Genomic DNA, 57,671 nt, shown 5'->3' on the forward strand with positions numbered 1-57,671 from the left:
CCCCCTGCCTACCCCCGCGACGCGCTGACGCGGGACGACGGGGTGGGCGGTGTCCGCAGGTCACATGACCTGCGGACACCGCCCTTGTGCCGGGCCGAGCGGCCGGAAGCGGCATAGCATCGGATGCGGGCAGCCCTCAGGCCCGTCGACCCCGCCACGCCACGCAGACCTCCCGGATCGCCACGCCGACCTCCGGAACACCACGCCGATCCCGGAACACCTCGAAGGGAACGCCCGCCATGGCCGAGGACAGCCGCGGGACCACGCCCGCGGCCAGCGTGTGGCTGCGGGAACGTCCGGCCGGGAAGCGCCGCAGCGAGCAGCCGGCCGGTCTGGACCGCGACAGGATCGTCGCGACCACCGTCCGGCTGCTCGACAGCGGCGGCCTCGCCACGTTCTCGATGCGCAGGCTCGCCGCCGAGCTGGGGGTGACCGCGATGTCCGTCTACTGGTACGTCGACACCAAGGACGACCTGCTGGAGCGCGTCCTGGACGCGGTGCACGGCGAGATCGAGCTGCCGCCCGAGGAGGCGGACGCCGACTGGCGCGACGAGGTGCGCGAACTCGCCCGCGGCTACCGGGCGATGCTGGTGGCCCATCCCTGGACGGCGCACCTCATCGGCACGTACCCCAACATCGGCCCGCTGGCGGCGGACTTCGCGAACCTCTCGGCGCGCGCCATGGCCCGATCCGGCCTGGCACCCGAGCAGCAGACCGGCGCGCTCGGCTGCGTCCTCCCGTACGTCTACGGCTTCGGCGCGGTCGAGGTTCGGTGGGGCGCCCAGCAGCGCGAGCGCGACTTCACCTTCGGGCTGGACTGCGTGATCGCCGGCATCGAGGCGATGCGCGACCGGCACCTGAGGACGTGAGGGCCTGAGGACCCGCCTCGCCGGGCCGCGGCACCGGAGCGGCGGGAAGGCCGCCGCGTAGGGTTTCCGCATGGCTCCCAAAACCATTGCCACCAACACCACGGCGTCCCTCGACGAGCTGCTGGCGTTCGTCCGGCCGCGCCACCGCGCGATCCTGCTCACCACCCGCGCGGACGGCCGCCCCCAGGGCTCGCCGCTGACCTGCGGCGTCGACGACTCCGGGCGGATCGTCATGTCGACGTATCCGGAGCGCGCCAAGACCGCCAACGCCCGCCGGGATCCGCGGACCAGCGTCATCGTCCTGTCGGACGAATGGAACGGCCCGTGGGTGCAGATCGACGGCTCGGCCGAGGTCGTCGACGCGCCGGACTCCGTCGAGCCGCTCGTCGAGTACTTCCGCAACATCTCCGGTGAGCACCCGGACTGGGACGAGTACCGGGCCGCGATGATCAAGCAGGGCAAGTCGCTGATCCGCGTCACCCCCGAGCGCTGGGGCCCGATCGCGACGGGCGGCTTCCCGGCCCGGCTCGCGTAGCGGCCCTACGCTGTCGGCAGCTCGGCCCCGCGTACCGCCTGGATGGCGAGTTCGACCTTCAACGTGGTGCCGATGGCGGCGATCCCGGCCTGGACGACCTGGTTGTAGTTCATCGCGAAGTCGGCGCGGCGCAGCTCGGTGGTGGCGCGGAAGGCGGTGCGCACACCGCCCCACGGGTCCGGTCCCGTACCGAGGTAGGCGAGGTCGAGGTCGACGGGCCGCGTCACGCCGTGCAGGGTCAGCTCGCCCTGCACGGTCCAGCGGTCCTCGCCGGCCGGCTCCAGGCCGCCCGTGCTGCGGTACAGGATCTTGGAGTGGGCCTCGGTGTCGAGGAAGTCGGGGGAGCGCAGGTGACCGTCCCGCAGGGTGTTGCCGGTGTCGATGGACGCGGCCTCGATGATGGCGACGACGGATGACGCGGCCGTCCGCCCGTCGATCTCGATCCGGCCGGCGAACTCCGTGAACCGGCCCTGCACGCTGGATATCCCGAGGTGCTGGGCGGTCGCGGTGACGGAGGAGTGCGCGGGGTCGATGGTCCAGGTGCCGGGCGGCGGCAGTTCGACGCCGCCCGCGCGGGAGAGGGTCACGGTGCCCGCGTCGGCGGAACCCGCCGCGGTGACGATCGCGGTCGAGGCCGCCGGGAGGTAGCCGATCGCGGTCACGATGGCGGTGTAGGCGCCGGCGGGCAGCGGTCCGGTACGGACGACGCCGTCGGCATCCGCCTCCCGGCGGTCTACTTGACTGCCCGTCATATCGGTGACGGTCAGCACCGCGTGCGACACGGCCCAGCCGTCCCTGGTGCGTACGCGGGCCCGCAGGCCGGGGCTGCTCATCGGGGTTCGCCTCTCGTGAAGTCCCGCCGGTGCCCGGGGGCCCCGGCTGTGGTGCGGTGATGCCGTTGATCGCCGGGCGGGCCCGTTGGACGAGCCCGCCCGGCTAGGACCTGTCGTCAAACTGGCGCCTGCCCGGCGGCGCCTGGCACGCACGCCGTCCCCCAGCTACCGCTGGGGGTGCCCCCAGTTGTCGGGCTCACCCCAGTACGTCCAGTACAGGGGCGACCCTCCGCCTTGCCGTCGCACGCACCAGACACCGCCGGGCCCGCCCTGCGGGCGGACGCCGCCAGTTTGACGACAGGTCCTAGGGGATCCGGCGCGACGGCCTCGGCCGTCCCCTGCTCCGGCCGTCGCTCCGGATCCCGGTTCCTCCGGACCGGCCCGCACCTCTCCGCAGGAGTGCGGGCCGACCGTCCGGAAGTCTGTCCCCCGGAGTCCGGGGGCCGTTCCCGTTACCCCTCGGGGTGGTTGAGCTCGACGTCGAACTCCTCGGCGCCGCGCCCCTGCAGGCTCAACGCGGTGGCCAGCGGCGGGTAACCGCTCGCGACGAGCGAGTACTCGCCCGCGTCGAGGTCCGTGAAGGCGTACGCGCCGTCCGCGCCCGTGGTCGTGGTGCCGGCCACGTTCCCCGCCGCGTCGACGAGGACGACCTTGGCGTCCGGCAGCGGCCGCCGGTCGGCGCCCGCCCGTACGACGCCGCGCACCTGTGCGCCGGGCTGCAGCACGACCTCGACGCGGGTGGCGCCGCTGCCGCCGATCTCGACGGGCAGCGCGGCCGGCCGGAAGCCGGGGGCGTTCACGGCGACGGTGAAGTCGCCCGCGGGCAGCTCGGCGAAGGCGAACGTGCCGCCGTCATCGGTCTTCCCGGTGCCCAGCACCTCGCCGCGCACATCGGTCACGACGACCATCGCCTCGACGACCGGCAGGCTGTCGATCGCGCCCAGCACGGTTCCGGCGAGTCCGCCGGCGCCGCTGAGCACCACGTCGAAGGGGAGTGCGGCGTCGCCGACCAGCACGGTCGCCGCCTGCGGCTGGTGGCCGTCGGCCGCCGCGATGAGGACGTACGAGCCGGCGCCGGGCGCCTGGAGGAGGTAGCGGCCGTCGGTTCCGGTGACGGACCTGCCCAACTGCTCTCCCTGGAGCGAGATCAGCGTGACCTTCGCGTGGTTGATGGCCGTGCCGTCGGTGATCTTGACGGTTCCGAACACGGCCGTGCCGTCGTCGCCGGGCCGGTCGTCCAGCACCGCCACCGGGGTCATGGCGGCCACCTCCTTGGCGAAGGAGGTCGCGGACACGGCTGTCCCCGCGCCGCCGGCGCGCTCGGTGCCGCCGGCCGGAGCGGGGGCCGCGCTCTGCTGCAGACCGCTGTTGGTCTTGAGCGCGACCTCCTTGACGAAGATGACCAGGAGGAGGGCGATGAGCGCGCACGGTGCCGCGTACAGGAAGACATCGCCGATGCCGCGCCCGTACGCGCTCTCCACGACGCCCCTGACCGGGGCCGGGAGCTTGGCCACGTCCGGGATGCCGCCACCGTCGCCGCCCTTGATGCCGAGAGCCGCCAGGCCGTCGGACACCAGGTTCGTGACGCGGTTGCCGAGGACGGCACCCAGCGCCGACACGCCGACCGCGCCACCGAGCGAGCGGAAGAACGTGACGAGCGAGCTGGCCGCGCCGAGGTCCGCCGGCGTGACCTGGTTCTGCACGGCGAGCACGAGGTTCTGCATCATCATGCCGACGCCGAGCCCCAGGAGGGCCATGTAGACGGCGACCTGCCAGTACGGGGTGTCGTAGCGCAGCAGGCCCAGCGTCGCCGAGCCGGCGGTGAGGAAGAGGCCGCCACCGACCAGGAAGCCCTTCCAGCGGCCGGTCCTGGTGATGACCTGGCCCGAGACGGTCGAGGAGATGAACAGACCCGCGATGAGCGGGATGGTCATCACGCCGGACATGGTCGGGGTCTTGCCGCGCGCCAACTGGAAGTACTGGCTGAGGAAGACGGTGCCGGCGAACATCGCGACGCCGACGAAGAGGGAGGCGATCGAGGTGAGGGTGATCGTCTTGTTGCGGAACAGCCGCAGCGGAATGATCGGCTCGGACGCCTTGGACTCGACCAGCAGGAAGACGAGGCCGAGCAGGAGGGCGCCGGGCACCATCACGTAGGTCTGCCAGGAGATCCACGCGAAGTTGGTGCCGCCGAGCGAGACCCAGATCATCAGCAGGCTGACGGCGGCGGAGATGACGAACGCCCCGGACCAGTCGATCTTGACCTTCCGCTTGACCACCGGCAGGTGCAGCGTCTTCTGCAGCACGATGAGCGCGATGATCGCGAACGGAACGCCGACGTAGAAGCACCAGCGCCAGCCGAGCCAGTCGGTGTCGACGATGACGCCGCCGACCAGCGGGCCGCCGACGGTCGCGACGGCGAAGACCGCGCCGAGGTAGCCGCTGTAGCGGCCGCGCTCGCGCGGGGAGATCATCGCCGCCATGATCACCTGGGTGAGGGCCGACAGACCGCCGGCGCCGACGCCCTGGAGCACGCGGCAGGCGATCAGCATGCCGGGGTTGGTCGAGAACCCGGCGATGATCGAGCCGAGCACGTAGATGACCAGGGCTATCTGGATCAGCAGCTTCTTGCTGACCAGGTCGGACATCTTGCCCCAGAGCGGGGTGGTGGCGGTGACCGCGAGCAGGGCCGCGGTGACCACCCAGGTGTACGCGCTCTGGCCGCCGCCGATGTCCGCGAGGATGGCGGGCAGGGCGTTGGAGACGATCGTGGACGAGAGGATCGCCACGAAGAGGCCGAGCAACAGCCCGGACAGCGCCTCCATGATCTGCCGGTGCGACATGGGGGCGGGGTGCCCGCCGTGGGCTTCCGCCTCCCGCACACCGGTGGGTGTGGTTGTAGCCATCTTCGTCCTTGTCAGTTCGCGTGTGTACGGGGTGGGTGGGGTGCGCCGGCCAGGGCGCCCGGGTCGGCGCTGTCGGCCGCGTAGGGCCGGGGGCGGCAGTCGCCGAAACTCAGGCGCATCCGCTCCAGCAGGCCGGACAGCTGGTCGACGTCGTCGTCGGACCAATCGCTCAGGTGGGCCGCCAGCACCTCGGCGGCGCGGTCGGAAGAGGCGGCCAGCACCTTTTCCCCGCGCGCGCTCAGGCGCAGCAGCCGGGATCGTCTGTCCAGGGCATCGGCCGTGCGGACGATCCAACCGCGCTCGGCAAGATGGGCGACATGTCGACTGGTGACCGATATGTCGATATCGAGATATTCGGCGAGCTTGCTCATGCGCATCTCGCCGTACCGGCCGAGTGCCATGAGCGCCCCGACGATCGCGGGCGGGGTCTCGGGCGGCAGCGCCCGGCCCACCTCCCGGCCGACGCCGACGACGACACGCAGCTGGCGTGCGAGCTCCACGCAGTGCTCCTTCGACGCCACAGCCCCGCCGATCCTCTCGTCGCCATTTGGTTGCCTTAAGCAACTGTAGGAGTGGTTGGTTGCTACAGGCAAATGAATTGGGTCCACATCGGGTCAAGAAAACCCAAAAGAACCGCCCGTCTCCGGCAAAGCGAGACGGGCGGCCCTTGCGTGAAATGTGCGCCTACTACGTCATAATCCCAGGTCAGACGGAGACGATCGTCAGAGGGACACGATCGTCAGGCGGACGCGGACGCGGCCGTCAGCCGGTTCAGCTGCTCCGGCGTCAGCTTCAGGTCCGCCACCGCCAGCAGCGCCGGCAGCTGCTCCACGGTGCGTGCGCTGGCGATCGGCGCCGCGACCGTCGGCTGCGCCGCCAGCCAGGCCAGCGCGACGGTCGGGACCTCGGCGTCGTGCGCCTGCGCGACCTCGTCCAGCGCCACCAGCACCCGCTGACCCCGCTCGGTGGCCAGGTACGTGCCCGCCTTGCCCGCCCGCGCGCTGTCCACCGCGACGCCCGCCCGGTACTTCCCGGTCAGGAAGCCCGAGGCCAGCGCGGAGTAGGGGACCGACGACAGGCCGTGCGAGGCGACGACATCGGCCGTCTCCGCCTCGTACTCCGTGCGCTCCACCAGGTTGTAGAGCTGCTGGAGGGCGACGTACGAGGCCAGCCCCTCGCGCTGCGAGAAGAGCAGCGAGGCGGAGAGCCGCTCCGGGGAGATGTTGGACGCGGCGATCTGCCGCACCTTGCCCTCGCGCACCAGCTCGTCCAGGGCGCCGATGATCTCCTCGACCGGGACCTGCGGGTCGTCGAAGTGCGTGTAGTAGAGGTCGATGTACTCGGTGCCGAGCCGGCGCAGCGACGCCTCGGCGGCGGCCCGGATGTTCCCGGCCCGCAGCCCCTTGAAGTCCGGGTGGCTGCTGACCTTGGTCGCGATCACCACCGTCTCCCGGTTGCCGCGGGAGGCCAGCCATTTCCCGATGAGGGTCTCCGACTCACCGCCCGAGTTGCCCGGAACCCACGCCGAGTAGGCGTCGGCGGTGTCGACGAAGTTGCCGCCCGCAGCCGTGTACGCGTCCAGTACGGCGAAGCTCTCCGCCTCGTCGGCCGTCCAGCCGAACACGTTGCCGCCGAGGGCGAGCGGGAAGACGTCCAGATCAGATGTTCCGATGCGTGCCATGGGCACCTTCAACCCGGTCGCGGCGGACGGTATTCCTGAGCAGGCCGAATGGTCCCGTATGCGCCGTGAGGGGATGGCTGGAGATACACCCGGGGGTGCCCGGGATTCCGCTTGTTCGCTAAGGTCGGGCAGCATGTCGAACCCTGAGAACAACTACGACCCCGCCGGCGACACCCAGATGTTCCGCGCCTTCGTCGAGGAGCCGCAGCAACTGCAGCAGCAGCAGGCCCAGACCGGGTCCGGCAAGCGCGTGGGCCTGATCATCGGCATCGTCGTCGCCGTCCTGGTGATCGCCGGCGTCGTCGCGCTCGCGATGCGCTGACGCACCGCCCGCCGGCAACGGCCCGGGGCACGTCGCTCACGCAAGGGTGACGTCCCGGGTCTCGATGTGCATGCCCAGCGGCACGCGCCAGGCGTCCACGCAGACCTCCCAGGACCGCGCCGTGGAGGCGCCGCCCGCCAGGGGCACCGGCACCGGCTTCGTGGTCTCGATCGTCGCCCAGTCGATGCCGAGGCCGCCGATGATGTGGGTGCCGAAGGTGACGTTGCCGGAAGTCGCCGCTCTGCCGCCGGAATTGGTGAAGGTGACCGTCACCTTCTCGCACCACCGGTCCGCGGCCGGAGCGCGCTTCGGCGTGCTCACGGTCAGCCGTGCGGGGGTCGCCGGCGGGGTCGTGTGCGGCGGAGTCGTTCCGGGTGGCACGGGCGTCGTCGGGCCACTGCCTCCCGGCGGTGATGTCCCGGCCGGCCCCTTCCCCGGCGCGGTGGAGCCGCCGTGCGCGGTTCCCGGGGTCGTACCCGGGCCCCCCGTCGAGCCGGGAGGTGCCCCGGTCGATCCGGGAGTCGAGTTCGGCGCCGAGCCGGGCGCGGACGGTGCGCCACTGCCGGGACCCGGCGGCGCGGGGCCGTCCAGCGGCACCATCACGACCGGTCCGACCGGCGGTACGTCCCCCGTCGCGCCGCCCTGCGAGGGACCGACCCCGCCGACCGCCACGTACCCGTCGTCGCCCGCCGCTCCGCAGCCGGCCGTCGTCATCGCCAGCAGCAGGACCGCGCCCACCGCCGGGACGGCGAGTGCCGCGCCCCGGCGGCCAGACATCCGTGCTATCGCGACCATCGCGCCAGTCTACTGACGGAACGTCAGCAGACTGGCGGGCCGGTCTATTCCGCTGTCAGGCCGTCCCGGAGCTGTGCGAGCGTACGGGTGAGCAGCCGGGAGACGTGCATCTGGGAGATGCCGACCTCCTCGCCGATCTGCGACTGCGTCATGTTCGCGAAGAACCGCAGCATGATGATCTGGCGCTCACGCGGCGGCAGTTGGGCCAGCAGCGGCTTGAGCGACTCGCGGTACTCCACGCCTTCCAGCGCGGTGTCCTCGTAGCCGAGGCGGTCCGCGAGGGTGCCCTCACCGCCGCCGCCGTCGTCCTCCGGCGGCGGTGAGTCCAGCGAGCTGGCCGTGTAGGCGTTGCCGACCGCGAGGCCGTCGACGACGTCCTCCTCGGACACGCCCAGGCAGACCGCCAGTTCGGCCACCGTCGGCGACCTGTCCAGCTTCTGCGCCAGCTCGTCGCTCGCCTTGGTGAGCGCCAGCCGCAGCTCCTGCAGCCGCCGCGGCACCCGCACCGACCACGACGTGTCGCGGAAGAACCGCTTCACCTCGCCGACGATGGTGGGCATCGCGAACGTCGGGAACTCCACGCCGCGGTTGCAGTCGAAGCGGTCGATGGCCTTGATCAGGCCGATCGTGCCCACTTGGACGATGTCTTCCATCGGCTCGTTGCGGCTGCGGAAGCGGGCCGCCGCATACCGAACAAGTGGCAGATTCAGCTCGATGAGCGTGTCACGCACATAGGTTCTCTCCGGACTGTCCTGGGCCAGTTCCGCAAGGCGCAGGAACAGCGAACGGGACAGCGTGCGGGTGTCGATGGCTTCGCCGGTGCGTGCATCGATTGGTGCGCTGGTACGGCGCACCTGAGGACTGCCCACCTGAACGGACATGCCACCCCCTTGAGGTCGCGGACGGGTGTCGCGAACGACGGTTTGTTCCTCCACCTGAATACCGGAGGCCGGGTCGCGACAAACGCGGTTCCTGCAGAATGTCACATGTCGGCAACACGCTGTAGCGCCAAGTCGACATATTTCCGCAGGACGGTTCCTCCTCAAGGGTTACGCTTCGAGCTGGTTTGCGGACCTCAGCCGGGCGAAGCTGCGGGAGAGCAGCCGGGACACGTGCATCTGCGAGACGCCGAGCTCGGCACTGATCTGGGACTGCGTCAGATTGCCGAAATACCGCAGCATCAGGATCCGCCGCTCCCGTTCGGGCAGTTGTACGAGCAGGTGCCGGACGAGGTCGCGGTGTTCGACTCCGACGAGCGCCGGATCCTCGTACCCGAGCCGGTCCAGCAGCCCCGGAGCCCCGTCGCCCTCCTGTGCGGCCTCCAGCGAGGTCGCGTGGTACGCCCGCCCCGCCTCCAGACAGGCGAGCACCTCCTCCTCGGCCAGCTTCAGCCGCTCCGCGATCTCCCCGGTCGTCGGCGAACGGCCGTGTAGCACCGTCAGGTCCTCGATCGCCCCGCTCACCTGAACCCACAGCTCATGGAGCCGGCGGGGCACGTGAACGGTCCGCACGTTGTCCCTGAAGTAACGTTTGATCTCCCCCACCACGGTGGGCATGGCGAAGGTCGGGAACTGCACCCCGCGCTCCGGATCGAACCGGTCGATCGCGTTGATCAGCCCGATGGTGCCGACCTGGACGACGTCCTCCATGGGCTCGTTCCGGCTGCGGAAGCGGGCCGCCGCGTAGCGGACGAGGGGCAGGTTGACCTCGATCAGCGCGGCCCGTACGCGTGCGTGTTCGGGCGTCCCGGGTTCGAGTTGGGAGATCTCCTCGAACAGCACGGTCGTCAGCGCCCGCGCCTCCAGGGCGTTGGCATTGGGCGTACTCGTCCTACTGCGGGCGAAAGTTGTTGACGCCGTTCGGGCCGACACGGACACACCACCCCTCATCGGTCCACTCATCCGGCAAAAGCGGTCATAGCATCACAATTCATGTGCACTGTACGCAAGCACCTAATAACGCCGTGTTGAGCGGTGAGTTGACCGTGACGGGACGCGACAAAGCCCCCCGACCGGTGGGCGGGGGGCTGGGCGACAGGCCGTGTGACCGGCGGGGGGACCGGCCGGGACGGGTGGAGGGGCCATCGGGCGGGCCCGCGGGCCCGCACCGTCAGAAGGGGTAGTCGGCGATCACCCAGGTCGCGAATTCACGCCACTGGCCCGCCGCCGCCTGGTGTGCGGGGTGCTCCAGATACGTCTTCAGGTCGGCGGCGTCCGCGACCGACGAGTTGATCGCGAAGTCGTAAGCGATCGGCCGGTCGGTGATGTTCCAGCCGCACTCCCACGAGGTCAGCTCGGGAATCAACCCGCCGAGCTCCTCGAACGCCCGTGCTCCGGCGACGACCCGGGACTCGTCCCGGCCGACCCCGTCTCCGAGCTTGAACAGAACCAGATGGCGGATCACGCGGAACTCCTCACCGGCACCATGCCGGTCAGTTGACCAGCTCGTGCATGAACTCTCCGATACCCCTCGCGGCGTTCGAAATGCCCTCGAACCCTACCTGCACAAGATCAGCGGCGCGCGCCGGCTGCGTGATGATCGTGTACAGCACGAAGACAACGAGAACGTACATAGTGACCTTTTTCGCCTGCGCCATGCCCCTTGCCCTCCCCGGCAGCAGTCGACAGCCCCCAGCCGGCTGCCTGAGCGTGCGATCGGTGGAGTCTATCCATCGAACGGCCCAATGAGCGGCCCGCCAGCGGTCCAACCGGCGCTTTAGGCGGAACGTCCCCAAGATCGCCGCCCACCCGCCGCGCCATCGCCACCGCGCACGACAGACCTCGGTGAACGACGAAAGCCCCGCCTCGTGAGAGGCGGGGCTTTCGTCGTCATGCTCAAGAGCGGTAGCGGTGGGATTTGAACCCACGGTGAAGTTGCCCCCACACACGCTTTCGAGGCGTGCTCCTTAGGCCACTCGGACACGCTACCGAGAGAGAGCTTAGCCCACGGGAGGCCGTGCTCCGAAATCGTCTGAGCGGAAGAAGTGGGTGAGGAGGGCGGCGCACTCCTCGGCCAGTACACCCTGGATGACTTCGGGGCGGTGGTTCAGGCGGCGGTCCCGGACGACGTCCCACAGGGAGCCCACCGCGCCGCCCTTCTCGTCCAGCGCGCCGTACACGACACGGTCGAGGCGGGAGAGGACGATCGCGCCCGCGCACATGGTGCACGGCTCCAGCGTGACGACGAGGGTGCAGCCGGTCAGCCGCCACTCTCCCGCCCGTCGCCCACCACCACCCGTGTCCGAGCCGCTTCGCGGCGTCCCCCTCAATGCCTTCGCGGCATCGCGGATCGCGAGGACCTCGGCGTGGGCCGTCGGGTCACCGGTCGCCTCGCGTTCGTTGCGGCCCCGGCCGATGACCACGCCGTCCGGGGAGAGCACGACCGCGCCCACCGGCACATCGCCGGTGCGCGGGGCTAGCCCGGCCTCTTCCAGGGCATGGCGCATCGGCCCGGTCCACGGATCGCGCAGCGCGTCGCGCGGGGGACCGGGCGGGGGTGGGTGGGCGCTCAGCGGACCGCCTCCAGCACGTCGGCACAGCCGATCGCCTCGGCGATCTCACCGAGCGCCTCGCCGGTGAGCGCGCCGTCGCCGCTGAGGTCCAGCAGCTCCTTGTCGCTCATGCCGAGATCGGAGAGCAGGCCGGCCTCGCCGAGCGGGCCGGCCGGCACGTGGTCCTCGGCCGGGCCGGGGACCACGTCCTCGTCACTGTCGTCGTCGCCGTCCTCGGTGCCGTCGAGGTCGACCAGGTCGAGGGGGTCCTCGGGGTCCCGGCCGAGTAGTTCGTCGGTGAGCAGGATCTCCCCGTACGAGCTGCGGGCCGCCGCGGCGGCATCGGACACATAGATCCTGGGGTCCTCCTCGCCATCGACCCGGATGACGCCGAACCAGGCATCCTCCTGCTCGATGAAGACCAGAACCGTTTCCTCCTCGGCGATGGCCGCACGGGCCAGGTCGCTCAGGTCGCCGAGGGTTTCCACATCGTCGAGATCAGGTTCGCTCGCTTGCCAACCGTTCTCGTTGCGCGCGAGCAGTGCGGCGAAGTACACCGGGACTCTCCCACAGGTCTCAGGCCGTCCGGACCGGGCGGGGAGTACCCCACCCACTCGGCATCGTGGCAGAAACCTGGGCTTTGCGAAGGGTCTTCCGCAGTCCGACGTGCCAGGTCTTCATCACGTCCGGCTCCGGAAGCCCTCGCCGGCCACCCTCTCGAGGCGTCCTCAAGCCCGCCCCCGCAGCGATTCCGGGGCGTTCGGCAGGGGCGGGACGACTACCAGCGGAAGGTGCGCATTCGCATGGCCTGCCGCATCCGCGCCGCGCGCGCCCTGCGCGGCTGGACGCGCTCGCGCAGCTCCTTGGCCTCGTTGAGCTCGCGCAGGAACATCACCCGGCGTCTGCGGCGCTCCGCGTCGCGTTCCTCCTGGGTCTTGCGTTTGCTCTGTTTGTCCAGCTTCGTGCGGCTGGTCGGCTTGTTCTGCGCTTTCGGCTGACCGGGGTCTCCCGGCTTGTCACCGCTCTTGCTCGGCTCCGGCATGTGCACCACCCGTGGGGGGTCGGGTCACCCGGGGGCGCTCCGGGCGTATGTGCACAGTTTCCCTCTACCGGGCGGTTTGATGCCTGCCGGCGGCGAGAGGGGGCGGTGGCCGGGAGCGGCGGCGGGGACCCCTGGGACTCGGTTAATGTCGAGTGCATGCGGATCCACGTAGTCGACCACCCACTGGTCGCGCACAAGCTCACCACCCTGCGCGACGAGCGCACCGACTCGCCGACCTTCCGTCGGCTGGCCGATGAACTCGTCACTCTGCTCGCCTACGAGGCGACCCGTGACGTGCGTACCGAGCAGGTCGACATCCGGACCCCGGTCGCTCCGACCACCGGCGTCCGGCTCTCGTACCCGCGCCCGCTCGTCGTCCCGATCCTGCGGGCCGGTCTGGGCATGCTGGACGGCATGGTGCGCCTGCTGCCGACCGCCGAGGTCGGTTTCCTGGGCATGATCCGTGACGAGGAGACCCTGGAGGCGAAGACGTACGCCACCCGGATGCCGCAGGACCTCTCCGGGCGCCAGGTGTACGTCCTCGACCCGATGCTGGCGACCGGCGGCACGCTCGTCGCGGCCATCAACCTGCTCATCGAGCGCGGCGCGGACGACGTCACCGCGATCGTGCTGCTCGCGGCGCCCGAGGGCATCGAGATCATGGAGCGGGAGCTGGCCGGCAAGCCGGTCACCGTCGTCACCGCCTCGGTCGACGAGGGGCTCAACGAGAACAGCTACATCGTCCCGGGCCTCGGCGACGCGGGGGACCGGCTCTACGGGACCGCCGGATAGTCGAACAGCCCCCTTCCCCCGTACGCGAGGAGCCCCGGACCTGAGTGGTCCGGGGCTCCTTTTCCGTTCCGGGTCCTGTCCTGGGCGCCGGAGTGGGGGATGGACGTTCTAGCAGCTCGGCGAGGGTGCCGGGGTCGGGGTGGCCACGGCGGTCAGGGCCTTCGCGGCGTCCTTCGGGTCGGCCAGCTTCGTGTAGGCCGTCCCGATCACCAGGTCCACGGCTGGCCCGGCCCGCTTCGGGTCGATCTTCACCGTGGAGCCGGCCACCTGCGTGCTGACGACCCGTGCCGCCCGCTCACCGGCGGGACCGGCCACGATCAGCGCCGGGACGGCGACCTTCTTCTCGTACTCGAACGGGGCGTTGCTGAACTTGATGACGTGGAAGCCGCGTTTGGCCAGCTCGTCGGCGGTGACCCGGGCCAGACCGCCCTTCGGCGTCGCGTTGAAGACGGTGAGTCCGATCGCGGCCGGCGGGGGCAGCGGGGCGGCCTTGCCGGTCGGCTTCGGCGTGGCGGCGGGCGTCGGCTTGCAACTGGCCGGGGCTGGGTGGGCCTGGGCGGGGCCTTTGCCGCTGCCGCCGGTGAAGACGTCGATGAGTTGCACCGTCCCCCAGCCGAACAGGCCGAGTACCACGACCGAGGCGACGACGGCCAGGACGATGCGGCCGCGTCGTCGCGGGCGACCCAGTCGTGGGTACTGGTTTCCGGTGATCCGGTACTTCCCGCCCATGCCGGAAGGGGTGAGCATGCTCATGGGCGCAGCGTAGTGCGCTCATCGCCGGAGCGTACTAAATGATCATTGAATGGCGGAGTGCCGAACCCGAAAGGGCGAACTCCGGCCCCCGAACAGCGGTCAGCCCGGCAGTGGCCGGCCCGGCAGTGGCCGGCCCGGTAGCGGGCAACCCGGCAGTGGTCAGCCCGCCGGGCCCGGTGTCCCGGTCAGTCCATCTCCAGGACGCGGGCATGCAGAACCTGGCGCTGCTGCAGCGCCGCTCTGACCGCCCGGTGCAGGCCGTCCTCGAGGTACAGGTCACCGTGCCACTTCACGACGTGCGCGAAGAGGTCGCCGTAGAACGTGGAGTCCTCGGCGAGCAGGGTTTCCAGGTCGAGCTGGCCCTTGGTGGTGACCAGTTGGTCGAGGCGTACCGGACGCGGAGCGACATCCGCCCACTCTCGCGTGCTGACCCGGCCGTGGTCGGGGTACGGCCGCCCGTTTCCGATGCGCTTGAAGATCACACGGAAAGCCTACCGGGCAAGCCCGTGCGGGCGCAGCAGTGGCGGAGGAGTGCAAAGGTGGTATTTACGTCGATAGCCGGACCTAGCGGGAGCCTGTCATGACCGATCCGCAAGCCCAGGCGGCACTTCCGGCCGATCCACCCGCGAATTCACCCGTCGGCGCGTCGCCCGCGCCGTCCGCCGGTCCGCCCGCCGCTGCGCCGTCCGGAACACCCGCCGACGCTCCCCGCCCCGCCACCGATCTGCCGGGCCCCGCCGCCGCGATCCTGGCCGGCTACACCTTCACCGGCCCCGCGCTCGACCTGGGCGCGCTGCTGTGGGACGGCACCTGCCACGCCGACGCGCAGATCCGGATCCCGCTCGGCATGCTCAACCGGCACGGCCTCGTCGCGGGCGCCACCGGCACCGGCAAGACCAAGACGCTGCAACTCATCGCCGAGCAGCTGTCGGCCAACGGGGTGCCGGTCTTCCTCGCCGACATCAAGGGCGACGTCTCCGGGATCTCCGCACCCGGCCAGGCGAACGACAGGGTCGCCCAGCGCACCGCCGAGGTCGGCCAGAACTGGGCGGCGTCCGGCTTCCCGGCCGAGTTCTACGCGCTCGGCGGTGTCGGCGCCGGCATCCCGCTGCGGGCGACGGTCACCGGCTTCGGTCCGATCCTGATGTCGAAGGTGCTCGGGCTCAACCAGACGCAGGAGCAGTCCCTTGGCCTGGTCTTCCACTACGCCGACACCAAGGGCCTGGAACTGGTCGACCTCAAGGACCTGCGGGCCGTCATCGCCTTCCTCACCTCGGACACCGGCAAGGGCGAGCTGAAGAACATCGGCGGCATCTCGTCCGCCACCGCGGGCGTTCTGATGCGGACCCTGACGGCGTTCGAGGCGCAGGGCGCCGAGTCGTTCTTCGGCGAGCCCGAGTTCGACACGGGCGAACTGCTGCGGACCGCGCCGGACGGACGCGGCACGGTGTCGGTGCTGGAACTGCCGGCCGTCCAGGACCGGCCGCAGCTCTTCTCCACCTTCCTGATGTGGCTGCTCGCCGACCTCTTCCAGGACCTCCCGGAGGTCGGCGACCTCGACCGGCCCAAGCTGGTGTTCTTCTTCGACGAGGCCCACCTGCTCTTCAACGGCGCGTCGAAGGCGTTCCTCGACGCCATCACCCAGACGGTGCGGCTGATCCGCTCCAAGGGCGTCGGCATCTTCTTCGTCACCCAGACCCCGAAGGACGTGCCCTCCGACGTCCTCGCCCAACTCGGCAACCGCGTCCAGCACGCCCTGCGCGCCTTCACCCCCGAGGACGCCAAAGCGCTCAAGGCGACCGTCTCGACGTTCCCCAACTCCGCCTACGACCTCGGTGAGCTGCTGACCGCGCTGGGGACCGGCGAGGCCGTCGTCACCGTCCTCAGCGAGAAGGGCGCGCCGACCCCGGTCGCCGCCATCCGGCTGCGGGCCCCGCAGTCCCTGATGGGGCCCCTCGACGCGCCCGCGATGGACACGGCCGTCAAGTCGTCGCCGCTCTTCTCCCGTTACGCGCAGGCCGTCGACCGCGAGTCGGCGTTCGAGAAGCTCAACGCGGCTGCCGACGCCGTCGCCATGGCCACGCCCGCGGGGGCGGAGCCCGCCGGTGCGCCCGCCGAAGCGTCGGGGAAGCATGAGCCGTCGGGGAAGGCGGCAGGGAAGGCGCCCGCCGGGGAGGAGAGCGTCGTGCAGCAGGTGATCGGCAGCGGTGTCTTCAAGTCGCTGGCGCGTTCGGTGGGCACCCAGCTCGGCCGCGAGATCAGCCGCTCGCTGTTCGGCACGCGCAAGCGCTGACCCACGACCGGCGCCCCTCCACGTCCTCCTGACGCCCTCCAGACGTGCTCCAGAAAAGTATTCGGGTTTCCCTGTCAACCGGATGTGGGGTCCCAGGCGTATGCCTGGTGAGTCCGCGGAGAATCTGGAGTGAGTGTTGACCGTCGAGGAGTTCGAGGAGTTCTACGCGCATGCGGTGGGACGCCTCACGGGTCAGCTCTACGTGATGCTCGGCGACCTGCACGAGGCGCAGGACGTCGTGCAGGAGGCCTTCGTACGCGGTTGGAGCCGGCGGCGGCAGTTGGACGGCGACGGCGCTCCGGAGGCCTGGATCCGTACGGTCGCCTGGCGGCTCGCGGTGAGCCGCTGGCGCGGGCGTCGGCGCTCCGACGACGCCTGGCAGCGGCACGGCGGCGCGCAGTCCGTCGAAGGGCCGGGCCCCGAGCCGGTGGCGCTGGTGTCGGCGCTGCGCGAACTGTCGCCGCGGCAGCGGCGCACGGTGGTCCTGCACTACGTCTGCGATCTGTCCGTGGACCAGATCGCGGCCGAGACGGGCGTCTCCAGCGGCACCGTCAAGACGCATCTGCACCGGGGGCGGGCGGCGCTGGCCGACCGCCTGACGGACACGACGGACACGACGGATCCGGCCGATCGGAGTGATCGGACCGGTCCGACGGATCCCATCGCTTCGCATCGTTCGCACGATTCGCACGCCGAGGAGGCTCCCGGTGCCTGAGCGCCACGACCCCCGAGACCCGCTCAGCTCCCACCACCCGGACGCGCCCGAGGACGCGCTGGCGAGCGCCCTCAAGAACGCCGCCGCCGCCGGGCAGACCGCGGCGGCCCCCGCCCCCGTCGCCACGATCATGGCGCGCGGCGACCGGGTCCGGCGCCGCCGGACCGTCGCGTACGCGGTCGCCGCCTGCCTGGCGGTCGGGGGGACGGGCCTCGTGGCGGCGGCCGTCCTGCCGTTGGGCGGCGGGGCGGTCGTGCCCGCGACGACGCCCTCCGGCTCGGACCCCGACCGGGAGACGCCGAGTCCGCGGCGGTCCGGCGCGGAGCCGACCGCATCGGGATCCCGGTTCAGCGGCACGCCGACCGGGACCGGAACCACCGGAACGGGCCACGGTTCGGCGACCAACGCGCCGACCTCCGGCACGGAGACCACCGGGCCCGGCGGCCCTGCCGCCCGTACGACCACCTCGGTCCCGCCGCCCGGCAGCACGCTGGGCGGCGCGGCGCACTCGACGACGCTGCGGACCACCGCACCAACCGACTGACCCCGGCCACCGCGCGCCGAGCCCCGTCACCGCGTCACCCGTTCGATCCCCACCACCGCACCACCCGGCTGACTCCCACCACCCCTTGAACGACCCGGTCGCGCCACCGGGCGATCCCGCACGCCCCGAAGCCCCGACATGTCCCTGTCCCATCCCTGCCCGGTCCCTGTCCGGTCCCCCTCACGCCCTCGTCCCGCCCCTGTCTGGAGCCGCACCATGTCCGTCGTACCTGCCCCGCGGACGCGGGGGGCCGAGGCCGCAACCGGGTTCGGAAGCGAAGCCGCGGTGGACCCGCGCCGCCTGCTGCCGTCCCCCCGGCGGGGGGACGGCGGCCGCCCGCGGGAGGGCCGTCCGCCGGCGCGTTCGGCCGCGCGCCGGCTGCTCTCCTCCGTCAGCGCCACGGACCGCGCGGTGCTGACGCTCTATCTGCTCACCCGGATCGGCATCTGGGCCACCGCCTACTGCACCGGCTGGCTGTTCACCGGGGACGGCCGCGCCAAGGAGGCCCCTCCGCTGCTCTCGCGGTGGGAGCAGTGGGACTGGTCGTACTTCGTCCGCATCGCCGAGTACGGCTACTTCGGCAGCCCGGACGGGTCCGACGCCGCCCCTCAGGACAACCGCGAGGCGTTCTTCCCCGGTCTGCCCCTGCTGCTCCGTGCCGTGCACACCGTCGTGCCCGACTGGACGGTGGCGGGCCTGCTGATCTCGTTCGTCGCCGGGGCTGTCGCCGTCCTGGCCCTCGCCCGAACAGCCCGCCTCCACCTGGCTGAACCGGCCGGGACACAGGCGAAGGGCGGTTCGCGCGAGGGCGACGCGGGTGAGCGCGCGGTGTTCTTCCTGCTGCTGTCTCCCTGCGCGGTGTTCCTGGCCGTCGGCTACACCGAGGCCCTCTTCCTGGCCCTCGCCATGCCCGCCTGGCTGGCGGCGAAGAAGGGCCGCTGGCCGTCGGCGGCGGTCCTGGCCTGCTGCGCCACCACCGTCCGGATCAGCGGGCTGTTCCTCGCGGCCGCCCTGGCCGCCGAGTTCCTGACGAGCACGGCGGCGGCCCCCGCGTCCGACCGCCTCCGGCGCCTGCGCGTGCTCCCCTGGCTGGCCGTCCCCGCGCTGCCCGCGCTCGCCTACACCTGGTACCTGCAGGCCAGGACCGGCGACTGGATGGCGTGGAAGCACGCCCAGGAACGCGGCTGGTACCGGCAGTTCCACTCCCCGTGGGAGGCCTGGCAGAACACCTGGGACTCGGCGTTCTCGCACACCCAGACCACCGGATACGCCCTCATGTTCCGGGCCGAACTCGTCGCCATGGTGCTCGGCCTGCTCGTCCTCGCCCGTCTCCTGCAACGGCGGCGGTGGCCGGAGGCGGTCTATCTCGCCCTCACCCTCTGGGCGCTCGGCACCTCGTACTGGTACATGTCCATCCCCCGCGCCACCCTCCTGTGGTGGCCGTTGTGGATCGGACTCGCCCGGTGGTCGCTGCGCCGCCCCTGGATCCGCACCGCCCACCTCTGCGTGTCCGCACCCCTGATGACCGTCTTCGCCGTGGCTTTCGCCTCCGGCCGCTGGGCCGGCTGACACCCGCCTCCGGCCGTCGGGCCCGCCGAGTCCTCGATCCGGCCGGCCGCGGGATCATCCAGATGGGGACGATCCGTGCCGATGTCCTCTACGATCGCGAATCCGAACGCCCAAGTGCGACACGGTGCACTGACGGTGTCGGACGGGCGCGTAGGAGGCAGTTTTGGAGCGAGGCACCCCCCTGCTGGCCGTGCGCGGCACCTCCAAGCGGTTCGGTGCCGTACAGGCGCTGAGCGAGGTCGACCTCGAGATCCACCAGGGCGAGGCGATCGGCCTGATCGGGGCCAACGGAGCCGGCAAGTCCACCCTGGTCAAGGTGATCGCGGGGGTGGAACCGGCGGACAGCGGGGTGATCGAGTGGAAGGGCCGGCCGGTCGACCTCCGCACGCCGCTCGACGCGCAGAAGCTCGGCATCGTCGCCGTCCACCAGGACCTCTCGCTCTGCGACAACCTCGACACCGTCGAGAACCTCTTCCTCGGCCGTGAGATCCGCCGCTTCTGGAGGCTCGACGAGGTCGAGATGGAGCAGCGTTCCCGCACGCTGCTCAACGTCCTGTCCGTCCGCATCCCCAACCTGCGCGTCCCCGTCGCCTCGCTCTCGGCCGCGCAGCGCCAGGGCGTCGCCATCGCGCGGGCGCTGCTCGGGAAGCCGGAACTCGTCATCCTGGACGAGCCGACCGCCGCGCTGGGACCGCAGCAGGCCGCCGTGGTCCTCGCCATGGTCCAGCGGCTCCGCGACCAGCGGCTCGGCGTGCTGCTGGTCAGCCACGAGATGGAGGAGGTCCGAGCGGTCACGGACCGCGTGGCGGTGCTGCGCGTCGGCCGCAACACCGGCTTCTTCGAAACGAAGTACACCACCCAGGAGCAGATCGACTCGGCCGTCACGGGCAACCAGGCCGCGGCCGTCACCCTGCAGCAGAGCCTGCTGCCGCACGGACTGCCCGACCAGGACGCCCTCGACGTCGCCTCCCGCTACCTGCCCGCGCGGGCGGGCGTCGGCGGCGACTGGTTCGACGTCATCCCGCTGCCGGGCGCGCGCGTCGCGCTGGTCGTCGGGGACATCGTCGGGCACGGAATGCACGCCGCCGCCACCATGGGGCGGCTGCGGACGGCGGTGCACAACTTCTCGATGCTGGACCTGCCGCCCGACGACCTGCTGGCGCACCTCGACGACCTCGTGAGCCGGATGGACAAGGACGACGCGGTCCCGGGCGGCGGCGGGACCCCCGCCGCCGGCGCCACCTGCCTGTACGCGATCTACGACTCGGTCTCGCGGCGCTGCGAGCTGGCCCGCGCCGGCCATCTGCCTCCCGCGCTCGTCCACCCCGACGGGACGGTGGAGTACCTCGAGGTACCGCCCGGCCCGCCGCTGGGCCTGGGCGGCCTGCCCTTCGAAGCGGTGGAGCACGAGCTGCCCGAGGGCAGCAAGCTGGTCCTCTACACGGACGGACTGGTCGAGGACCGCACACGGGACATCGACGTCGGGCTCGAACTCCTCCGCACCGCCCTGTCAGGCCCCGACCGCGACCCGGAGCAGGCCTGCGACGCGGTGCTCGACGCGCTGCTCCCCGCGGAACCGAAGGACGACGTCGCGCTGCTCATCGCCCGTTCCCGTGCGCTGCCGGAGGACCGGATCGCCCGCTGGTCCGTACCGTCGGAACCGTCCGCGGTCTCCGCCGTACGGGCCGCCGCGGTGGCGCAGCTGGAGCGGTGGGGGCTGGACGAGCTGGCGTTCATCACCGAGCTGATCCTCAGCGAGCTGATCACCAACTCCATCCGCCACGCGGCCGGGCCGATCACAGTCCGCCTGCTGCTGGACCGCACCCTGATCTGCGAGGTCGCCGACACCAGCAGCACCGCCCCCCACCTGCGCTACGCGGCCACCACGGACGAGGGTGGACGCGGCCTGTTCCTCGTCGCCCAGCTGGCTGAACACTGGGGCACCCGCTACACCAGCGACGGAAAGATCATCTGGTCGGAGCAGCGCATTCCCCCGGGGCGGGTGCTGGCGGAGCGCGGGTCGGCGGAAGGTGTGGCTCGGTAGCGGAGCTCGGTTGCGCGAGATCGGTAGCGGGGGTCGGTTACGCGGGGCTCACCCGTGCGTGGCGCACCACCGCGCGGCCCCCGGCGGTGACGGACGGCGACGGACGGTGACGGGCTGGGGACGCCCCGGCGTCAGGCTCGGTGTCAGGCCCGGTTTCGTGCCCGGCGGGCCACTCCCGTCCCTCCTGGTTCGCCTTGACACCCCTGGTGGGCGGGCGTACAGAGAAGAGATGCGTCAGGGTGTGCCGGCGGACCCGCGAGGGACGCAAGTGACCGGCAGTACCGCGGCGACGCGCACCGGGATCGATCCGGATGGTGTCCGCCGTTTTCGGCGCGCCCCCGAACCCCCGCAGCCCCCGCAGATCCCGGGGGACAGCGCTTTCCCCGCCGAACCGCCCGCCGCGAACCAGGAGCGGGACGATCTGCTCGCCGCCGCCGTGCGGAAGGTGCTCAAGGACACCGACGCCTACAGCGGCCTGGTGTACCTGCGCTCCCGTGACCGTCGCTCGCTGGTGCTGAGCACCGTCGCAGGGGTCCCGGTGTCGGCGCTGGGCGCGTTCCGCCGCGTCTCCGTGCACAGTCCGCTGCCCGCTCCGATGGCCTATCGCACCGGGCGCAGTGTCTGTCTGTCGGGGACGGAGGAGACGCTGCGGCGTTTTCCCCAGCTGCTGGTGGGCCTGCCGTACTCGTTCGCCTCCGTCTGCGCCCCGATCGTCTCGGGCCCGGAGACCTACGGCGTGCTGTGCGGGCTCTGGACGCCGTCCTCCACCGGTCTGCCGACGAGCGCCCGGCGGCATCTGCGGGCCACCGCCAACCGGCTGGGGGGCCAGCTCGCGGAGCTGGCCGCCAGGGGGGACCGGGTGGAGGGTGCGGGCGACACGGCGGTGGTCGAGCTGCCCACCGCGCCGGGCACGGCCATCCGGCTCGGGCTGTTCGACTGGAACCTCGCCACCGGCACGGTCTCCGTCGACGAGGAGCTGGGCGCGATCCTGGGCTGGACCCCCGAGCAGTTCGACGGCCGGGCCGAGACCGTGGCCGCCCGGCTCCATCCGGACGACCTGCCGGGTTTCTGTTCGGCCGCCCGCGGCGCGCTGACGGAGGGCCGGGTCCTCGCCATGCGGCTGCGGGTGACGGCCGGGGACAACCGGTCGCGATCGGTCGAGGTGCGGGCCCGGGCGTCCGAGGCGGCGGCCGGTCGGTCCCCGGACCACCTGGTGGGCACCGTCCTGGACACCGGTACGGGGGTCGCGGCCGCCGAGGCCGTCGAGCGGCTGCGGCAGGGGATCTTCTCGCTCGACCCGGACGGCCGGATCACGTACGCGAACCTCGGCGCCGAGCTGCTGCTGGGCGCCCATCGCGAGGAGATGCTCGGGCGGCACCTGTGGGACTGCCTCGGCTGGCTCTCCGACCCCGCGTACGAGGACCGCCACCGGTCGGCGATGATCTCCCGGCAGTCGACCGCGTACCTGGCCTGCCGCCCGCCCGACCGCTGGCTGTCCTTCGCCTTCTACCCGGACGCGCACGGGGTCACCGGCACCGTGATCCCCGCCGCCGGACCTCCCAAGCGCCACGGCAGAGGGCACGCGACCCCATCCCGCACAACCCTGCCCGCCACGACGACCCCACCCGCCACCACCCCCCCCGCCACGACGCCCCCGCCCCCCGCGACCTCACCCTCCGCGACTCCGCCCGTCGCCTTCGAACCGCCGACGCCCGCGCGGCGCGCCGGCGTCGGCGCCATCTACCGCCTGCTGCAACTGGCCAGCACGCTGACCCAGGCCGTCACGGTCCACGAGGTGTGCACGGCCGTCGCGGAGCAGATCCTGCCGGCCTTCGGCGGCCAGGAACTGGCGATCTACGTGGTCGCCGGGAACCGGCTGGACCTTGCCCACCAGGTCGGCTACCCCGAGGCGTTCCTGGACCGTTTCGAGGGCACGCCGATGGGGGCCCGGCTGCCCGGAGTGGAGGCGCTGAGCACCGGTGCGCCGATCTTCTTCTCGTCCGTGGACGAGCTGGCCCGCGCCTACCCCGGGATCCCGCTCGACGAGATGTGCGCCTGGGCCTTCCTCCCGCTGATCGCCTCCGGGCACCCCGTCGGCAGCTGCATCCTGGGCTTCGACGAGCCGCACCCGTTCACGTCCGAGGAACGTGGAGTACTGACCGCGCTGGGCGGCCTGATCGCCCAGGCGCTGGAGCGCGCCCGCCTGTATGACACGGAGTTCGCCCTCGCCCGCGGCCTGCAGAACGCGCTGCTGCCCCACCGGCTGCCCAAGGTGCCGGGCGTCTCCATCGCGGCCCGCTACCTGCCGGGGACGCAGAGCATGGAGATCGGCGGGGACTGGTACGACGCCATCGTCACGGCACAGGGACTGTGCCTGGTCATCGGCGACGTCGAGGGCCACAGTGTGGCCGCCGCCGCCACCATGGGGCAGCTCCGCAGCGCGGTGCGGGCCTTCGCCACCAGTGGCTGCGAGCCGAACGAGGTGCTGGTCCGCACCAACCGGCTGCTGGCCGACCTCGACCCCGATCTGCTCGCCAGCTGCTGCCTGATCCAGCTGGACCGGACCGCGGGACTGGCCCGCATCGCGCGCGCCGGGCACCTCCCGCCCCTCCTGCGGCACGCCGACGGCCACACCGACGTGCTGGAGTGCCCCGGCGGCGCCCTGCTCGGCGTCGATCCGCTCACGGAGTACCCGATCAGCGAGCTGCGGCCGCCGCCGGGATCGGTGCTCGCCCTGTACACCGACGGCCTGGTGGAGGAGCCGGGGACGTCGATCGACGAGGGCATCGACCGTCTGCGCGTCTCGCTCGCCCACGCCGACGCGAGTTCTCTGGAGGAGCTCGCCGACCGGCTCCTGAGCGACGCCCGCCGCTCGACGCACCGCGCGGACGACGTGGCGCTGCTGCTCACCGCCTTCGACGCGGAGCAGTGACGCGGAGCAGTGACGCGGAGCAGTGAAGCGGCCGCGGATGCTCGCACGCTCGCGGAAATCACGCACCAGCACCGTCCAAGCGGGTGAACGGACTCGCCGGGGCGTTCGACGACCGGCCTCGACGCGGTATGCCTCCCCGTGCTGATCGCACGCACTGATCACACGTACTGAGTGACCGTCAGAAGTCGGCTGGTGTAAGCCCGGCCCTGCACTGGAGGGTTCATTGAGATCGATTCCGCGAGGCCGCCGTACCTGGGCCGGCATCGTCACCACGGTGATGGCCATGGTCGCGACAGCGGGTGCGGCGGCTCCGCCCGGGCATCACGACAACCTCGGGCCGGAGATCGCGGCGATCATGAGCAAGCCGGCCTACGAGCACGCCCAGTGGGGCTGGCTCGAGGTCGACGGCTCGACCGGGCGCGTCGTCCACTCGCAGTACCCGGACCAGTTCTTCATCCCCGGCTCGACGGCCAAGCTGATCAGCGTGTCGGGCGCCTGGCACGCGCTGGGCGGGGACCACCGGTTCACCACCCCGGTGCAGGCCCTCGGCAGCCGGGCCGGAGGCGTCCTGACGGGCTCGCTGGCGCTGGTCGCGCAGGGCGACCTCACCATGGGCGGCCGTACGAAGCCCGACGGCTCCGTCGCCTACACCGCGATCGACCACACCTACGCGAACGACGTACCGGGCGCGACGCTCACTCCCGAGAACCCGCTCGCGGGCCTCGACAGGATCGCCCACCAGGTGCGCGGTTCGGGCATCACCAAGGTCCAGGGCGACGTCGCCATCGACTCCCGGCTCTTCTCCGCCGCCTCGGCCCCCGAGCTGGACCCGACCCCGACCCCGCTCATCATCAACGACAACGTCATCGACCTGCTGACCACGCCCACCACCCCGGGCCACCCCGCGCAGCTCAGCTGGCGGCCCCAGGTCGCGCCCTACCAGGTGACGTCAACCGTGAAGACGGTCCCGGCGGGCGGTACGACGAGCATCGCGGTCACCACCTCGCCGGACGGCACCCGCATCGGCCTGTCCGGGACGATCGCGGCCGGCGCCGCGCCGGAGCTGCGGATCTCCCCGGTCAAGAACCCGGACACGTTCGGGCGCACGGCCCTGATCGAGGCACTCGCCAGGGCGGGCGTCACGGTCACCGCACGGCCGACCGGGCCCAACCCGACCGGCCTGCTGCCGCGTTCCTACGACGGGACGAAGCGCGTCGCCGCGTACGTGTCCCCGGTCTTCGCCGAGTACACGAAGCTGATCTTCAAGGTCAGCCACAACCTCGGGGCGAACCTCGCGATCTGCCTGATGGCCGTCACGGCCGGCAGCCACCAGTGCGCGGACGGCTTCCCCGTGCTGCGTGACTTCCTGCGCGGGGCCGGCATCGACCCGACACAGGTCCAACTGCTCGACGGCCGCGGCGGCGACCCGAACGACCGGGTCACCCCGCGGGTGGAGGACGAGCTCCTGCACTACTGGCAGACGACCCCCGAGGCCGACCGCTTCCGGAAGGCGCTGCCGATCATGGGGGTGGACGGCTCGCTGGCCTGGGTCTGCGACGGGTCTCCCACCTGCCCGGGCAAGGGCAAGGTGTGGGCCAAGACCGGCACCGCGGTCGGAGGCGACGCCGTCAACCAGCGGCTGGCCGTCGGCGGCCTCACCATCGGCGGCTACCTCGCCGCGGGCCACGGCCGGCTGAACACCTTCTACCTGGCCGTGAACGGGGCCTCCACCCCGGACATCAACGGAGTCATCGACCTCGGCAACGACCTGGCCCGCATCGCGGGCCTGCTGCAAGAGCAGGCAGAGGCCAGAAGCCGCCCATAGCCCCTGCGCCCGAACGGAAGCCCGGACCACGCCATGGTCCGGGCTTCCAGCGGTTATGACGTCACTTCAGAAAGCGTTCGACGCCCTCGCGGGCACGAGCACTGCGGACCGCGGCGTCGGCCGGCGACCCGGCTTCTCCGAGGGCGGTTACATGCCGTGGGTGGGCATGCCCTCCGTGCACGCGAGGTGGATGACCAGATCGGCGGGTCCCGTGTGGGGGTGCTTGGGGTCCGCCCCCGGGCGGATCTGCTGCTTGCGTACGGTCACGATCCAGCCGGTGGCGTCGTCGTTGGGGCGGCTCTCGAGGATGTCGGCCGACTCCCGCGCCAGGCTGGAACCCTTGCTCGCGGAGATGGCGAAGCCGCCGCTGAAGGCGCTCTGGGGCGCGGGGCAGAATAGCTCGTGGGGGCGGCCGTCGGCCCCGCCGGGGATGACCTGGCCGGCGACGTGGAGCGTCTGAGGCGGTTCCAGGGACAGGGCGGTGGCCTGTGTGGCGGCGGGGCCGAGCAGGGCCGCGGCACCGGCGACAGCCGCGACAGCGGCACGAGTTCCGGTACGAGTTGACGTGCGCGTTCTTGCGTCCATGGCAGTAGTACTCCTCGCAGCGATGAGGTCGGGGTCGGGGCCATTGCAGCAGCGCGGCGACCCGCTACTTTCCGGACACGCACAGTGACCCCCTATTGGCGGAGGGCGAATCGTTTCGGCGAGCGTCTGCGCACGCATCGTTACGGTGTGTGATCTACTGCCCGCGTCCCGTTACCCCACGTAGTCGCCCTGTGCTGTCCGGGCGACTGTCATGTCCTCATGAGGAGCCTCATGTACCGCAGAGGGAGGTGGGCGCTCGCGCTCGGCTGTGCCGCGATCGCCCTGTCCGCCACCGCTCCCGCCGGCGCGACCGCTCTGTTCGGCGGCTCGGCGCCGTCCACGGCGCACGCTTCCGACGTTCACCCGGGCGGAGCCGTGCGCATCACCGAAGCCCAAGTACGCAAGGAGGTACGGCCCGCCGAGGCCAAGACGCTCGGCCGGGCCGCCGCGGAACGGCTGGCCCGGGACCGCATCGGTCTGCGCGCCCTCGACTCGGACTATCCGCAGACCACCCGTACCCTGCGCTTCAACAAGCTCACCGAGTCGCAGCGCACCCACAACGCCAAGTTCGACCCGGCCCAGTTCGGGAAGTTCACCGACTACTTCTCCAGCCCCGACTTCGGCGACCACGTCGCCCTGCTGCCCACCGGGAAGATCCTGCTCTTCTCCTTCGAGTCCATCGAGGAGAACCCGACCAAGGAGCCCGCGCCCACCCAGATCATCGGCAAGGAGAACGCCGGACGGGCCTACGTGTGGGACCCCGCCAGGGGCCAGGGGAGCGACGCCTTCAGGGCCGTGCCCCCGCCCGTGGTGAACATGCCCGACGGCAAGGACGAGCCGCGGCCCGCGCCGGTCTTCTGCGCCGGACACGCCTATCTGCCCAACGGCATGGTCGCCGTCTTCGGCGGCAACCTGGGCGGTAACGGCGGCACCGGAGCCAAGCTCGCGCTCGTTTTCGACCCGTGGACCGAGACCTGGCACGAGCAGCAGGACATGGCGGTCGGCCGCTGGTACCCGAGCGTGGTCACCGGCGCCGACGGGCGGCAGTTCATCACGTCCGGGCAGTCGGAGATCGGCTGGGGCGATCTTTCGATGGAGATCGAGCGGTTCCCGGCCAAGGGCACCCCCGTCTCGTACAACCGGGCCGACGCGCCCCAGGGCCAGGCGCTCGATCAGTGGAAGACCGACGCCCCGTACATGATGGATTACCCCCATCTGTTCTCCCTGAAGGACGGCCTGATCTACGGCTTCGGCCGCAACTTCGACGAGCAGTTCGTCTTCGACCCGCAGACCGAGACCCGCCGCAAGCTGCCCGACCGTCCCGACGGCGGCATGCGCAACTACGGCTCCGCCGTGGCCCTGCCCAACGGCTCCAGCGGCCCGGACTCCGTCCTGATCCTCGGCGGCAACCGCAACGACCCCAACACCTACAAGTTCTCCGGGGGCCGCTGGACCAAGGACACCCCCCGCGCCTTCGGCCGCACCCAGGACGACACCCTGATCCTGCCCGACGGCAAGCTGTTCACCGTCAACGGCGCCTACGACATCCGCGACTACGGCAACGGCCCCTACAACCCCAACGCCGACCTGAAGTACCGCCAGACCGAACAGCGGGACGACAAGGGCGCGTGGCGGCTCGGACCGGTCCAGCGGCTGCCGCGCGGATACCACTCCAACGCCGTCCTGATGCCCGACGGCCGCATCATGCTCACCGGTGACGAGCTCCAGCAGATTGCCAACAACCCCGACATCAAGTCCGGGATGAACGGCACCATCGAGATCTACGAACCCTCCTACCTGCACCAGGGCCCCCGCCCGCAGCTGTCCCGCATCCCGCGGGCCCCGCGGGGCTACGCGTCCACCTTCCAGGTCACCACCAACACCCCCGACCGGGTCAGCAAGGCCGTCCTGGTGGCGCCCATCACCTCCACCCACTCGGTGGACACCAGCCAGCGCCGACTGGAGCTGCCCATCGCCAGCCGTGACGGCAACCACCTCGTCCTGCGCACCCCGCAGTCCGCCAAGGACGCGCCTCCCGGCTTCTACATGGTCTTCCTCCTCGACGACAAGGGCGTGCCGAGCACCGCGCAATGGGTGCAGCTGCGCCCGGGCGCCTGACACCACCGCCCCTCCCCGCGACCGACCCCGGCCCGGGCACCACCCACAGTGGAGCCCGGGCCGGGCCGTCGCTCAGACCGCCCTCGTCTTCCTCGGCGCCCGTCCGATGGTCAGGAGCGGGTCCGGTCCGCCCCAAGACCGAGGCCGACGGACGATCGGGTTGCCGGGTGAGCTGATGAAGCTGCTCCGCAAGCACAAGGAGGCGCAGGCGCCGGAGCGCGGGGGCGGAGCGGACAAGGACCACGCGTTCACGGGGAGTGAGACGGAAAACGCAGAGGGCCCGCATCGGCGAACGATGCGGGCCCTGCGACGTGCGGAGGATACGAGATTCGAACTCGTGAGGGGTTGCCCCCAACGCGCTTTCCAACTGTTCGTCCGGGGGTTCGGCTGAGTACGCCGCCGTCCCGACCTGCGGAGAAGCGCCCGGACGAGGGCCGGTCGGACACTCGCGGACGGGGGTGAATGCAACGGGAACTGCAACTGGCTGACATCCCCGCCCGGGTCCAACGTGTCGAGGCGATCGGAGCGAAACGGACTACTTGCTGTAGTGGTAGCGGCAGGCGATAACGCACACCGTGTCGGCCTGCTCGTCGAGGACGTAAACCAGGCGGTGCTCCTGGTCGATCCGGCGGGACCATGCCCCGGCGAGTTCGTGGCGCAGGGGTTCGGGTTTGCCGATGCCCTCGTGGCCGTTGCGGCGGATGTCGTCGATCAGTTGGTTGATGCGCTTGAGTAGGCGGCGGTCGTTCGCCTGCCAGTAGAGGTAGTCGGTCCAGCCGCCATCGGTGAACTGGATCTTCACGCGGACTGCTCGATGACATCCTCGGGGTCGATCAGCTCGCGGCTCTGGGTGCGGCCTTCCCGGTAGTCCCGAAGCGACTGACGCAGGTGGTCGGCGTTGGCCGGCGAGCGCAGCAGGTAGTCGGTCTCACGGAGCGAGGCGTACTCGGCCAGGGGGACGACGACCAGCGGTTCATGGCCGGCCCGGGTGATGACGAGTTCTTCGGCGTCGTTCTCGACAGAGTCGAGCGCGGCAGCGAGGTTGCCGCGGAGCTCAGTCGCACTCATCGTCTTCATAGCGTACAGAATAGCGTACGTTCTCTGCCTGGATTAGGAGGCGAGCCGTCTCGTGGCGTCGGGCCAGTGCTGGGGCTCGGGTGCGTCCTCGGCCATCATGACCTCCTCCTCCCACCAGCCAGTGCCGTCGAGCCAGGAACTCAGCCACTGTGCGAGCGACGGCGAATCGGTGAACCACGCCTCCGCCCAGTCCTGGGGGCCGGCGTTCGGCTCGAAGAGCAGGACCGGAGCACGGGGGTCCAGGCAGTCAACCGCGGCATACATGCCGCAGCCCCAGTCCAGGATCGGCAGGAGGCCGTGCGGCCAGTACTCGCAAGGGCCGTACTCGGCAACCACTGTCCGGCCCTCGCCGACCAGCGGCAGCAGGAGGTACTCGGGACCGAAGCCGCCGTTTGCCACCTCCTGGTACAGCCGGACCAGCAATCGCGGCAGTGGGAAGCCGAGTTCGCGCTCGGCTGCGGCGACCTCGCGCTCGCCGACCCGATCAGGGAGCTCTCCCCCCTCCTGGAGCGCGCGTTCGCGGACGCGCGCGACGATGTCCGAAAGGGCGCCCATGCCGTCGGCTCCCGAATCGTGGTGACCGTCTATACCTGTCATGGCCTGGAACATAGCGATGGCGGCTGACACTGCGACCTGTGGCTGCCGCGCCGCCGATTGAGACTACGGATGGGACTACGAACGCAGAAGGCCCGCATCGGCAAGCGATGCGGGCCCTCTGACGTGCGGAGGATACGAGATTCGAACTCGTGAGGGGTTGCCCCCAACACGCTTTCCAACTGCTCGTTCGGATGTACGGGCTGGTTCATCACCGTCCTGACCTGTGGTGCAGCCGTCGATACCGGAGCACTTGGACACCCGCGAACGGGGCTGAATGCAACCCAAACTGCAACCCTCTCACGGGTCAGCCAGCAGGCTTCCAGTGCTGGTGGCAAGAGTTGGGGTTATGCGCCGGCTGCGGCCAACTGATGCGCGGGTATGGGAGCAACTCGGCCATGTTCTGCAATGTCTGCCGGGTCGTCCTCAACGGCCGGTAGAGATCACCTTGGGAGCAGCTGCGACGACAAACGCTCAAAGGACCCATCGTGATGGTGGGGCCCCTTCAATCAGCTGGAGTAAAGGCCCTGGCCTCACTTCATGCAGCGAGCTGCTTAGTGAGGGGTGACGGCGCTGACTCGCCGATGCCCGACTCAAAGGTCTCCCCCGTGCAGGATTGGTGGGTGCCACCGTGGCCGTACGGCATGGTGCAGGGCAGCTTTCCGTTGTACGTCGGGTTTCCTTCACCGCATGAGTAGAGGTAGGGCTCGGCGCCCTCCTCACGGATCGCTGCGTTAGCCGCGACCGAGATGGCGCGGGCCATGGCCGGCACGTCCTGCGTGTGCTGGAGGGCCACTCGCACCAATACCTTCACCATCTCGCTACACGTTTCGACGGAGAGGATGGGAGCTGGGGGCGGGATGGACTCCGTTTTGGTGACCTCGGCTTCGCGCCGTGCAGCAATACGATCTTCCAGCTCGGCGTCTGCTTTCGCCCTGGCCACTGGGTCATAGGGACGGTCGCTTCTGCGCGCCTCGGCGAGCAGGGCACGTGCTGCGCGGAGTTGCGGCAGGAACGCCTCGACGTTCGTGATGAGCCGGTCGGTCTGCTCCTCGTCGAGCTCGTAGGAGTCGCCGCCGGTCCAGATCCACAGCTCGGTGTGAATGCCGTACACATCGGGGATGGCGTTGGAGGTGGTCACGTGCGCGGCGAGGAACGGCTCCGTATCGCCGTCGTGGTGGGCGTCTTCTATGGGAGGGATGATCGCCGGCGCAGCGTGGTGCCAATCGGCGGTGTCGCCGGGTTTGCTGTGGTCCATGGCGCACCACGGCGTGCAGCCGTAGGTCGCCATCCACTCCGGGCCGCGTTCAGCGGCAGTCAGGACGGTGGTGTGCTGGTCGGCGGATGGTATGGAGGACGCCTGCGCGCAGTTGCTCATAGTAATACCTGATTCAGTTCTTACGGTGGACTTTGTGTTGTGCTGGTGGGCAGACGCCACCTTTCGGACTTGGGGAAGACTGCAGTCTTCTCGGCAGCGGGCCACGACCAGACCAACGAGGCGTCCATCAATTAGTCACATGATCGACAGGCCAGGGGTGGGGCGCTCATCAAGTTGATGCCAACGGTCAAGGTCTTGGCCGCGATCGAGCGGACGTGCCTGACCTCCTCGTCCCGAATTCTCGGCGGGGCGGTCGCTGAGGTCATCTACGCAGTTCAGAGGTAGTGCAGGGGCTATTGGCGGTCGCGGTCGGCCGGGCCGGTTGCTGTACTTCGCTGCTGAACTTTGGGTCGGCTGACGCGGTCATGGGTGAGCCCGGGTGAGCCGGGGCGCGGGGTGGTGAACAACGGGCGGCGCCTCCGGTGTCTTGGAAAGCGTCCAACGTCAGCGATTTTCGTGTACATGACGGCCAATTGTTGGTTGCGTAGGCAGCGCGAACCACATTTCCGGAGCAGCTGGCGGACGTCATCCTTGTGGTTAGAGCGGCGCTATTGCAATGAAGTCTTCATGCGACTTCCATAGAAGGCATGCCCTCGCCGTTGCGCACAGTCGATCCGGTACGTCTGGTGGCTCGACGCGTCGAGCTGGGACTCTCCCGCGCCGCCCTGGCCGCCCTAGCCGGCGTTTCGGCTCGGATGATCTTCTTCTACGAGGAGGGTCGTCATACCCCCACCTCGCCGCGCCTGGAGCGGTTGGCGACCGCGCTCGGATGCAAAGTAGAGGCGCTCACCGGTGCCCCGCGTGGACAGGAGACGCTGGTCGATCTCAGGTACGCCGCAGGGCTGACCTTGGAGCGAGTCGCCGAACTGCTCAAGACCACGCCTGCGGGGAGGGAGCTGCGCGTGTCCGCGCCGAAGGTCTCCGCGCTGGAGAGCGGGGGACAGGTCACCGGTCGGCACTGGCAGGACCCAGAGGCGACGGGGCGCCTAGTCGGTCCCCTGGCCAGGGCGTACGGCGTTCCGGTGCGCATGGTCCTTGACGCGTGGCTGCGCACCAGGCCGCACGATCCTGCTCCTGTGTTGTCAGGCAAAGACAAGCAGGCACCTTCGAGGGCGGCGCTGGCGACATGGGAATCGTTGAACGATCGTCAGCAGGTCTACCTAGGGGAGGTCATGCGGGACGACCGGATGACCGCGACCGAGATGTGGATGCGACGGCTTCAGCGGCTGCCTGTGCCCAAGGCCGCTGAGTGGCGCCGGCTGCCTTTGGCCCTGAGGGCCGCTCCGTCCGTTGTCGGATACACCCGGTTGCAGGAGCGGCTTCGCCAGCGTGGCGTTCACGATCCCGGTGTGGGTTCGACGGTGCACGCTCTAGAGCGGCGGGGGCTGTTGGTGGTCAGTGAGGATTCCGTTGACCACCCAGCTGTTGGAGAGGTTGGACGTGTGCTGGTGGAGATCACCAGGCGCGGCCGGGCTGCCGCCCGTGCGGGGCTCGGTGAACCGCGCGAGCCGGATCCTGCGCCCCACCTACTTTCGGAGTGGCTATGGGGCGTCGTTGCCCGTGTTGCTTCCGCAGAGCCTGCTGGCCTGGAGGACGACCAACTAGCCGGCCGCTCCCTGTTCTTCATTGGAGTGGGCTACCGGGGCAGGTCCGGAGCACAGCCGAGTCGTGGCTTCGTGGACTCCGTCCCGGTCATGGCACCGGGGGGAACACACGTCTCGGAGTACCGCTGGCGGCTGACCCAGCTCGGCCTACGCCATGTAGCGGAGTACCTGCACGTCTACCGAGACCTCTATCCGAGCGTCAATACCACAGAACTCGAAGCAATCGCGGATAACGCGTCGTAGTTCGTGCCTTTTCTCCTTGGGTAGCCCGATTGTCAGAGGCGCCACCTAGGCTCCATAGCTGTGACGAGTTCAACGGAGAACAGCACGCAAGAACTTGGCGATGTCCGGGTTCGCTACCTGGTAACCCGGGCCGCCCTGCGCGCGGCAAAGGCTGTGACTGAGCCCGGACTTGAGCCGCAACAGCGGCTGGCAACCCTGATGGAGTGCCACGGAACGCTGCATGCGGCGCGCGGCCCGGGGATTTCCCTGTCGTTCGGGGAGTTCCGCCACGCCCTCGGAGGGAATTTGGCAGCCCTGCTGCCCGACGGTGTGGATCCGCTGGACTTGGAAGGGATGCTGGTCGTCGACCGGGATGGACAGGTGACGGAGGACGCCTTCGATCTCGATCTTGAGCAGCAGATGCTGCTGCACACGCTGCGGAAGCTCGACACGACCGCGGGGGTGGTGAGCGACAGGGAGCTTCAGTCGGAGATCGACCAGGAGACCGCGTTCACGCTGCTGTACAAGCAGGGTGACCAGGCCGTCTACGAAGCCGGACGGTCGGACCTGATCCGTTCCCCTGCCGGTGCCGTGGACGACCTTTGCGAGCTACGGCTGCCCCCGTTGGTCGCGGACTTCTACCGGGAGATTCCCTACAACTCACAGTTCGAGGGCTGGTGGTTTCCGTGCCCGGTATGCCGGTGGCCGATGCGGATCGTCCTACGGAAGAACAGCGGCGCTCTGGTAGGAGCAGTCCGTTGCTGGCACGCTCCGCACGCGGACATGGGAGCCTCCTACCTGTTTCGCCCGACCGCGAACCCCAGTGCCCCCGAGTTGCTGCCTGAACCGTCACCGGCCCGGCCGAGCGGCCGTGAGTCGGTCCTGTATCCGGACCTCGGGGACATCCCGCTCGCTGTGCCCGTCGCGGGGCACAAGGCCGTCAGCCGGGGGATTTGGCGGTACACGACCGTTCCCGGACTTCCTGAGCTCTCGCTGTACGACCGGCTGGTGGATCGCGGCCTCAAGGTGACGCTGTGGCCAGGACTCGATGCTTATGACCTGCTGGTCGAGGCCGGGCCCAAGCGGGGCAAGAAGGTGCCGTTCAGGGTTGACGTGAAGGACTACACCTCGGCGGCGACGCTGGCCAAGCTGATCCATGCCCAGGACGGCGACCGCGGTGGTGCCCAGTGGCTGGTGGTGCCCGACTACCGGGCCCGCCAGGTCCCGCTGCTGTCGGGGGTGTGCGAGAAATACGGCATGCGGGTGGCGGCGGCCTCCGAGTTCGGCGAGATGGTTTGCGAGAAGGCTGGGGTGAGCTGGACATGAGTGATGTGCCGATCGCAGAGACCGCCGTCTACACGGCGCTGGCCCTCGCGGCCCACTACTTTCCCAAGTCTGTCGACGGGGATTCCCGCACTGCGGCCCCATTCGCCGAGGCGGCATCCCTGGTCTCGGGAAAGTACCGGGCTTGGGACCGGTGGAAGGAACTGCCGCACGACGAGAGGCAGCGCATCGCCATGGTCTGCTCCATCGCCCCGGGCGAACTCGCCGACGTCCGCACGTTCTCGGTGGCGGCTCGCACCCTGTTGTCGCCGCTCACCACGGACGGAACCAGCAGCGTCCCGGTGATGGGCCCCTTCGAACTCGTGGGCGCTGACCCCTTCACGGCGGATTCCGCGTTTCCCAGGCTCGGTGGTGATCCTTTGGGCTACGTCGACCGCATGACCAGCCGATTCCGACGCCCCAGTGCCCGCCCCAAGCCTCCGGAGTTCGCCGGACCGGGGACGTGGCTTACCCGGGAGATCTTCGTCAAGAATGTGGGCCAGGTCCACGGACGGCTGCAGATCCCCACCTACCCCCAGTTCACCGAGGCGCTCGGCCACGACAGTCTGCCCAGCGTCTCGACCGTGCCGTACCAGGCCGACTTGCGTATCCCCACGCCGGACCTGCTGCGCTTGGCAGAAGAGATCGACCTACGCTTCCCGGAGGGCAAACGCTACCTGCACAGCACTCTCAGGCAGCTGTTCAAGGTCCTGAAGACCTCGGACACGGTGTCCCCCGAGGAGGCCCTGTCGCTGACCGCCGGCGGCATGGAGATCTTCAACGCACCCACCGGTACCGGCAAGAGTGTCCTGGTCCGCGTGATGGCTGCCTGGTTCGCTGCCAATGACCTGCGCATCGCCATCGTCCTGCCAGATATCAAGGCATGTCTGGCCATGACCTGGAATGTGCGCGTAGACCTGGATCACCTGCACCGTTCCGGGATCATCGAGGAGAAGCGTACGTGCGCACACCTGATGTCGTCCTCCGGGATGCACGACCGGGCTCTCAAGCTCGCCTCGCTGATCAACGAGTCTGTGGACGCGCCGGGCGAGTGGGGCGAACGAGCCGAACGGGACGTCGATCCCCTGGCATACGGATGTGCCCAAAGGACGTTCCTCGAATCCACCGGCGACTACCCGCCCGGACGCGAACCGTGCCTGTCGCTGCACCGACAGGGCGTCGGGTCGGCAGCCTGCCCCTGGATCCCCACCTGCGGGAAGTACACCCCCGTCTACGAGGCGGCCACCGCCAACGTCGTCATCATGAACCACTACGTCTTCATGCAAGGCCACCTGAAGATCGGCGTCAATCTGGACGGCCGACCCATTCGCAGCATGACCGCAGCCGAGTTCGCCTTGCGGACCTGCCACGCGGTGGCGATCGACGAGGTCGACCAGTTCCAGTCCCGAGCCGTGGACAAGTGTGCCAGTGAGATCGTCTTGCACTCACGCCGGCACTGGTCGGCAGCGCCCCAGGAGATGGACACCGACGCCAAGCGGCTGCGCATCGACGACGAGCACAGCCTGCTACCTGCCGTCAGCCATGTCCGGCTCATGGCCGAGTTCCTGCTGCTGAGCATCTGCAAGAACGCTCTCAGCCTGCACGCTACCGAGGACGACCGCGCCCAGGCACGCATCCCCGACCAGACCAGCACTCGCTGGCACCTAGCCCGCGGACGGGACCGCACCCTCCTGCGGCTGCTGTGGCCGGAAACCGCAGCGGAGGACAGGGCAGACATCCCCGTCGAGTACTTCCAGCGGCTCAACGCGCTCATGCCCGCCCGCTACCAGCGCCTCGACCCGCTCAGCGGCCAGCCGAGCCTGCTTGAACCCGACTGGCACGAGGTCAGGAGCGAGCTCAGCGCGCTGGTGGCGCCCCGTGGCGAACACCTGCTGGATGCAGTCAAGCTCGAACTCCACCGACTCCTCGCGGACGCCCTCAAGGACCCCCACCAGCGGACACAGGCGATCAACCTGCTGGTCACCAGAACCGCAATGATCGAGCTAGACGAGGCGCTCTCGGCTCTCCAGGAGAAGGCCCACGACTATCGCTCCTCCGGTCTGCGCTCGGCCCAGAGGATCTCGAAGGACCTGCAGTCCGGCGCCGTCGCCTCCGTTCTGCCACTCGGCATGCTGGGCCGAGCGATCACCGGCTACCGTGTCACCGGTCTGGACGACAAAGAGAAGAACGCCGCCCTGGTCGCCCAGACCATCGCCGGCGACCCGCACACCTTCACCGCCGAACTGGGCGGCATCGTCTCGCTCATCCTGGCCGGGGTCGAGCGGCCGGTGATCGGGCTGTCTGCCACCGCATACTTCCCCCAAGCGGTACGCGAACACCTGCACGCGCCGGTGCGCTGGTGGATGACCGACGCCCAGGCCAAGTCCATCCGGGCCCGGAAGCACCGGATCGACTACGGCGAGGGCCACCCTCTCTTCGGTGACCCCATCAAGGTCTCTGGCACCCACCCCAGCCGTAAGAAGGACGCACTCATCGAGCTGGGCAGCAACCTGTACGACCAATACATCCACCGCGAGCTCGAACGCACCGCCGTCAAGGACCCGGACCGGGCACACGTCCTGGTCGTCGCCAATTCCTACGAGCAGTGCGCCTGGCTCGCCCGCGGCATCGCCCGGGCCGGGCGCTACGACGGAGGGCTCTGCCTGGCGGTCAGGGCCGAAGACCTCCATAGCCCCAACCCCGAGCTACCCCGAGAGAATGTGGCCGTACGGCTGACCGCCGAGGAGTTCGAGGACTTCCCCCGGCACGGGAAGATCCTGGTGGTGCCGTTGTCGCTGATCGCCCGAGGACTCAACATCGTCAAGGGCACCCGCTCAGCGGTCCGCTCCGTCTACCTGTGCGTGCGCCCCCTCGCCCTGCTCAACGACCCCGCCGAGATGTACGGCAGTATCAACGCCGCCGGACTGCGAGCCCTGCCGCCGGGCGGCAGCCCGCTCCCCTCACAGGCCCTGACTGAGGCCAGGGACGCCGCCTGGGACCGTCTCGCACTTCTACTACGTACCGCTCCCCAGTTCACGGCAATGCACAAATCCCTCCAGGAGGAAGTCGTCGCTGGCATGATTGTCGACCTCATCCAGCTTGCTGGCCGCGCCCGCCGCGGCGGCACCGAAGCCGTTCTGCACATGGTCGACTACGCCTTCCACGAGGACACCTGGAGCGCCGACCTGGAAACCGTCCTCAAACGCATCCACTCCCAATGGACGCCGCAGGTACGGCAGCGAATGAACGACCTGTACGGGGAGGCACTCAACGCCTTCCTCTCCTACGCCGGCATCGAACCCCACGACACCGGCCTCCCGTACAACTGAGCGAGCAGAGACGGAACAGGACACGTGACCCAGCAGGACCGTGAACCCGGCAAGTACCTGAACACCCTCGCCTTCCGCTGTACCCCGGAACTGGTCGGCGACGCCGCAGTCCACGTGCGCCACTTCGACGAGGCGACCTGGAAACTCTGGGACGACTTCGACAGGCTCTGCAAGAAGAAGTTCAGGAACGACTCGGCCCAGGCCCCCTACTCCATCGCCACCACCGTCCTCAACATGACCAGTGGCGGCTACGTGTACTTCGAACCCGACCGCCGCGCCCCGTTCCTCGCCTCCCTTCAACCCCTCGACGACAAGCTGCTTCGCCGTGTGTTCACCCTCGCCTATCACCTCGCCCTGGGCCAGGACGTCAGCACCATCGACCTCACCGCTCCTCCCGAGCTCGCCAAGCGGTTCGCGGACACCCCCGAACACACGTACTCGCTAGCCACCTACCTCCAGACCACGAAGAACACTCAGCCCACGGCCCCCAACTGGCTCTACCGCACAGTTGCCTGGCAGCTCTCCCAGCAGCTCGCCACCGAGCCCTGGGCCATCTCCGACAGCCGGACCGTCAAGCTGCGGCCCGACACCACCGGCGGCCTGGTCGCCTTCGACGACCCCTGGACGAACGAGCAGGGCGGTCGCTACGCCCTCTCCCGAACGGCCCTCAACCTGAAGACGCTGCCCAACATCGCCAACCCCGTACTGCTGCTGACATCACGCGTAACCCGGATCTCCTCCTCCCTGGTCTTCTCTAACACCGCCCTCGCCGAGCAGCCCGGCGAAAACCACCCGCTCCTTGAGGTCACCCTCAACGGCCGCGGCGGTGCTCGCACCATCAACCGCCTGGCGCTGCAAGCCCTCGGCCGCCTGGAGATGGACTACTCCGTCCTTCGCGCTATCGATAAGCGGTCGCAGGCGGAGCAGAAGCTACTCGCCGAGGCGGCAAAGGCAAAAGCCGAGGGAATGGAACCGCCCCGCTTCCCCAGCGGACACCCCGGTCAGGTCTGGCCCATCCTGCCGAAGAATTTCTCCTTCCCCGTCGGCACCGGTCCCGGCATGCAGCACCTGCGGCTCCTGCACCAGCACTTCGCCAAGGTCTTCGACACCGACGCCGTGCCATTGGAGGCACGTGAGGTACGGATGAGCCTGCCGCACCGGCCGACGGACCCCGAGAACATCTCCAAGGCGGAGTACCTCCGCCGTAAGGCCGAGCGCGAGGCACACCCGGAGCCGAAGACACTGGGACCGATCCGCAAGCGCGGCACACTGTTCCCCTCCCCGGAGTCCATCTTTGCCTCCGTCGAGGCCGCCGGCTTCAAGAAGCTGCGCATCGTCTGCCTCTGGTACGAGGACGATGCCCGGCTGCGGATGCTCGACACCTTCTGCAAGAGCTTCGACCTCAACCCCGAAGGGCTCGACCGGAAGAACGGCCAGGAGCTCCAATTGCACGGCGACCAGATCGTCGCGGAGTTCTACGAGGCATCCAACTTCCTCAAGCCCGGTCCCTCTGGCAGGCGCAGGGAAGCACTGGCCGCCACCGGCGCACCGGTCCGCTCCCAGGACGGAGTGCTGGTCGCAGCATGGTGCGAGACTGAGATCCCCACCTCGGCCGTGGCTGAGGAGCACGTGGGCATCAGCTTGGACGATCTCGATGCTAAGCCTCAGACCAGGAACCTCCTCGGAGACCTCGGCGTCCCCACCCAGTACCTCCGCGGCAAGGACGAGAAGGGAGTCGTCTTCAAGCCAAAAGCCAAGGACCACCCCGCCGAGATGGCCCTCCTCGACCTCTACCGGTCGCTCGGCATCGTCGATGACCGCATCGCGGACGCGCTACGACCCGAGAAGGCTGGATACCCGGTCGACCGCATCGCCCACGTTGGCATCCACGTACGGCAGCAGAATCGACGCAAGGGGGAGTTTGGCCAGCCCAAGGTCGTCATCACCGCGTCCGCCCTCGTGCCTCCGCAAGCAACCGGTGGCACCTGGACCATGCTCGGGTGGAGCTCTACCCGGCCCGAGTGGCAGCCGTACCAATTCGCCCAGCCGGCCTTCCACGCCAGCGCCTACCCGGAGGGAACGGGAGACAAGAAGACCTACCGGCAGCGCTGGGACGACGCGGCCGAGACCGTCGAACGCGCCCTCGCCGACCTCGCCGACGAACTCGACGGCACTCCGTACGTGGTCACCGTGGACGAGCTGGCCTCCCGACGGATGTGGGACGGACTGCAGAACATGCGACAGGGAGGCTCGCCAGGTGACGGCAACAGCCGTTATTGGCTCCCCGGCACCACGCTGAGCCGCGACGACAGGCCGCAGGCCGTCATCCGCATCAACATCGACAGCGAAGAAGTGCCGCAGCCCGTGAGCACCACCCGCTTTGTCAAGGCCAAGGACAGCGAGCCGGTGGAGCAGGACACGGCGACCACGCTCTACCAGGTCAGCACGGATTTCGGCACACCTGCATGGATCCTCTGCAACGTCCCGCGAGCCTTCGACGGGGACGGAGCGGGCCGGCTGGGCTCGAAGTACACGCGTTGGGATGCCAAGGCATCCGTCTTCTCCGACAAGAAGGAGGACCGTCGCAAGGGGGAGATGCCGCAGAACTGGTACTCCATGACGGCCAGCGAAATCTATCCGCTCGCCTGCGCTGCTGGAGTGTCCGAAGAAGCCCTCGCCATCACCACAGCGAAGCTCTGCCACCAGAGCCAGTTCTGGGACGGCCGCTCCCGTTTCCCTGTCCCTCTGCACGCCGCGAAGCAGATGGACCTCGACCACCCGCAGTACCGACGCACGGCCGCGCCTGAGGAGAAGCTGAGCCTGGAACTCGGTATCGAGGACGCTACCGCCGAGGGAATCGAGGAGTCGGAGCAATAGGGCTTGCAGGGGGCGGCTTCGCCGTGTTTCCGCGATACCGCCCCCACAGACGGACCCGCGTTCTGCTCGTGCCGACGGCCAAGTACTACCTCGTCGGACCTCACCTACGCACCGCCCGTGACCCTGCAAGATCCTCAGACACTCGGGTTACTCCATGATTTCGAGCGGGGGCAGTGCATCGATGATCTTCATCGTCTCTAGGCTGACCGTGACGATGCGCTTGAGCAAGTCGATGATGTAGCGAGGATCCTCGGACCAGTCGTTGGGGTCGTTGACGATCCCCGATTCCTTGTCCGTCTTCACCCAGTAGCGGTCGATGATCCACTCGACCGCGGAGCGGGCGCCAAGCTGGTAGCGATACGCCTCCTCCGGGATGTTGGTGAGGGTGACCCGAGGGTTGTAGACGATGGCCGTGCGGTCGACCTTGCCCTTCACCCGGGGGAACTTCATCTTCTTGCCGACCCGGAACAGCTCGCTAGGCGGCGTTGCCGATGTGGCGCCGGAGACCTGCTCGATGATCCCCGCGTACGGCTCCACCTGCTCGTAGCCGAGGTGGAGCTCGGAGAGGGCACGGCCCGCAGCGGCGAAATTGCGGAAGTCCTGCACCTTGGGGATGTGCGGGAGGGATTTCTTGAGGTCGGCAGCGAACTGCTCGCGGTACGCGGGGGAGTGAAGCAGGGCGTAGGTGTAGAAGAAAATTTCGTCCGCAGTGATGTCAGCGTCGTTGTAAGTCTCGCGATAGTCGGAGAGCGTGGCGGCGTTAATGTTGTCGACGCGCTTGCAGCCGTCGCCATCCTCCGCCTCGGCAGACGCGAACAGATCATCGTCCTGGCCGAGCTCAGGATAGATGTAACGAGGGAAGAAGGTGCCACCGCTGCCCGCGCCAGTGACATGCAGATTGGGCAATGTGTCCAAGGCAAGGACGGAGAACGGGACAGCTGAACCGCTGCCTACAATGTACAAACCCACGTTCTCGTGTCCCGCAGCAGGAAACACCCGGGGCAGCTGATACACCCTCTCGATCAGGGCGGGGTCGAAGTAGAGGCTCTGCTTGGCGAAGGGCCGGTATGTGGACGTGACTACGCAGTCCGTGTCGAATTGGTACTTTTTTCCCTTGATCATTCTGGCTTTGTCGGCCACGTTCCAGCTGATCTTCTTCGAGTCTGTATTGATCCATTGCTCGACGTCCCGAGTTGTGGGCGCGATGAGACCCGCGATCTTGCAGTGCTCCAGAAATCCCGTGACCTGGTCGTTGTAGAAGTCGATCATTGCTTCCATGGTGTTCCGCACGCCTTGCGCGGAGAAGTTGTAAACCCAAGCATCGCGAGCGGAATTGAGGCCGCCGGAGTAGGCGGCGAACACTGCCTGCTCCGCCGCAACCTTGTCCTTGTTCCCAATGGCCTGAAAGGCCGCGTAGTCGTCTGATCGCTGGTTGATCCAGTCGCCATCCGGGTTCGGGATGATCTCTTGCCACTCGATGGTGTCAAGGCTATTGGAGCTAAGGATCTTGAGCTTGTTGTCGCGATCAACGTAGTCACCAATGTCGCAATAGTTCAGCGTGCATCCTGCGCCAGATGCGTCCGTCTTGCTGCCTTTGATGAGAAGCAGGATGGCGACGGTGCTGCGGCTTCCCGACCCGAAGATCTTGCCGCCTTCCTTCTTTGACTGCTCCCCGGCGGTCCGTTGGTTGCCACGCAGGTTGTAGCAGTAGATGGTGTCGAACTCCTCGGTGAGCGACTTCCGAAGGCCGTCTGCGCTGGTGCCGTCGATATAGCCGCCGTTGGAGACAAAAGCCACGATGCCTTCGTCCTGGAGTCGGTCCGACGCCCAGCGGATGGCGCGGATGTAGGAGTCGTAGAGTTTATTCTTATTGCCCACGGCCGACTTGGCGACATATGTTTCTGCAATGCGGCTATCCAGTGCCTCGTACTTGAGGTTCTGGTTGTTGTCGTTGACGCTGTCCTGGCCCACCGAGTAGGGAGGATTTCCGATGACGACCGTGATTGGCTGAGCCTTCTGCTTCTTCGCGCGTTCGCTGTTACCTTCCAGAACGTCCATACCGTCGAGCTTGGCGGCACTGCCCTCGGCCAATTGGAAAGTGTCAGTCAGGACGATGCCTTCGAACGGTTGGTACTCCGCTTCGCCGTCGGCCAGTTCGTGGTAGGCGGCCTCGATGTTGACGGCGGCGATGTAGTAGGCCAGCAGGACGATCTCGTTGGCGTGGAGTTCGCTGGTGTACTTGCGCAGTAGGTCGTCGGGCTTAATCAGGCCGGACTGGAGGAGCCGGACCGGGAAGGTGCCGGTGCCGACAAAGGGGTCGATGACGTGGACTCCTTCGTCGGTCAGCGATCGGCCGAAGTGCTTGTTGAGGGCTTGTTCGGTGGAGCGGACGATGAAGTCGACGACCTCGACCGGGGTGTAGACGATGCCGAGTGCGTCGGCGGTCTTCGGTAGAGCGGTCTTGAAGAACTTGTCGTACAGCTCGACGATGACCTGCTGGCGGCCGGCGTGGTTATCGATGCCCTGGGCTCGGACTCGGACCGAGTTGTAGAAGTCCTCCAGGGTTTTATTCTCAGTCTCCAAGCCTTGGTCGTCGAGGACATTCAGCATTTTTTGCATAGCTTGGGACACGGGGTTGTGCTCGGTGAACGCGTAGCTGCTGAAGAGGGCATCGAAGACAGGCTTGGTGACGATGTGCTGCGCGAGCATGTCGATGGCGTCGGGCTCGGTGACACCGGGATTTATGGTCGCCCGGAGCTCGTCGAGGAACTCCTCGAATGCGGCCTGCTTGTCGCTCAGCTGCAGTGCGGCCTTGATGCGGGTTACGTGCGCCTGGGCGATGGCGGCGACGTCCTTTGCCCACAGCTCCCAGTACTGGCGCTTCCCAACCTTGTCGACGATGCGGGCATAGATCGCCTCACGCCAGTCCTCGAGCTTGAGCAGGGCTTCCTGGATGTACTGCGCACCCTGGGCTTCCTGCTGTTGCGCGCTCTGGGCCTCGGTCGATGAAGTCGAGCCATCCTGGTCACCGATGGCGTCATCGCCCGGGGCGACGTGGCCGATGCCGATGTTCTGCGGGGCCTGCTGGTTCAGAGAGATCTGATTGACGGTGGCGTTGAAGCGCTCGTCGTGGGAACGCAGCGCCTGGAGAACCTGCCAGACGGTGCGGAAGCGGTCGTTGTTTGCGAGCGCTTGCGCGGGCGGCATGCCGGCGGGAACGGCGACCGGCAGGATGATGTAGCCGTAAGACTTGTCTTTGGAGCGGCGCATAACCCGGCCGACCGATTGGACGACGTCGACCACGGAGTTGCGAGGGTGCAGGAAGAGCACGGCGTCCAAGCTGGGGACGTCAACGCCCTCGGACAGGCAGCGGGCGTTGGACAGGATCCGCGCGTTCGCTGGCCCCGGGTCCTGCTTGAGCCAGTCCAGCCGCTGATTGCGGCGCAGGGTGTTGAAGGTCCCGTCGACGTGCTCCACCTCGCAGTGCAGCACTTCGTCGTCGCCTTCATCGTAGGCATCGACGATGGCGTTGAAGTTGTCGGCGATGGCCTGGGAGTCGGCGATGGAACGGGAGAACGCGACAGCGCGCCTCATAGGGGCCTCGTCCTCGCCGAAGCCGTCACCGCCCGCGAAGGTACCTGTCCTCTTGGCCATGGCGTTCCAACAGCCGATGATTTTCGCCGCGTCGTCCAGGTTCAGCTCGGAGCTACCTCCCGCGAAGCCTTGTTGAAGGGTTTTGGCGACCACGCCTTCGTCCACGGTGAGGATCAGGACCTTGTAGTCGGCAAGCAGGCCCTCTTCGACGGCCTTGCCGAAGCCCAGGCGGTGGAACTCTGGCCCGTACACTTCCTCGCTGTCCATCGAGGCGACCGCTGCGCTGGAGTCCTTGGCCTGCTGCTGGGTGTCCTCGGTGTAGATGCGCGGAGTGGCCGTCATGTATAGCCGACGATCGCTGCCGAGGTAGTCGTCGTCGTGGACGCGTACGAATGCCGACTCGTCGGCGCCTGCGATCGTGACGCCGGTTGTCCGGTGGGCCTCGTCACACAGAACCAGGTCGAACCGATGCAAGCCCTTCTTCTGGGCAGCGGCGATGGTGTCGATCGACTGGTAGGTCGAGAAGACCACGGTCAAACCTGGCCCCGCCGCCACACTGGCGATCTGCTTGATCAGCTTGTCCGGGTCGGTCGTGGCTGGCAACGCCAGGTCGTGTGTCGCCATGTCCTGGTTGTCGTTCGCGACCTGCTGCTTTCCGACCTTCACGTCGGAGCAGACGGCAAACGGGCGCAGCGGCACCCGAGTCTCGGAGGACCACTCCCGCAGGGACTGTGAGAGCAGAGCGATCGAGGGCACCAGAAACAGTACTGTGGTGTGTTCGCCCTCGCCCGCCTGGGCACGCTCGCTCTGCAGCCGTTCGGCGATTCTCAGGCTGGTAAAGGTCTTGCCAGTACCGCAAGCCATGATCAGCTTGCCGCGGTCGCTCTCGGCGAAGCCGGCAAACACGTCGTCGATCGCTTCGTGCTGGTGCGGGAGAGGCGACTTCTTCTCGTGCAGTTGTAGATCGACCTCGAAGTTCACCCCGGCCTGCGGCGGCAGATGCCATGTCATCGGGCTCGCGGCAATGTCGGACATACCGAGACGGGTCACCGGCGGCTGCTGGCCAACCATGGTGTCCTCCGCGTTAGGACCCCACTTCTCCGTCGTGGAGATGATCATGCGCCGGGTGAATCCGCCCTTGCCCGAGGCCGCCAGAAAGGAGTCTATGTCCGGCTTCTGCACCGTGTGCGTGGGCTCGTAAAACTTGCATTGGATGGCGCAGAAGCCGCCCGTCTCCCGATCTTGCGCCACCAGGTCGATTCCGGTGTCCTTCTTGTTTGCCGCGGTGCCCGGCCAGTCGGACCACAACCAGACTTGACTGAACTGCTCATTCCACTGTGGATCGGTGCGCAGGAATTTGACCATGAGCCGCTCGAAGCGTGACCCACGCTCGTGGTTGTCCTTCGACGTCTCGCGGATAACCTTCAGGACGTCGTGCACCGTCGTCATTTCAGCCCCTGCTTCCTTCGCCGCCGCGTGACGGCGGGCATCCCAGTTCTACGCTCACCTGCGCATCAATCTGGGAGAGAGCCTATCTGCGACAGGTGCCATGATCCGGAGGAACGCACGGTTCCCGGTGATGCTGCACCAGGATCGGTCAGCTTCTCCTGGCGCGCCCAGGAACGCTGGCGTGCTCCCGGTAGACCGATTCGTCGTCTCGCCGGGGCGGCCTGCTCAGGGGGGCGGACTAGGCGCGGAACGGTCACTTTCGAGATCACGGAGACTGGATGGAAGGAGATTGGCCAAGGCTTCGAGGGCGGGCGGGCGTGGGCAGGTGAGCGCCGCAGGGTGCTGCCGGGCCCGCTCCCCGAAGGCGTGGTGGTCGGTGGTTCGGATTGAGTCCGCCCACGTCTGCCGGCCCGCTGTATGGGGGCAGGACCCCCGGCCCAGCAGCGTGGCAGGTAGTGCCTCCGTCGTCGTGCAGACCTCGCTGTGGCGGCCAATTTCCGTTGATTTCAAGCTGACTTTGGCGGGAAGGAGCTGCAAGTTCGGGTTGCTGCTCAAACCGAGCCAGCCGTCGAGTGTGATGCACGGGTTATCCGACATGTAGCGGGCGGTGCGCTTGTCGGGTCAGGTTACGTGCAGGTCGCGGATCATGGCGACGAGCCGAGGGGATTCGGGGGAAGGCTGCTGTTCGCTGTACGGCTGGTATCCCCATGTCTCGTACAGCGCCTGGACCTTCCCGTCGCCTGCCTTCGGGTTGACCAGGAGCGTTACCCGTTCCTCTGCGCGTGCGGCGAGGAGGTCGTCATGGATGCGCCGGGCCGCTCCCGTACCGCGCCATGGCACTCTGAGCATGATTTCTTTCAGCGCCACGGTGGGGGTCGTTGTGTAGCCCTCGGGCAGTGCGGTGGTCATACGTGTCCACCAGCGGTCGTCGGCCTGGAGTGTGTTGACGTAGGCGTAGCCGATGGGTTGTTCGCCGTCGTAGCCGATGACGGCTTCCCATCCGGGCTCTGCGGCGTGGCGGTCGAGGCGTTCGCTGTAGCGCTCGACGGAGTAGTGCGGCAGGTGGATGAGGTCGGCGCGTACTTCGGCGTAGATGTCGATGAGGGTGTCCCAGACGGGCGCCACAGTGGTGGTGCGGACGAGCCGGAGGCCGGTGGCGGTGTTCATGCGGGGTTCCTCCGGGTGTCGTGGGCGTGCTGGTCCCAGGCGTGGGTGGCGGTGCTGTGGGGTGCGGTGGCGTGGAGTTTGGTGGTGAAGGAGTGGAGCATGCCGGCGACGCGGACGTGGCGGGTGGCGGCGTCGGCGGGAACGGACATGGCGGTGGCGACGGCGGGTTCGAGGTCGCCTTGTCCGAGTTGGGCTTGCGCGAGTCGGGTGGTGGTGATGGCGCGGCTGCGGTGCATGTGGGGGCGGAGGACGGCCAGGCTGCGGTGGGCGTGGGCTTCGGCCTGTTCGTAGTTGCTGAGGCTGAGGTGGGCGGAGAGCGCGAGGCTGTCGATCTCCGCCTGGTCGTAGAACGCCTTGAGCCAGAGCGGGCGGTCGGCGTGCGGGTCGGCGCGGTTGAAGGCGTCCTGGGCGTGGCCGAAGGCGCGCTGGGTCGCGCCGGTGTTGCCGGTGACGGCGTGGATCGCGGCGTTGCGTGCGTGTCCCAGCGAGGCGAACATCGGATCGCGGCGGCCGATGCTCAGGTTACGTGCGACGTCGTTGGCCGCCAGCGCGTCGGCGGGTCGGCCTATGTGCCGGTAGAGGGTGCCGGCGTGGGACCAGATGCGGAATTGGATGGTCGGGTCGCCAGACATCGCGGCGAGGCTGGAGGCGCGGTCGAAGTGCCGTAGGGCGGTGTCGAAACGACGTCCGTCGATCGCCGCCCACATGGCGCTGGAGGTGAAGGCCGCCGCACAGGCGTACAGGCCGCACCGGATGCGCTGGCTGGCCGTTCCGAGCTGCTGGAGATTCAGGGCTTCATCGGCCAGGGCCAGTGCGTGGGCTTCGATGGTGATCCGTCCGCCGTGCCGATGATCGCTGGCGATGAGTTCCGCGAATTTTGTCTCCAGTCGTTCGATGTCGCTGGACCCGACCCTTGGGACGGCCAGTGCGGGGGCGGCAGCGGTCAGGGCGGCGGTGGCGGTGGCGGTGATGAAGGAGCGGCGGTGCACGGGTTCCTCCGGCGTTACGGGTACGGATGCCCCTCGCGGGATGAAGCCCAGTTCCAGGGCGGGGCACCCGAATACTGCCTCCAGCGCGAGCCTTTGTCGTTCTTGCGGCCACCGGGTTTGTCCGGTGAGCCAGCGCCGGACCACACGCTCGGAGACCTCTCCGGCCCTTCCGGTGAGCTGACTGATCGCGTCATTGACCAGTTCGGCCAACTCGCGCTGGCGTAACTTCCGCTCCCGCATGCGGGATTGAAGGGCCGCATTCCTCATGCCTTCACGGTAGAGCTGCCGAGTCCTGCATCACAGAGGGCGGGTAAAGGGGCGGTCAAGTAGTCCGGTGAGGCGCGGCCCGCGCGCGCTGGCTTTGCCCTGTACGCGTCCGATCACTCTGCGTTTGCATGGTGGGAGCCGCGTAGTCCGGGCCTGCCTTACTCCATGGCGGCGCGGCTTCCCGTTCCGCCGTCCTGCCTCGCCACCCCCGACGGGGCGGGGCGGCCACTGCTACTACGGAGGCAGACCGATGATCAGCGCCGAACGGCAGAGCTTGCCCGACCACAACGATCCCGATCTCCCACGCAGGACCCCCAGCGACCTCATCCGAAGCCGGTATCTCGCCGAAGCCGGGTGGGGGGCTTTCGGCGCACCGAGCCCCGGGCTGAGGGCTCGCTCCGAGCGTGGCCTGACTCGGTTCCTGCGTAGGGAACAGCAGCGCCGACCCGACGAGGTCGGGGGTGAGGCGTAATGACTGATGCCCCGGCCGGGATCCACAAGGGCGCTTTCGTCAGAGACCGGACCGTCGGCGTTGAGGGGGAGATCACGCAGATCGGCTCCGGGTACAACTGCGTCGACCCGCAAGCGTCCTATGTGTGGCTGCGGCCCGTCGGCGGCGGCCTGGAGCATCTGGCGCAGATCGATGACCTCGAACAGGCCCGGCCGTGAGCCGCGATGGAGCGGTGGCCGGACTCCTGATCATCCTGGGCAACGTGCTCGGCCTGGTCGCTCTCGGCGTCAGTGTCCACGGTCAGCCGGAGGCTGCTCCGCCGCCGGCCGTTCCCCGCTCCGTATCGGATCTCGACCCTCCGGCCGCATAGCCACCCGCTCCACGGAACGGGATCTGCTGGTCCGCACTGCGCGCACGCAATGAATGGAGATGCCGTCATGGCGGTCACAATGCCGTCCACGCACGGGCCAGACACTGTCCGGCGCCTCGCCGAGGTCCCGAGCGCGGTCATCCTGCAGCCCACGACCCTTTGCCCACCGCTGGACTGCCATTACTGCTACCTGCCGTTCCGCAAGGTGAACCACTTGATGTCCGTGGACGTCGCGGCAGCCGTCGCCGGGACGGTCAACGCCTGTGCCCAGGACGACCCGCTCCCTGCGGCTGGGCCGCAGGGAGCCGCCAGACCTCCGCACGCGGTGCACAACGCCCGCGTGCGGGGATGGCCGGGAACCGCCGCCGGGGCGTGGTTGCGTCACTACGCTCCGTGCGGCGGGGCCAGGTCATCAAGCACCGAAATGCGCGACACACCTACGAGCAGGAGGACTGCCATGAACACCAGCACCACCACTCGCCCCGCGGCCGACGCGGTCGACCTCGACCTGGACGTCAGGATCGTTACCGCCGGACCCGTGGCAGCGGCGCTGCTGAGCAGCACCGACGACGGCTGCGACACCAAGACGGACGGCGACTGCTGACTTGGTCACCGCGGGGTGCCTGCGGCGGGAGTCCCCGCCGCAGGCACCCCGTCACCGAATGAAGAACCAGCTGCCCGGGAGGCGCGAGGTGAAGTCAGCGCAGCGGATGCCGTACTACCGGCAGACCGGGACGGCAATGCTGCGGGCGAGCGTGCACACCGAGCAGGCGGGACTGATGCCCTGGCCTGGGCTGTACCCGGACGGCGGCGACGCGCAGTGGGTCGGATGGCTGACTGCGGCCTGGGCGAACCGGCCAGTGGCCGAGGCCGTCGCGATCGCCAGTCCGGTACTGGCCGGGCAGATCGACGCTGCGCTCGCCGGGCAGCCGACCGAGGCCGGGCAGGTGCGCCGCATGGCACTGGCTTTGGCGCGATACCTGGCGCGGATGCGCGGCCGGGCCACCCCCTTCGGGGCTTTCGCCGGCGTGAGCACGGCACGCTTCGGCCCGCGCACCTCGGTGCTGTGGACGGAAGCCCACCAGACCCGCGCCCAGGCAGACGCCGTGTGGCTCGCCCACGTGATCGCCCGCCTCGAAGCCTGTACGGAACTGCAGCGCCGACTGCCGGTACAGATAAACGACTTGGCCGTCGTCCGCGGTGAGCGACTCGTCGTGTCCTGGTCCCCGCACGCCACCTCCGACCACCCGCCCGGCGAGGTGTCGGTGCGGCACGTCCCGGTGGTGCAGATGATCCGGAAGCTGGCCACGTCCCCTATTCGGGCAGGCGCCCTGGTCGCCAAGGTCGCTGCCGAGTACCCCGGCGCCTCCGCGCAGGCCCTGGAGGTGCTGGTGGGCGAACTGATCACGCAGGGCGTGCTGATCAGTAGCCTGCGTCCCCCCTCGACGGCCACCGACGCCCTCGCGTACCTCTTGGGCCGGCTGGACGAGGCGGACGCGGCCAACCTTCCCCAGACGCAAGCGCTGGACGGTGAACTACACGCGATTCACACCTTGTTACGGGCAACCGACCGTTCCGAGCCATGGCCACAGTGGCGTGGCAGGCGCGAGACTTCGGCGCGGATGCGTGCGATCTCCGATGTCGTCGACCAGCCCCTCATCGCTGATCTGCGGCTCGGGGCCACGGTGGTGCTGCCGCCGGCGGTGGCGCGAGAAGCAGCCGAAGCGGCCAGTGCACTCATCCGGCTAAGCCCGGCCCCCGCAGGCAACGCGTCGTGGCGCGAATACCACGGCCGGTTCCTCGGCCGATATGGGCCAGGCACCCTGGTGGCGGTCGAACAGCTCGTCGATCCCACGACCGGGCTCGGCGTTCCCCGCCACTTCGCACACCCCGGTGACCGGGAACTGTCACTACGCGATGAGGCCCTGCTCACTGTGGCCCAGCAGGCCGCGCTGGACGGCGCCGGTGAGGTTGTCCTCAACGAGAATCGCCTTCAGGCACTGGCCGCCGGGGGAATTCAGCGACCGGTATCACCCGTTGACCTGTGGGTTGATGTCCGCGCCACCACGACGGCCGCCTTGGACAGCGGCGACTTCACCCTGGGGCTGCGCGGGTTCGGGCGGCTGGCCGCGAATACCGGCCGGTTCCTGGCCCTGCTGGACGAGCCCGAGCGGCAGCAGGTATCCGACCTGTATGCGGAGCTGCCGACCGGGGTTGCAGGGGCGCTTGCCGCGCAGTTGTCCTTTCCGCCCCAGGAGGTACGGCAGGAGAACATCCTGCGCGTTCCGCCTGTGCTCGCAGACATGATCACCCTGGCCGAGCACCGTGAGCCGGTCGCCGGTCGCATCACGGTGCGGGACCTCGCGATTGTTGCTGACCAGCACCGGCTGTACGTGGTGTCGTTATCCCGGCGGCGGGTGGTGGAGCCGATGCTCCCCCATACCGGGGCTCGGCACACGATGCCGCCCCTGGCGCGTCTGCTGTTCGAGATCCCGCGCTCCGCTCATCCCCAGGTGATGTCCTTCGACTGGGGCGTCGCCTCCGGCCTGCCCTTCCTGCCGCGTCTGCGCTGCGGCCGCAGCATCCTGGCACCTGCCCAGTGGCGCCTGAACCCGGCCGACCTGTCCGGCCCCACGGCGCCACGGCGGGAATGGGCTACGGCTCTGGACGCGATCCGTGAACAGCGGCGCCTTCCCACCAGCATCGTGGTCGGCTCCGGCGACCGGCAGTTGCGGCTGAATCTGGACGAGGCCATGGACCGCGACCTGCTCCGCGCACACCTGGACGCGGCCAGTGGCCCGGTCACGCTGACCGAGGCCCCCACCGCAGCCGACCACGGATGGTTCGGCGGCCGGGCCCACGAGATCGTCATCCCGCTCGCCGCGACCGCGCCGCCCGCTCCAGCGCCCGCGTTCCTGACCGGATCGGCACCGCTGCCGCTGGCAGCGCGCCACCCGGAAAAGGGCGTGGTGTACGTCAAGCTGTATGGGCGCCCGGAGGTCTTCGACACCCTGCTGACCGACCATGTGCCAGCCCTCTTGGCCCGGTGGGTCACGCCGCCCCAGTGGTGGTTCGTCCGCTACCGCCATCCCGCCCCGCACCTGCGGATCCGGCTGCACGATGCGGACTGCGCCCGCGCGGTCGGCCGTGTGGCGGCCTGGGCGAACGGCCTGCGGCAGCTCGGCCTCATCGGCGAGATCACCTTCGACACCTACCACCCGGAGATCGGGCGGTACGGGACTGGGGCAGCCATGGCGGCGGCCGAAGCGCTGTTCGCCGCCGATTCCGCAGCCATCTGCACCCAGCTCGCTGCGCTGTCCGTCCCCGGCGACTTGCATCCACAGGCCCTGACCGCAGCAAGCCTGGCCGACCTGGCGGTCGCGATGACGGGCAGCCGATCAGCGGGGTTGCGCTGGCTCATCGACCACTCCCAGCTCGCAGGCGGGGGGCCTATGCAGGATCGCGACATGCGCCGGCAGACGTTGCTGATCGCCGGCGGCCAGGTCCTTGATGAACTACGCGGCGGCCAGCAGATCGTCGCCGCCTGGGCGGCGCGGGCCCAGGCCGCCGCCCGGTATGCAGCGTGTCTCACCCCCGCGACCACCCGGGTGACGCCCGGCTCGGTCCTCACCTCTCTGCTGCACCTGCACCACATCCGTGCCCACGGCACCGACGCCGACGCCGAGGCGATGACGCACAAACTCGCGCGGGCCATCGCCCTGGCCTGGGCTTCGGGCCAAGGGACGGATCAGGAGGAGATCAACCGATGACCGTGCTGGAGACCGGGCAGCAGGCCGCAGCCGAAGCCATGGTCGACCACCTCGCCGCTGACCTGACCGTGCCGCCGCAGTCAGACCACGGCGACGACTACAGCCCGGGCAGTCCCCGCTGGCGCGACCAGTCGCTGTCCAAGGGCGCCGCGGGCGTCGCCGTCCTGCACGGACTACGCGCCCGGCACGGCTTGGCCGACGACAAGCCGGTGCACGCGTGGCTGGCCCGTGCCACTCGTGACGATCTGACCGCCGGGCCAGGCGCCGGCTTGTGGTTCGGCGCCCCCGCGCTCGCCTTCGCCCTCCAGATCGCGGCCCCCGCCGCCTTCCCGGGCGCCATGGGCCGCCTTAATGACGGCGTCACCCAGCTGGTGCGAACCCGCATCGCGGCCGCCCACGCCCGCATCGACGCCGCGCAGCGCCCTTCGCAGTACGAGTTCGACCTCACGCGCGGACTCGTCGGGCTCGGTGCCCATCTCCTGCACCGGGAACCCGGCGGAGACCTGGTGCGCCAAGTCCTGGCCTACCTGGTGCGGCTGACCGAGCCAGTGACGGCGGCCGACGAAGCGGGGACAGGTGCGCCAGGCTGGTGGACGTCCGACAGCTCCGCCCGCAGCCGCGATCCCGCCTTCGCTGCCGGTGAGGCCAACTTCGGTATGGCGCATGGGTGTTCCGGCCTCCTCGCGATCCTGGCCCTGGCGATGCGGCAGGGGGTGACCGTCGACGGCCAGGCCGCCGCCATCGAACGGATCTGCCGGTGGCTGGAGGACTGGAGGCAACAGGCACCGGCGGGACCGTGGTGGCCCGAGCGGATCAGCCTGCCCGAACTCCACGCCGGCCAGCCTCATCAGGATGGACCGCTGCGGCCCTCGTGGTGCTATGGCACCCCCGGCCTGGCCCGCGCCCAGCAACTGGCCGCCCTGGCCCTCGGCGACCGGGTACGCCAGCAGGCGGCCGAAGATGCTCTCGTCCGCTGCCTGGCCGACCCCGTCCAGCTTGCCCGCATCAGCGGCCCCGCCCTGTGCCACGGGTGGGCCGGCCTGCTCATGACGGCCTGGCACGCCGCCACAGACGCGGCCACCCCCGACATCGCCGCCCACATTCCGCAGCTGCTCGACACGCTCCTCACCCATGCCCGCCACGTCCCGCCTGGAGCCCTGCCCGGCCTGATCGAAGGCAGCGCTGGCGTCGCCCTGACGCTGCACACCCTCGCAACCGGCACGCACGGCGGCTGGCCCGCGTGCCTTCTGCTCGGCTGAACACCGCCTCACACCGATTGGACTGCGACGATGCGCGAACCCGACAGCCGTTGGCGGCAGGTCCACCTGTGGTGCGAGACCTGGCAGGCCGCCGAACAGATGGCCGCCCGCCACCTGGGACCACTGCTGATCGACGCCGAACACAGCGGCGAGATCACCGCCTGGTGGTTCATCCGAAAAGGCGAATCATGGCGACTGCGCGTCCTGCCTGCCGGTGACCGCGACGCGGACCTCTTCCTCGCAGAGCTGACCCAGACACTCACCGGCCGCGCCGTGATCCACCACGCCGAAAGCGTCATCTACGAGCCGGAGACTCGGCGCTTCGGCGGACCGGAAGCCGTGCACGTGGCTCATAGCCTTTTCCACGCCGACAGCCGCCACATCCTGCACCATCTCGCCGGTATGCAGGGGGGAGTAGACCTGCGCCACGAGCTGGGTGTCCGGCTGGCCACCCGCATGATGCTCGCCGCCGGCCAGGATTTCTACGAACAGGGCGACATCTGGGCGCAGGTCGCCGAGCACCGCGGCAGCCAAGGACAGATCATGCCCTCCCCGGGCACACTCGCTGCCGTACAGACGCTCATCACCGCCAAAAGCGACAGTAGGGACAGCCCCCTCGCCCTGGCGCCCGAGTGGCCCGCCGCATTCGAGAACGCGGGAGCCGCTGTGGCCGACCTGGGCCGCCGCGGACGCCTCACCCGGGGCCTGCGGGCCGTGCTCGCCGATCATCTGCTGTTCGCCTTCAACCGGCACGGCATCTCCGCACCCCACCAAAGCGCCCTGGCCACTGCCGCGAGCCGCGTGATTTTCCACCGGGAACCGATACCCAGCTCACTACCGCAAAGCGGCCATAACGATCCCGTTCATCCCACTACAGTCAGGCCCGTGACCATGCACTCCACCGACGCCCCGGCCCTCGACCCCAACGAGCTGGTCGAAGCCCTCATCGCCAGGATCGACCGCCTCGGGAGCTTCCGCACCCCCCAGGTTAAGGACGCCTTTCGCGCCGTGCCCCGGCACGTCTTCCTGCCCGGCGTGGACCTGGCGACCGCCTACGCGCCCAAGCCCGTGGTGACCAAGCGAGCTGAAGACGGCAGCGCGATTTCCTCGGCCTCCAGCCCAAGCATGGTGGCCACCATGCTCGAACAGCTCGACGTCCGGCGCGGCCACCGCGTTCTGGAGATCGGCGCGGCCACCGGCATCAACGCCGCCCTCCTGGCAGAGCTGGCCGGCCCGACCGGCTCGGTGGTGACCATCGAACTCGACGACGACCTGGCCTCCGGCGCCCGCACCGGCCTGGCCGCGGCCGGATACGAGCAGGTCGAAGTGATCTGCGGCGACGGCGCCCTCGGCGACCCCAGCGGCAAGATGTTCGACAGGATCATCGTCACCGCCGGCGCGTGGGACATCTCTTCGGCCTGGTGGCAGCAGCTCGCTGTCGGCGGACGCTTGGTCGTGCCGCTTCGCCTGCACGGCAGCGGCCTGACCCGCTCGCTCGCCTTTGACCGCACCGAGAATGACCGGATGCTCAGCACCAACGCCGAGGTCTGCGGGTTCGTGCCAATGCGCGGTGCCTCCGAGATGGGCGAGCGCCACGTCCGGCTCGCCGACGAGGTCATCCTCAAGATCGACGCCGACGACCTGCCCGACGAGGTTGCCCTCGCGGAGGCCCTGACCCATCCCGCCCTCCAGCATTGGACCGGGATCGAAGTCCGCCACGACGAACCTGCCGCCCACCTGGACTTGTGGCTCGCCACCATCAACAGCGGCCTCCGCTTCAGCCGCCTGTCCGTCAGCGCCTCCGCTCGCGCCCTCGGCCTGGCCGACCCTGCCATGCGGTGGGCCGGAGCGGGCCTCTACGACGACGGCACGGTCGTTTACATCGCCGCCCGCCCCGTCAGCGACGAAGCCAACGAGCTGGGACTCACCGCACACGGCCCGGACAGCAGCAAACTTGTCGGCCAGGTCAACGACCTCCTGCACCGCTGGAGCCAGGACAGGCCCGCACAACCCACCGTCAACGCATACCCCGCCACCACGCCCGAGGACCAAATCGCGCCCGGCGCTCGCATTACCCGCCCTGATACCCGCCTGACCATCGACTGGTAATCAGTGGTAATTGCGCAGACCTGAGGGGTGCGGCCGGTGGCGGGCCACCTCGCCACGGCACGCCTGGCCGCCCAGGACCTGGACGGCGCCCCGGACGCCGCCTCGGCCGGGAGCTGCCGGAGAGCGCGTCCGCTCCGACCGGCATACACCCGGCTGGCGAAGTTCAACGACTACCTGGAGCCGTACGGAGAGCCTCCGAGCCCCGTTCAACTGGAGGCCGTCGAGGGCAGATCCAGCGTTAGGCGCCCGGTGCCGCGTACAGCAGAGCCGGCGACCGGGCAGGAGCCCGGCCGCCGGCTTTGTTTTGGCGCTTCCCGGTGTGGTCAGCGCCTGCGGGGGAGGAATCGGCCGCCGTCCGCGGTGGCGATGGTGCGGAGGGCCTCGTAGTGGTCGTGGTCCTCGTCGGTCATGTAGGGGATGACGACTTGGGGGTTCTGGGCGAAGTACTTATGCAGGAGCTCGGAGGCGTCGTTCAGGGCTTGGTCGGCGATCTCCTGGGTTATCTCGGTGTGGATCTTGGCTCCGGCGGCCCGGAATTCTTCCAGGGTGGCTTCATTGGCGAGGGCGTGTTCCTCCTTGGTGAAGGGCCGCCCGTCGAGGTGGTGGAAGGCGCGTCCGGGTCCGGGGTGATCGAAGTCCATGTCGAACAGCAGGGCCATGATGTGGGGGCGGGGGGTAGGTGCGGGCATGAAGGTGCTCCTCAAGGGAGGGGGTGGGCGGGGAAGTACATCAATGGTCTGGAGAATCGCCGGTTTGGCTAACCGGCGATCGTCGGCTATGTTGCGGCGGCTTCTGGTGGCACCGCCGGCGGAAGCAGTCACTTGCCGCGTTGACGGTCGGCGCTGCGGGTCCCCTTAGCGGCGCCGTTGCGGGGACGGGGGGATGGGCACCTGGAGAGGTGCTGGTGGGGTTGTGGGGGCTTGGCCGGTGGTGCTTGTGCTGCGGGCGGTGGCGGCTTGCTGGCGTTTGCTGGTGGTTGCGGTGATGCGCCAGTGGAGGACTTCGGCGGGGGATTGCGCTGTGACGAGTTCTCGCAGTTCGGCTGCATCCCGCAGGACCCGGTGGGGGTTGCCGCCGGCCTTCTCGGCTTGGGCGAGGGTGGCGGTCAGGGCGGGCCAGGCGGGGTCGGCCAGGATGCGGTCGGCGTGTTCGGGGATGGCTTGGCGTAGGGCTGCCTCGTAGCGGCGGGTGGCGTCGGG

At 69.2% G+C, this 57,671-nt stretch carries 46 protein-coding genes and 1 tRNA gene (1 of these 47 running past the window's edge); 22 read left to right on the forward strand and 25 right to left on the reverse strand.

The features are described from left to right. The first annotated feature begins 239 nt into the window (after positions 1–239). Together O3X23_RS29580 and O3X23_RS29585 are read left to right on the forward strand one after the other, a co-directional pair. Positions 240–869 carry a TetR/AcrR family transcriptional regulator gene (locus tag O3X23_RS29580; protein WP_269274856.1) on the forward strand — a complete coding sequence of 210 codons (630 nt, stop codon included), beginning with the start codon at positions 240–242 and terminating at the stop codon, positions 867–869. A gap of 70 nt (positions 870–939) precedes the next feature. After that, a complete protein-coding gene (locus O3X23_RS29585) occupies positions 940–1,404 on the forward strand; it encodes a PPOX class F420-dependent oxidoreductase (protein ID WP_269274858.1) in 465 nt (154 codons plus the stop codon). A 5-nt stretch (positions 1,405–1,409) separates the two neighbouring features. Here the strand turns inward: O3X23_RS29585 and O3X23_RS29590 are convergent, their stop codons facing one another. The 4 genes from O3X23_RS29590 to O3X23_RS29605 all read right to left on the reverse strand — a co-directional run bounded on the left by O3X23_RS29590 (position 1,410) and on the right by O3X23_RS29605 (position 6,824). Beyond that, the gene (locus O3X23_RS29590; RefSeq protein WP_269274860.1) at positions 1,410–2,237 is read right to left on the reverse strand and encodes a YceI family protein; all 828 of its coding nucleotides are present in this window, start codon (positions 2,235–2,237) and stop codon (positions 1,410–1,412) included. A 452-nt stretch (positions 2,238–2,689) separates the two neighbouring features. Continuing rightward, on the reverse strand, positions 2,690–5,143 hold the full coding sequence (locus O3X23_RS29595; protein ID WP_269274862.1) for an MFS transporter: 2,454 nt from the start codon (positions 5,141–5,143) through the stop codon (positions 2,690–2,692). Between the two features lie 11 nt (positions 5,144–5,154). Beyond that, complete coding sequence (locus O3X23_RS29600; RefSeq protein ID WP_443048009.1) at positions 5,155–5,664, reverse strand: MarR family winged helix-turn-helix transcriptional regulator; 510 nt, start codon at positions 5,662–5,664, stop codon at positions 5,155–5,157. A 218-nt stretch (positions 5,665–5,882) separates the two neighbouring features. After that, positions 5,883–6,824, reverse strand: a complete 942-nt coding sequence (locus O3X23_RS29605; protein ID WP_269274865.1) for an aldo/keto reductase — start codon at positions 6,822–6,824, stop codon at positions 5,883–5,885. A 133-nt stretch (positions 6,825–6,957) separates the two neighbouring features. On the opposite strand from O3X23_RS29605, the gene O3X23_RS29610 reads away from it, so the two are divergent. Continuing rightward, complete coding sequence (locus O3X23_RS29610) at positions 6,958–7,146, forward strand: hypothetical protein (RefSeq protein ID WP_269274867.1); 189 nt, start codon at positions 6,958–6,960, stop codon at positions 7,144–7,146. A gap of 36 nt (positions 7,147–7,182) precedes the next feature. Here the strand turns inward: O3X23_RS29610 and O3X23_RS29615 are convergent, their stop codons facing one another. The 9 genes from O3X23_RS29615 to O3X23_RS29655 all read right to left on the reverse strand — a co-directional run bounded on the left by O3X23_RS29615 (position 7,183) and on the right by O3X23_RS29655 (position 12,473). Further along, positions 7,183–7,941: a hypothetical protein gene (locus tag O3X23_RS29615; RefSeq protein ID WP_269274869.1), complete on the reverse strand. Its 759-nt coding sequence runs from the start codon at positions 7,939–7,941 to the stop codon at positions 7,183–7,185. A 44-nt stretch (positions 7,942–7,985) separates the two neighbouring features. Then, entirely contained in the window at positions 7,986–8,822 is an 837-nt protein-coding gene (locus O3X23_RS29620) for an RNA polymerase sigma factor SigF (RefSeq protein WP_269274871.1), read from the reverse strand. Positions 8,823–8,990: 168 nt separating this feature from the next. Continuing rightward, on the reverse strand, positions 8,991–9,818 hold the full coding sequence (locus O3X23_RS29625; RefSeq protein ID WP_269274966.1) for an RNA polymerase sigma factor SigF: 828 nt from the start codon (positions 9,816–9,818) through the stop codon (positions 8,991–8,993). A gap of 232 nt (positions 9,819–10,050) precedes the next feature. Continuing rightward, positions 10,051–10,344, reverse strand: a complete 294-nt coding sequence (locus tag O3X23_RS29630; protein ID WP_269274873.1) for a Dabb family protein — start codon at positions 10,342–10,344, stop codon at positions 10,051–10,053. Between the two features lie 28 nt (positions 10,345–10,372). Continuing rightward, positions 10,373–10,537, reverse strand: coding sequence for a hypothetical protein (locus O3X23_RS29635; RefSeq protein WP_187144938.1), 165 nt, complete (start codon positions 10,535–10,537; stop codon positions 10,373–10,375). Positions 10,538–10,782: 245 nt separating this feature from the next. Continuing rightward, positions 10,783–10,869: transfer RNA gene (locus O3X23_RS29640), tRNA-Ser, on the reverse strand. 10 nt (positions 10,870–10,879) lie between these two features. After that, positions 10,880–11,386: a nucleoside deaminase gene (locus O3X23_RS29645; protein WP_443048010.1), complete on the reverse strand. Its 507-nt coding sequence runs from the start codon at positions 11,384–11,386 to the stop codon at positions 10,880–10,882. A 62-nt stretch (positions 11,387–11,448) separates the two neighbouring features. Further along, complete coding sequence (locus O3X23_RS29650) at positions 11,449–11,988, reverse strand: tRNA adenosine deaminase-associated protein (RefSeq protein WP_269274876.1); 540 nt, start codon at positions 11,986–11,988, stop codon at positions 11,449–11,451. Positions 11,989–12,209: 221 nt separating this feature from the next. Further along, positions 12,210–12,473 (reverse strand): hypothetical protein, encoded by a 264-nt coding sequence (locus O3X23_RS29655; RefSeq protein ID WP_269274878.1) that lies wholly within the window; start codon positions 12,471–12,473, stop codon positions 12,210–12,212. A gap of 156 nt (positions 12,474–12,629) precedes the next feature. On the opposite strand from O3X23_RS29655, the gene upp reads away from it, so the two are divergent. Beyond that, positions 12,630–13,265, forward strand: a complete 636-nt coding sequence (gene upp, locus O3X23_RS29660; protein WP_269274880.1) for a uracil phosphoribosyltransferase — start codon at positions 12,630–12,632, stop codon at positions 13,263–13,265. Between the two features lie 108 nt (positions 13,266–13,373). Here upp and O3X23_RS29665 read toward each other — a convergent pair whose 3' ends face one another. Continuing rightward, positions 13,374–14,018, reverse strand: a complete 645-nt coding sequence (locus O3X23_RS29665; RefSeq protein ID WP_269274881.1) for a LytR C-terminal domain-containing protein — start codon at positions 14,016–14,018, stop codon at positions 13,374–13,376. A gap of 185 nt (positions 14,019–14,203) precedes the next feature. Continuing rightward, positions 14,204–14,500 (reverse strand): type II toxin-antitoxin system VapB family antitoxin, encoded by a 297-nt coding sequence (locus tag O3X23_RS29670; RefSeq protein ID WP_138356234.1) that lies wholly within the window; start codon positions 14,498–14,500, stop codon positions 14,204–14,206. A gap of 98 nt (positions 14,501–14,598) precedes the next feature. Between O3X23_RS29670 and O3X23_RS29675 the strand changes: the two genes are divergently transcribed. The 7 genes from O3X23_RS29675 to dacB all read left to right on the forward strand — a co-directional run bounded on the left by O3X23_RS29675 (position 14,599) and on the right by dacB (position 25,940). After that, on the forward strand, positions 14,599–16,311 hold the full coding sequence (locus O3X23_RS29675; protein WP_269274883.1) for a helicase HerA-like domain-containing protein: 1,713 nt from the start codon (positions 14,599–14,601) through the stop codon (positions 16,309–16,311). A gap of 136 nt (positions 16,312–16,447) precedes the next feature. Further along, the gene (locus O3X23_RS29680) at positions 16,448–17,026 is read left to right on the forward strand and encodes a SigE family RNA polymerase sigma factor (protein WP_269274885.1); all 579 of its coding nucleotides are present in this window, start codon (positions 16,448–16,450) and stop codon (positions 17,024–17,026) included. Further along, positions 17,019–17,570, forward strand: a complete 552-nt coding sequence (locus O3X23_RS29685; protein ID WP_269274887.1) for a hypothetical protein — start codon at positions 17,019–17,021, stop codon at positions 17,568–17,570. The genes O3X23_RS29680 and O3X23_RS29685 overlap by 8 nt, the downstream gene beginning before the upstream one ends. 216 nt (positions 17,571–17,786) lie before the next feature. Beyond that, entirely contained in the window at positions 17,787–19,139 is a 1,353-nt protein-coding gene (locus O3X23_RS29690; RefSeq protein WP_269274889.1) for a mannosyltransferase family protein, read from the forward strand. A gap of 190 nt (positions 19,140–19,329) precedes the next feature. After that, positions 19,330–21,183, forward strand: coding sequence for a SpoIIE family protein phosphatase (locus O3X23_RS44325; protein WP_443048014.1), 1,854 nt, complete (start codon positions 19,330–19,332; stop codon positions 21,181–21,183). Between the two features lie 268 nt (positions 21,184–21,451). After that, complete coding sequence (locus O3X23_RS29705) at positions 21,452–24,115, forward strand: SpoIIE family protein phosphatase (RefSeq protein WP_269274891.1); 2,664 nt, start codon at positions 21,452–21,454, stop codon at positions 24,113–24,115. A gap of 283 nt (positions 24,116–24,398) precedes the next feature. Further along, positions 24,399–25,940, forward strand: coding sequence for a D-alanyl-D-alanine carboxypeptidase/D-alanyl-D-alanine endopeptidase (gene dacB, locus O3X23_RS29710; protein WP_269274893.1), 1,542 nt, complete (start codon positions 24,399–24,401; stop codon positions 25,938–25,940). Positions 25,941–26,087: 147 nt separating this feature from the next. Here dacB and O3X23_RS29715 read toward each other — a convergent pair whose 3' ends face one another. Continuing rightward, the gene (locus tag O3X23_RS29715) at positions 26,088–26,525 is read right to left on the reverse strand and encodes a hypothetical protein (protein ID WP_269274895.1); all 438 of its coding nucleotides are present in this window, start codon (positions 26,523–26,525) and stop codon (positions 26,088–26,090) included. 219 nt (positions 26,526–26,744) lie between these two features. Here O3X23_RS29715 and O3X23_RS29720 point away from each other — a divergent pair, with 219 nt between their 5' ends. Further along, positions 26,745–28,643 carry a galactose oxidase early set domain-containing protein gene (locus O3X23_RS29720; protein ID WP_269274897.1) on the forward strand — a complete coding sequence of 633 codons (1,899 nt, stop codon included), beginning with the start codon at positions 26,745–26,747 and terminating at the stop codon, positions 28,641–28,643. 535 nt (positions 28,644–29,178) lie between these two features. On the opposite strand, the gene O3X23_RS29725 is transcribed toward O3X23_RS29720, so the two are convergent. The 4 genes from O3X23_RS29725 to O3X23_RS29740 all read right to left on the reverse strand — a co-directional run bounded on the left by O3X23_RS29725 (position 29,179) and on the right by O3X23_RS29740 (position 31,692). Beyond that, positions 29,179–29,445: a Txe/YoeB family addiction module toxin gene (locus O3X23_RS29725; RefSeq protein ID WP_034090621.1), complete on the reverse strand. Its 267-nt coding sequence runs from the start codon at positions 29,443–29,445 to the stop codon at positions 29,179–29,181. Continuing rightward, positions 29,442–29,720, reverse strand: coding sequence for a type II toxin-antitoxin system Phd/YefM family antitoxin (locus tag O3X23_RS29730; RefSeq protein ID WP_269274901.1), 279 nt, complete (start codon positions 29,718–29,720; stop codon positions 29,442–29,444). Before O3X23_RS29730 ends, O3X23_RS29725 begins: the two co-directional genes overlap by 4 nt. A gap of 33 nt (positions 29,721–29,753) precedes the next feature. Beyond that, positions 29,754–30,317 (reverse strand): SMI1/KNR4 family protein, encoded by a 564-nt coding sequence (locus tag O3X23_RS29735; protein WP_269274903.1) that lies wholly within the window; start codon positions 30,315–30,317, stop codon positions 29,754–29,756. 535 nt (positions 30,318–30,852) lie between these two features. Then, the gene (locus O3X23_RS29740; protein ID WP_269274905.1) at positions 30,853–31,692 is read right to left on the reverse strand and encodes a DUF6907 domain-containing protein; all 840 of its coding nucleotides are present in this window, start codon (positions 31,690–31,692) and stop codon (positions 30,853–30,855) included. A 587-nt stretch (positions 31,693–32,279) separates the two neighbouring features. Here O3X23_RS29740 and O3X23_RS29745 point away from each other — a divergent pair. From O3X23_RS29745 to O3X23_RS29760, 4 genes are read left to right on the forward strand one after another with little or no spacing between them, the layout of a single operon-like run. Next, entirely contained in the window at positions 32,280–33,539 is a 1,260-nt protein-coding gene (locus O3X23_RS29745) for a helix-turn-helix domain-containing protein (protein ID WP_269274908.1), read from the forward strand. Between the two features lie 60 nt (positions 33,540–33,599). Further along, complete coding sequence (locus O3X23_RS29750; RefSeq protein WP_269274910.1) at positions 33,600–34,844, forward strand: restriction endonuclease-related protein; 1,245 nt, start codon at positions 33,600–33,602, stop codon at positions 34,842–34,844. Further along, entirely contained in the window at positions 34,841–38,170 is a 3,330-nt protein-coding gene (locus O3X23_RS29755) for a hypothetical protein (RefSeq protein ID WP_269274912.1), read from the forward strand. The genes O3X23_RS29750 and O3X23_RS29755 overlap by 4 nt, the downstream gene beginning before the upstream one ends. Before the next feature lie 24 nt (positions 38,171–38,194). Next, positions 38,195–41,047 carry an RNaseH domain-containing protein gene (locus tag O3X23_RS29760; RefSeq protein ID WP_269274914.1) on the forward strand — a complete coding sequence of 951 codons (2,853 nt, stop codon included), beginning with the start codon at positions 38,195–38,197 and terminating at the stop codon, positions 41,045–41,047. Positions 41,048–41,194: 147 nt separating this feature from the next. On the opposite strand, the gene O3X23_RS29765 is transcribed toward O3X23_RS29760, so the two are convergent. The 3 genes from O3X23_RS29765 to O3X23_RS29775 form a co-directional block, all read right to left on the reverse strand. After that, a complete protein-coding gene (locus O3X23_RS29765; protein ID WP_269274916.1) occupies positions 41,195–46,090 on the reverse strand; it encodes a DEAD/DEAH box helicase in 4,896 nt (1,631 codons plus the stop codon). A gap of 621 nt (positions 46,091–46,711) precedes the next feature. Further along, complete coding sequence (locus O3X23_RS29770; protein ID WP_269274918.1) at positions 46,712–47,257, reverse strand: GNAT family N-acetyltransferase; 546 nt, start codon at positions 47,255–47,257, stop codon at positions 46,712–46,714. Then, positions 47,254–48,513, reverse strand: coding sequence for a helix-turn-helix domain-containing protein (locus O3X23_RS29775; RefSeq protein ID WP_269274920.1), 1,260 nt, complete (start codon positions 48,511–48,513; stop codon positions 47,254–47,256). Before O3X23_RS29775 ends, O3X23_RS29770 begins: the two co-directional genes overlap by 4 nt. A 471-nt stretch (positions 48,514–48,984) precedes the next feature. On the opposite strand from O3X23_RS29775, the gene O3X23_RS29780 reads away from it, so the two are divergent. From O3X23_RS29780 to fxlM, 6 genes are all read left to right on the forward strand, one after another. Continuing rightward, entirely contained in the window at positions 48,985–49,182 is a 198-nt protein-coding gene (locus tag O3X23_RS29780; RefSeq protein ID WP_269274922.1) for a hypothetical protein, read from the forward strand. Further along, on the forward strand, positions 49,179–49,334 hold the full coding sequence (locus O3X23_RS29785; RefSeq protein ID WP_269274924.1) for a hypothetical protein: 156 nt from the start codon (positions 49,179–49,181) through the stop codon (positions 49,332–49,334). The genes O3X23_RS29780 and O3X23_RS29785 overlap by 4 nt, the downstream gene beginning before the upstream one ends. A gap of 457 nt (positions 49,335–49,791) precedes the next feature. Next, complete coding sequence (gene fxlA, locus O3X23_RS29790) at positions 49,792–49,938, forward strand: FxLD family lanthipeptide (RefSeq protein WP_164294782.1); 147 nt, start codon at positions 49,792–49,794, stop codon at positions 49,936–49,938. Positions 49,939–50,026: 88 nt separating this feature from the next. Beyond that, the gene (locus O3X23_RS29795) at positions 50,027–53,104 is read left to right on the forward strand and encodes a lantibiotic dehydratase (protein WP_269274928.1); all 3,078 of its coding nucleotides are present in this window, start codon (positions 50,027–50,029) and stop codon (positions 53,102–53,104) included. After that, a complete protein-coding gene (locus O3X23_RS29800; RefSeq protein ID WP_269274930.1) occupies positions 53,101–54,363 on the forward strand; it encodes a lanthionine synthetase C family protein in 1,263 nt (420 codons plus the stop codon). Before O3X23_RS29795 ends, O3X23_RS29800 begins: the two co-directional genes overlap by 4 nt. A 30-nt stretch (positions 54,364–54,393) precedes the next feature. Next, positions 54,394–56,472 (forward strand): methyltransferase, FxLD system, encoded by a 2,079-nt coding sequence (fxlM, locus tag O3X23_RS29805; RefSeq protein ID WP_269274933.1) that lies wholly within the window; start codon positions 54,394–54,396, stop codon positions 56,470–56,472. A gap of 323 nt (positions 56,473–56,795) precedes the next feature. Here the strand turns inward: fxlM and O3X23_RS29810 are convergent, their stop codons facing one another. Both O3X23_RS29810 and O3X23_RS29815 read right to left on the reverse strand, forming a co-directional pair. Further along, positions 56,796–57,161: a hypothetical protein gene (locus tag O3X23_RS29810; RefSeq protein ID WP_269274935.1), complete on the reverse strand. Its 366-nt coding sequence runs from the start codon at positions 57,159–57,161 to the stop codon at positions 56,796–56,798. A gap of 165 nt (positions 57,162–57,326) precedes the next feature. Further along, positions 57,327–57,671, reverse strand: the end of a protein-coding gene (locus O3X23_RS29815) for a relaxase/mobilization nuclease domain-containing protein (RefSeq protein WP_269274937.1). Its footprint extends 1,323 nt past the window's final position; only the last 345 of its 1,668 coding nucleotides appear in the window; its start codon lies off the right edge, out of view; its stop codon occupies positions 57,327–57,329.

It is taken from the genome of Streptomyces sp. H39-S7 (assembly GCF_027158205.1).
Taxonomy (GTDB): Bacteria; Actinomycetota; Actinomycetes; order Streptomycetales; family Streptomycetaceae; genus Actinacidiphila.

Excerpts from the sequence above, each read along its gene's own strand:
- O3X23_RS29580 (WP_269274856.1), top strand. The coding sequence starts at position 240 with ATGGCCGAGGACAGCCGCGGGACCACGCCCGCGGCCAGCGTGTGGCTG.
- O3X23_RS29585 (WP_269274858.1), top strand. The coding sequence starts at position 940 with ATGGCTCCCAAAACCATTGCCACCAACACCACGGCGTCCCTCGACGAG.
- O3X23_RS29590 (WP_269274860.1), bottom strand. The coding sequence starts at position 2,237 with ATGAGCAGCCCCGGCCTGCGGGCCCGCGTACGCACCAGGGACGGCTGG.
- O3X23_RS29595 (WP_269274862.1), bottom strand. The coding sequence starts at position 5,143 with ATGGCTACAACCACACCCACCGGTGTGCGGGAGGCGGAAGCCCACGGC.
- O3X23_RS29605 (WP_269274865.1), bottom strand. The coding sequence starts at position 6,824 with ATGGCACGCATCGGAACATCTGATCTGGACGTCTTCCCGCTCGCCCTC.
- O3X23_RS29610 (WP_269274867.1), top strand. The coding sequence starts at position 6,958 with ATGTCGAACCCTGAGAACAACTACGACCCCGCCGGCGACACCCAGATG.
- O3X23_RS29615 (WP_269274869.1), bottom strand. The coding sequence starts at position 7,941 with ATGGTCGCGATAGCACGGATGTCTGGCCGCCGGGGCGCGGCACTCGCC.
- O3X23_RS29620 (WP_269274871.1), bottom strand. The coding sequence starts at position 8,822 with ATGTCCGTTCAGGTGGGCAGTCCTCAGGTGCGCCGTACCAGCGCACCA.
- O3X23_RS29635 (WP_187144938.1), bottom strand. The coding sequence starts at position 10,537 with ATGGCGCAGGCGAAAAAGGTCACTATGTACGTTCTCGTTGTCTTCGTG.
- O3X23_RS29645 (WP_443048010.1), bottom strand. The coding sequence starts at position 11,386 with ATGCGCCATGCCCTGGAAGAGGCCGGGCTAGCCCCGCGCACCGGCGAT.
- O3X23_RS29655 (WP_269274878.1), bottom strand. The coding sequence starts at position 12,473 with ATGCCGGAGCCGAGCAAGAGCGGTGACAAGCCGGGAGACCCCGGTCAG.
- upp (WP_269274880.1), top strand. The coding sequence starts at position 12,630 with ATGCGGATCCACGTAGTCGACCACCCACTGGTCGCGCACAAGCTCACC.
- O3X23_RS29665 (WP_269274881.1), bottom strand. The coding sequence starts at position 14,018 with ATGAGCATGCTCACCCCTTCCGGCATGGGCGGGAAGTACCGGATCACC.
- O3X23_RS29675 (WP_269274883.1), top strand. The coding sequence starts at position 14,599 with ATGACCGATCCGCAAGCCCAGGCGGCACTTCCGGCCGATCCACCCGCG.
- O3X23_RS29690 (WP_269274889.1), top strand. The coding sequence starts at position 17,787 with ATGTCCGTCGTACCTGCCCCGCGGACGCGGGGGGCCGAGGCCGCAACC.
- dacB (WP_269274893.1), top strand. The coding sequence starts at position 24,399 with ATGGTCGCGACAGCGGGTGCGGCGGCTCCGCCCGGGCATCACGACAAC.
- O3X23_RS29715 (WP_269274895.1), bottom strand. The coding sequence starts at position 26,525 with ATGGACGCAAGAACGCGCACGTCAACTCGTACCGGAACTCGTGCCGCT.
- O3X23_RS29720 (WP_269274897.1), top strand. The coding sequence starts at position 26,745 with ATGAGGAGCCTCATGTACCGCAGAGGGAGGTGGGCGCTCGCGCTCGGC.
- O3X23_RS29730 (WP_269274901.1), bottom strand. The coding sequence starts at position 29,720 with ATGAAGACGATGAGTGCGACTGAGCTCCGCGGCAACCTCGCTGCCGCG.
- O3X23_RS29735 (WP_269274903.1), bottom strand. The coding sequence starts at position 30,317 with ATGACAGGTATAGACGGTCACCACGATTCGGGAGCCGACGGCATGGGC.
- O3X23_RS29740 (WP_269274905.1), bottom strand. The coding sequence starts at position 31,692 with ATGAGCAACTGCGCGCAGGCGTCCTCCATACCATCCGCCGACCAGCAC.
- O3X23_RS29745 (WP_269274908.1), top strand. The coding sequence starts at position 32,280 with ATGCCCTCGCCGTTGCGCACAGTCGATCCGGTACGTCTGGTGGCTCGA.
- O3X23_RS29755 (WP_269274912.1), top strand. The coding sequence starts at position 34,841 with ATGAGTGATGTGCCGATCGCAGAGACCGCCGTCTACACGGCGCTGGCC.
- O3X23_RS29765 (WP_269274916.1), bottom strand. The coding sequence starts at position 46,090 with ATGACGACGGTGCACGACGTCCTGAAGGTTATCCGCGAGACGTCGAAG.
- O3X23_RS29770 (WP_269274918.1), bottom strand. The coding sequence starts at position 47,257 with ATGAACACCGCCACCGGCCTCCGGCTCGTCCGCACCACCACTGTGGCG.
- O3X23_RS29775 (WP_269274920.1), bottom strand. The coding sequence starts at position 48,513 with ATGAGGAATGCGGCCCTTCAATCCCGCATGCGGGAGCGGAAGTTACGC.
- O3X23_RS29780 (WP_269274922.1), top strand. The coding sequence starts at position 48,985 with ATGACTGATGCCCCGGCCGGGATCCACAAGGGCGCTTTCGTCAGAGAC.
- fxlA (WP_164294782.1), top strand. The coding sequence starts at position 49,792 with ATGAACACCAGCACCACCACTCGCCCCGCGGCCGACGCGGTCGACCTC.
- O3X23_RS29800 (WP_269274930.1), top strand. The coding sequence starts at position 53,101 with ATGACCGTGCTGGAGACCGGGCAGCAGGCCGCAGCCGAAGCCATGGTC.
- fxlM (WP_269274933.1), top strand. The coding sequence starts at position 54,394 with ATGCGCGAACCCGACAGCCGTTGGCGGCAGGTCCACCTGTGGTGCGAG.
- O3X23_RS29810 (WP_269274935.1), bottom strand. The coding sequence starts at position 57,161 with ATGCCCGCACCTACCCCCCGCCCCCACATCATGGCCCTGCTGTTCGAC.